The organism is Variovorax sp. 10L426 (genome assembly GCF_056395305.1).
Genome location: NZ_JBFTJF010000030.1, coordinates 1 through 46984 on the forward strand (window position 1 = coordinate 1; position 46984 = coordinate 46984).

The window sequence follows — 46984 nt, forward strand, 5'->3', positions numbered from 1 at the left end:
CATTGATGGTGCAGGTGTTCGAGGTGACTTCGCCGTTGAAGGTGATGGTGCCGTCAGCAGCAGAGGCAACCTGGGCGGCCATCGCGGTGCTGGCCAAGATCAGAACGGAGAGAAGTTTGCGGTTCATTTCGAATATTCACTAAAGTTGAGGAAAGTTAGATTCGGCAGAAAGTGATACCCAGGGAAATCACCAATTGCCGGGGTCGAATTCAATCTATCCATGCGCTGCAAGTACATGAGAAAGTTCCTAAACCGGCGTTTGGGAGCAGCACCGCTGTGCAAAATGACATGGTGAGGCCTCGATGACGCGAGGTCCGCGAGTCTCGCGAATGGCGTGTCGTGCATCGGACTGCACGGCCACTGGTGCTTCCGTATCATTCGGCCCCGATGTACCAAGCTCTCCGCGCGTCGCGCAGCGAATTCGTTCCCGTCCGCAACCTGAACTACCACGTGCGTCTGTGGGGTGCGCCCTCAAACGCGCGGCCGCCGCTGGTGCTGCTTCATGGTTGGATGGACGTCGCCGCATCCTGGCAGTTCGTTGTCGACGCAATGGCCGCCAAGCGCTGGATCATCGCGCCGGACTGGCGAGGCTTCGGCCTCACCGACGGCGGCAAGGTGGACAACTACTGGATGCCCGACTACCTCGCCGACCTCGACTGGCTGCTGGACCACTATGCGGGCGACACGCCCGTCGACCTGGTCGGCCACAGCATGGGCGGCAACGTCGCGATGCAGTATTCCGGCGTCCGGCCGGAGCGGATCCGGCGGCTGGTCAACCTCGAAGGCTTCGGCATGCCGGTCCTCCTCCCGGAACAGGCGCCGGAGCGCTACGGCAAGTGGATCGACGAACTCAAGCGCCTGCACCACGGAGAGATGGCGCTGGCCAGCTACCCGGGCGTGGAAGGCGTCGCCCGCCGGCTCATGAAGACCAACCCGCGTCTCACCCAGGACAAGGCCGACTGGCTCGCCGCCCACTGGTCGGTCGGCAAGCCGCATGCCGACGGCGTCGACCGCTGGGAAATCCTTGGCGACCCGGCGCACAAGATCATCAATGCCCACATCTTCCGGGTCGACGAGATGCTGGCGCTCTACGCCGCCATCACCGCGCCGCTGCTGGCAGTGGAAGCCTCGGACGACAGCCTCGGGCGATGGTGGAAGGGCCGCTACACGCTAGCCGAGTACCACGAACGCCTGAAAAAAGTGCGCGATGCGCGCATCGCAAAGGTCGAGGACGCCGGCCACATGCTGCACCATGACCAGCCTGAGCGGGTGGCGTCCCTGATCGAGAACTTTTGCGCTGCGTGAACACCCCTGTGTTGCACGCGCCCTCCCCGCGATCCGGCCATGGTGGGCGTGAGAAAATGCGCGGTTTTCCCAAACACCGTCAGGACACCCCATGGATGCAGAGCAAATCAACCAAATCGGCGCAACCCTTGCGGACCTGAGCGCCCGCACGGTCGATTTACGGAGGTATCTTTGACTACGATGCCAAAGCCGAACGTCTGAGGACGGTCAACGCATCGCTCGAAGATCCCAACGTATGGAACGACCCCAAGAAGGCCCAGGAACTGGGCAAGGAAAAGAAGTCGCTCGACGACGTGGTCGTCACGCTCGACCGGCTGACCAGCGGGCTGTCGGACAACACCGAGCTCTTCGAGATGTCGAAGGAAGAGGGCGACATGGACGGCCTGCAGGCCATCGCCGATGACGCCGCCAAGCTCGAAGCCGACATCAAGCAGCTCGAGTTCCGCCGGATGTTCAACAACCCGGCAGATCCGCTGAACGCCTTCGTCGATATCCAGGCCGGCGCCGGCGGCACGGAAGCCTGCGACTGGGCCAGCATGCTGCTGCGCCAGTACCTGAAGTACGCCGAGCGCAAGGGCTTCAAGACGCAGATCGAAGACGAGACGCCGGGCGATACCGCCGGCATCAAGGGCGCGACCATCAAGGTCGAGGGCGACTACGCCTTCGGCCTGCTGCGCACCGAAACCGGCGTGCACCGGCTGGTACGCAAATCGCCCTTCGACTCGTCGGGCGGGCGGCACACCAGCTTCGCGAGCATCTTCGTCTATCCGGAAATCGACGACTCGATCGAGATCGAGATCAACCCGGCCGACGTCCGCACCGACACCTTCCGCGCCAGCGGCGCGGGCGGCCAGCACATCAACAAGACCGACTCCGCCGTGCGGCTCACGCACATCCCGACCGGCATCGTGGTGCAGTGCCAGGACGGCCGCAGCCAGCACAGCAACCGCGACGTCGCCTGGAAGCGCCTGCGCTCGCGGCTGTACGACCACGAGATGCGCAAGCGCCAGGAAGAACAGCAAAAACTCGAGGACAGCAAGACCGATGTGGGCTGGGGCCACCAGATCCGCAGCTACGTATTGGACAACAGCCGCATCAAGGATCTGCGCACCAACGTCGAAATCTCTGCAACCCAGAAAGTGCTGGATGGTGACCTGGATGCCTTCATCGAAGCCTCGTTGAAACAAGGAGTCTGATGCAAGGCGCGACGCACCAGGTAGAAGCCCTGATCTTCGACATGGACGGCACCATGGTCGATTCCATGCCCTGGCACGCCAAGGCATGGATCGAGTACGGGCGGCGCAACGGCCTCGACATCGACGTGCCGCATTTCATGCGCCGCACCACCGGCCGCACGGCTTTCGAATGCGCCTGCGAGCTGATGGGCCGCGAGGTCACCGAGGCCGAAAGCGCCGAGATCGCGCACGAGAAGGAATCGATCTACCGCGAACTGTTCGGCGCGCAGTTCCGCGAGGTGCCGGGCTTCAGCGTCTTCAATCGGGCCGCGGCAGCACGCGGCCTCAAGATCGCGGTCGGCACCGCGGGCGACAAGCACAACATCGCCTTCACGATGTCGAAACTGCGCATGGAGCCGCACCCGCTCGCCATCGTGGGCGGCGACGAGGGCCTGCCCGGCAAACCCGAGCCTGCCATCTTCCTCGAGGCCGCGCGCCGCATCGGCGTGGCGCCTGCGCGCTGCGTCGTATTCGAAGACGCGCCTTTCGGCATCGAGGCCGCGCGCCGCGGCGGCATGATGGCCGTGGCGGTCTGCACCACCCACAGCGCCTCCGAACTCGCAGGGCCGCACGTGATTGCGGCCGTGCGTGACTACAACGAACTCGCAAACTCAAACTTTCTGGAGACATTCGATGCTGTTGCGTGATGCCCAAGACCAGCCCATGGCGATTCGTCGCGAGGACTACAGCGCGCCCGCCTACTGGATCGATACCGTCGATCTCACCTTCGACCTCGACCCCGCCAAGACGCGAGTGCTCAACCGCATGCGGTTGCGCCGCAATCCAGCCATTGCGCCGGAGCCGTTGCGGCTCGATGGCGACGAACTCAATCTCGCCCGGGTGCTGGTCGACGGCCAGGGCGCGTCGTTCCGCATGGAGGCCGATCAACTGGTGATCGACAACCTTCCCGAGACCTTCGAGCTGGAGATCTTCACCACCTGCTGCCCGATCAAGAACACCAAGCTCATGGGCCTGTTCGTGAGCGAGGACACCTTCTTCACGCAATGCGAAGCCGAGGGCTTCCGGCGCATCACGTACTTCCTCGATCGTCCCGACGTGATGGCGAGCTATTCAGTGACGCTACGTGCCGCCAAGGCGGCTTACCCGGTACTTCTCTCCAACGGCAATCTCGTCGAGCAGAGCGACCTGCCCGAAGGCCGCCACTTCGCGAAATGGGTCGATCCCTTCCGCAAGCCGAGCTACCTGTTCGCACTCGTCGCCGGCAAACTGGTCGCGCGCGAGCAGCGCATCAAGGCGCGCAACGGCAAGGAGCATCTGCTTCAGGTCTACGTGCGCGCGGGCGACCTAGACAAGACCGAGCACGCGATGAATTCGCTCATCAACTCGGTGATGTGGGACGAAGCCCGCTTCGGCCTGCCGCTGGACCTCGACCGCTTCATGATCGTCGCGACCAGCGACTTCAACATGGGCGCGATGGAGAACAAGGGCCTGAACATCTTCAACACGAAGTACGTTCTCGCCAACCAGGCCACCGCCACCGACGCCGACTACAGCAACATCGAAAGCGTGGTCGGCCATGAATACTTCCACAACTGGAGCGGCGACCGCGTGACTTGCCGCGATTGGTTCCAGCTCTCGCTCAAGGAAGGCCTCACCGTCTTCCGCGACCAGGAGTTCAGCCAGGACCTGTGCGCCGATGCGTCGGCGCGCGCGGTCAAGCGCATCGAGGACGTGCGTGTTCTGCGCACTGCGCAATTCCCCGAAGATGCGGGCCCGATGGCCCACCCGGTGCGCCCCGACAGCTACATCGAGATCAGCAACTTCTACACCGTCACGATCTACGAGAAGGGCGCCGAAGTCGTGCGCATGATGCAGACACTGGTCGGCCGCAAGGGCTTCGAGCGCGGCATCACGCTGTATTTCGAACGCCACGACGGCCAGGCCGTGACCTGCGACGACTTCGCGCAGGCCATCGCCGATGCGAATCCGGATTCCGACCTTGCGCGCCTGCTGCCGCAGTTCAAGCGCTGGTACAGCCAGGCGGGTACGCCGCGACTCGCCGCGCACGGCGTGTACGACGCGAACGCCCGCAGCTACACGCTGAGCTTCGTACAAAGCTGCCCGTCCACCCCGGGCCAGCCGGTCAAGGACCCCTTCGTGATCCCGGTGAACATCGGCCTGCTGACTGCTGACGGACGCGAACTGCCGCTGCAACTCGAAGGCGAAGCCGATGCCATGCAGGGCACGCGTACGCTCGTGCTCACGCGTGCCGGCGAGCAGGTCACTTTCGTCAATGTCGACGCGGAGCCCGTCCCTTCGATCCTGCGCGGCTTCAGCGCGCCGGTGATCCTCGACCACGACTACACCGACGCACACTTGCTCACGCTGCTCGCCAACGATCCCGATCCGTTCAATCGCTGGGAAGCCGGACAACGCCTGGCACTGCGCGCCGCGCTGCGCGCCATCGCCACGCCGGCCGGCACGGGCGAATTGCCGCTGGACGACGCGTTCATCGATGCGATGCGCAGCGTGCTGCGCCATCCGCAGCTCGACGCGGCCTTCAAGGAACTCGTGCTGACGCTGCCGTCGGAGACCTACATCGCCGAACAGATCGAAGTGGTCGACCCGCAGCGCGTGCACGCGGTGCGTGAAGCCATGCGCGCGCAACTCGCCGCAGCACTGTTCGCCGACTGGGAGCAGGTCTACGAGCAGAACCGCGACACCGGCGCGTACATGCCAGACCCGGTCTCCTCCGGCCGACGTGCTCTGGCGGGCATCGCCCTCACCCATCTGTGCCTTGCCGCGCGCGCCTCTGGCGACGCGGTATGGCCCGGCAAGACGCTGCAGCGCTTCAAGGACGCGGGCAACATGACCGACCGGTTCAACGCACTCAACGCGCTGGTCTCGTCCGGCCATGCACTTGCAGCACAGGCGCTGGCGCGCTTCCACGAGATTTTCAAGAATGAAGCGCTGGTGATCGACAAGTGGTTCTCGCTGCAAGCGGGCGCCCCCGATCGCGGCGGCGACATCCTGCCGCTGGTCAAGCAGTTGATGAAGCATCCGGACTTCTCGATCAAGAACCCGAATCGCGCGCGCAGCGTGATCTTCAGCTACTGCAGCGGCAACCCCGGCGCCCTGCATCGTGCAGACGCGGCGGGCTATGTGTTCTGGAGCGATCGCGTGATCGAACTCGACGCCATCAATCCGCAGGTCGCCGCCCGCCTCGCTCGCGCGCTCGACCGCTGGAGCAAGCTCGCCGAACCCTACCGCAGCGCCGCGCGCGAAGCCATCGCCCGCGTGGCAGCCCGCCCCGACCTGAGCAAGGACACACATGAAGTCGTTACGCGGGCACTGACAGCGTGACCCATCAAGGACCCTCATACATGGCTCAACAGAAGATTTCACTCACCCGCTACCTCGTCGAACAGCAGCGCGCCGATGGCCTCATCCCCGGCCAGCTGCGACTGCTGCTCGAAGTGGTCGCTCGCGCCTGCAAGAGCATCAGCCAGGCCGTCAACAAGGGTGCGCTCGGCGGCGTGCTCGGCTCGGCCGAAAGCGAGAACGTGCAGGGCGAAGTGCAAAAGAAGCTCGACATCATCGCCAACGAGGTGCTGATCGAAGCCAACGAATGGGGCGGCCATCTCGCCGCCATGGCGAGCGAGGAGATGGACAGCATCTACGTCGTGCCCAACCGCTATCCGCAGGGCGAGTACCTGCTGCTGTTCGATCCCCTCGACGGATCGAGCAACATCGATGTGAACGTCAGCATCGGCACCATCTTCAGCGTGCTCAAGAAGCCGGACGACGCGCCGGGCGTGCAGGAAGGCGACTTCCTGCAGGCAGGCAGCAAGCAGGTCGCGGCGGGGTACTGCATCTACGGCCCGCAGACCACGCTCGTGCTGACTGTCGGCGCCGGCGTTGCGATGTTCACGCTCGACCGCGAGCAAGGCTCCTTCATGCTCACGCAGGAGGACATCCAGATCCCGGCCGACACCAAGGAATTCGCGATCAACATGAGCAACATGCGCCACTGGGACGCCCCCGTGAAGCGCTACATCGACGAATGCCTGGCCGGCAAGGAGGGTCCGCGCGGCAAGGACTTCAACATGCGCTGGATCGCCAGCATGGTGGCCGACGTGCATCGCATCCTGATGCGCGGCGGCGTCTTCATGTACCCGTGGGACAAGCGCGAGCCCGAAAAGGCCGGCAAGCTGCGACTGATGTACGAGGCCAACCCGATGAGTTGGCTCGTCGAACAGGCCGGCGGCGCTGCAACCAACGGCCGTGAACGCATCCTCGACCTCGCGCCGAAGAAGCTCCATGAACGCGTCGCTGTTGTGTTGGGGTCAAAGAACGAAGTCGAGCGAGTCACTCGCTATCACGACACGCTATAATCACGGGCTTAGCCGGTGTAGCTCAGTCGGTAGAGCAGCTCATTCGTAATGAGAAGGTCGGGTGTTCGATTCATCTCTCCGGCACCAATCGCAGCAAGGAAAGCCCGCTATCGAAAAGATAGCGGGCTTCTCTGTTTTTAGGCACCTGTAGGCAATCTGTAGGCAACTCCGAGAAATCGCCGTGGCAACCTTTCTTCAGCGCATGGGACACAACCCGATGCAGAAGGCACTGCAGCTTGACTACCTGGATGACGAGCTGCGCGCTGGCCTCTGGAACACGCTGACAAGAGGCCTTTGGCAACTCTGGGAACCTGCAGCTACAGCGTACGGCATGCGGACCAGGAGCCAGGGGGCGAGAGAACTTGATCGCCTCATTGACCGCTTATGGTCGGGCTACTTTCATGAGCCTCTCGACGCAATGCCGGCGTTCAAAATTCAACATCGGCCGGAGGACTCTCTGTATGAGCGTCTGCGCAGCATCATGCTCAGAGGCGAGCCACTTCAAGATTTGGATCTTCTCGACGCGATCGTGCGTTACGTTGACCGCTCGTGGCAGACACGCTTGTGCGCCGCGTTGAACGAAGTGATGGTCGCAGAAAACTGCGGGTATCGCTTTGTGGACCAGATCCTTATCCCCGTCACCGCCCCTGAAGAAATTGAGTCGATAGAGACGGCCTTGGAGAAAACGACAGGTGCGGTTCGAGAGCATCTCAGCACGGCGCTGGCGCTTTTGGCTGACCGTATGGCACCCGACTATCGCAATTCGATCAAGGAGTCGATCTCCGCGGTAGAAGCTGCGTGCCAAGCCATTGCCGGCATGCCGAAGGCGAGCCTGGGCGACTGCCTAAAGGCGATCAAGAAGGTGAAGCCGCTGCATCAGGCGTTCGAGGCGGCGCTGGTGAAGTTGTACGGCTGGACAAGCGATGATGGCGGCATCCGACATGCTTTGACCGAACAGGGCGTCACTCCCACGCACGCAGATGCACAGTTCATGCTGGTTTCCTGCTCCGCCTTCACCAATTACCTCTGGGCTGTTGCCGCGGAGCAGGGCATCAAGATCTCCTAAAAGGCCGACCGCCCTCGCGGGAAAAAGTTTTCATTTCGCGGGTGTGCACGCGACGGTCCACGACCGGTTTCCAGGCGCGAATCGCCAGATCTGCGATGCCCCCTTGGCCGGCGTGTAGGGGCGGCGCCAGGCGCGGGGCCGCGGCCTCACTGCCGCTCGCGCTCCCTAAACTCCATCATCGGCCGTGTGGCTGTGGTCGAGCGGCCAGCCACCAGGCGCAGATGCGTCGGCGAGCCGTCCTCATCGGTCAACTCGTGCGCCGGCCAAAAGAACTCATCGCCATTGCGGTACTGGCAGCTGTAGCCGTACTTGTAGTCGACCCGCACGCCTTGCGCTTGATCGAGAAACTCGCCGGTCTCGTTCCGAACCCGGCGCAACTTGTACTCGCCAGTGACGATCAGTGGACTGTTGCCCACCCAAACCCGATCGCCCACCTTGTGGAGCGTGCTCGCATCGTTATAGGCCTTCTGAGCACCGTCGAGGCTGATGTCAGGCTTCGGCCTGTTGCGCGCCTCCTCTTCGATCGCAGCCCGGACCGCCGCTATCCGGGAGCTCTTCTCTTCGGCGCTGACCCCCTTCGTCAGTCGGACCTTGCTGCCGAGCCGGGTAACCTGCATCCAGCGCTCATCGTGTGGATTGCGCGCATTCTTGGGCTGCTGCACGCCATCGACAAAGCAAACGGACGTGGATGGGAGGCCGGGCCAGCCCGGCACCTGTGCCGCGGTGATCAGGCCGGCCGCGATCAGCGCTTCCGGCTTGCCGGTGTAGACGTCGCCATTCGAGCTTTCCCGCTCAATCTCGACCCGGGAGCGAAGGTCTCTGCCGCACTCATGATTGCATCGCTCCGAGGTCAGGCAGGTCGAGCGACGTAGTTCTTCCGGACGTTGCGGCGCCGACTAAGGGCGCGACAATTGGCTTTGCCATGATGTGCATTTCCTTTGCTGGTTGCACGTTGCGGTAGACGGCTGCGGAGTTCGTACCTCCGTGGCCGTCGCTCTTTTGCCTCAGGTACACGGCTCAGTTTTGAGCCGTGCCGCGGGGCATCATTTCTTCGCTTGCTCAAGCTTTAGCATCTCGTCAGCTTGGTCCCTGGCTACACGGGCTGCGTTCTTCAAGGCCCCGGCATAGTCCTTGTCGTCCTCTATGTCGAGAATGGTGCGGCCAAGGGAAGCATAGATTCCAGTCAGCACTGCTGCCTGATATTCCCTACGAGCATCGACCTTTTGGCGCATCGCGCTTATCTCGTGAAGATTGGCGGTCATTCCTTTGGCTCCTTCGCTCGATCGATAGCCCGGTTCAGCCATGCCATCCCGAGCCTGCGCAGCCGGCGCTGGCACAGGGCAGCGTGCTGATGGGCGGCGTCATGACCTTCATCTTCGCGCTGCTCGGCGGCCTGCTGTGCGACCGCTACGGACGCAAGCTCACCAACGTCCTGCCGCGCATCGGGCTGGCCCTGCTGATCGTGCCAATGTTCCTTTGGCTGTCCGGCGCGCCAAGCGCTGCCACGCTGCTGTGCGTCTCCGCGGTGCTTGCTGCCCTCACCGCGATCTTTGGCGCGGCCGGTCTAGTGACGGTGCCCGAACTGATGCCCATCGCCGTGCGCAGCACTGGCCTGTCGCTGGTCTACGCCATCAGCACCTCGATCTTCGGCGGCACCACGCAATTCGTCGTCACCTGGCTGCTGGCCCTGACCCACAACCCGATGGCGCCGGCCTACTACGTGATGGTGATCTGCGCCATCAGCGTCGTCGCCATGGGAATGCTCCCAGAGTCGCGCGACGTCGACGTCAGCCGCTAGGGAGGCCTCTCGGACCGTGCCGCCGTGAAGTTTTGTGCACACTTCGGTACTAAATCCACCGGGGCGCCAACCGCAACGGGCCCGCCTTTCGCAGAATCCGGTCGAAACGCTTGGGAACCCCATGAACAACAGTCGCGCCGGTTATTCCTTCGCCATCCTCGGACTGGCTTCTCTCGCCGGGGGCATTGCCTGCCTGGGCTGGGCCCACTTGCTGGGCGGCTACGGGTTCATAGGCGCGAGCACCGCCATCTTTCTGGCGATGCTCAGCTTCACCAAGTTCGCCGCGCTTCGGCGCCCGCTGGTGGGCGCTCGCTCCATTCCCATGCCTGAGCCGATGTACGAGTCGGTCCGCGCGCCCATCATGCCCAGCCGCCGTGATCATGATGATGACGACGAGGAGGATGAGGACGCAGAACTCGAGGCCAGGCTGGCAGCCCTGCGCGTTGCCGCGCAGCAGTCCAAAGAGCGCCACATTGCGCCTCCCGAACCTGAACCCGTCGTGGTGGTTGTCGAGGGACCGCCGCTCGAGCCAGAACTCGCCAAGCTGTTCTCGGCGTCTCCGCTTGAGCCCGTACCAACCCGGGAAGCGCCGTCCTCGGGGCTGCGTCAGATGGATGAACTGCGCGCCGAACTCGCCCGGCTTCGGGAGAGCGCCAGGATGCGCCAGGCGGCTGTCCCCGTCAGCGTGGCGCCGCCGGACTTTCTTGCGACGCCTTCCCAATCTCCCACCCCGGCCGCCGAGTTGCCAAAGGCGCAGACTGCCCACCGCGACTCTCGAGACCCGTTCCCGCGAACGGAATTCTCCGGCCTGCCTGGGGAATCTCGCGCCGAGCCCTCGGAACAGGGCGAGGCCTTTCCACGAACGGAGTTCTCCGGTCTCAACACCCCTCCGTCGGAGAGCTCGTCGTTCACGAAGACGGAATTCCTGGGCCCGATCGAATTGCGGCGATAGCGGGTAACAACCGACTGCTACCACCCATCCCCTCTCCTTCCGAACAATGGATCCCAGTCGAATCCTCACGGATTCGCCTTGTCCACACCCTCTGAAGGAGACACGATGACACGCAAGATCCTGATGCTCTGCGGCGACTACGCAGAGGACTACGAAACCATGGTGCCGTTCCAGGCGCTGCTGGCGGTGGGCCACACGGTCCATGCAGTCGCACCGGACAAGAAGGCCGGCGATTGGGTCTACACCGCGATCCACGACTTCGAGGGCGCCCAGACCTACAGCGAGAAACCGGGCCACCGCTTCACGCTGAACGCGAACTTCGCCGACGTGCGGCCCGAAGCCTACGACGCGCTGGTGATCCCCGGCGGCCGCGCGCCAGAGTACCTGCGCATGAACAGCCGCGTGGTCGAGATCGCTCGGCACTTCCTCGCGGCCGACAAGCCGCTGGCGGCGGTTTGCCACGGCGCGCAACTGCTGGCCGCGACCGGGCTGCTGAAGGGCCGCAAGGTCTCGGCCTACCCCGCCTGCCAGGTCGAGGTGGAACTCGCGGGCGCAGAGTACATGGGCATTCCGGTCGATCAGGCCGTGACCGACCGCAATCTCGTCACCGCACCAGCCTGGCCGGCGCATCCCGCATGGATCAGCCAGTTCCTCAAGGTGCTCGGGACGCGCATCGAGACCTGATCCGAATCCGCAGGTGGCGCTACAGTCTCAAGTCGCGTCACCTGCCACGCCACAGGAGAAGTCTCATGTGCGAAGTTTTCATCAGCGCCGATCCCCAGAGCTACGACAGCCGCACGCGGTCGGTCCGGCTGCATGGCGTTGTCACCAGCATCCGGCTCGAAAACCTCTTCTGGCAGGTGCTGGAGGAGATCGCGGCGCGCGACGACATGGGCGTCGTGCAACTGATCGAGAAGCTCTACGACGAACTGGTCGCGGCACGCGGCGAAGTCGGCAACTTCGCGTCCTTCCTTCGCGTCAGCGCGTTGCGTTATGAAGCGATGGTCGCGCAAGGGCGCATCCCGGCAGACACATCGGTCGCGATCCGGTCGCTCGACGCCCAGGCGGTCCTGCATGCCATGCCCGCGGGCTGGGCGCGTGCCGCGCGAAGCAGCAGCGCCGTGCTTTGACCCAGCCTGGACAGCGCCCTCAGAGCAACTCCTTGAGGCGAGCCCTCAAGCGGCTGATGGCTTGGCTGTGCAACTGGCAGACGCGGCTCTGGCTCACCTCGAGGATCGCGCCGATCTCGCGCAGGTTGAGTTCTTCCTCGTAATAGAGATTCAGCAGCAACTGGTCGCGCTCGGGCAGTGCAGAGATGGCCTCCACGAGCTGGTGGCGAAATCCGCTTTCGAGCAATTGCTCCAGCGGGTCGTCGCTGTCGCGCTGTCCTCGGCGAGCGCCCTGCGCATGCAGGTCGATGAAAGGGTTCTCTGTATCGCCCTTCGCGAAGTCTTCGACGTAGAGCAACTGGCAGCCCTGAATCTCCTGCAGCAGCGACTGGTAGGCCTCCAGGTCGATCTTCAACTCCCGTGCGATCTCGCCCTCGGTAGGGGGCCGGCCGAGGCGATGCTCCAGCGCCTGGATGGCCTTCTCGACGCCGCGCGCCGATTGGCGCAGGCCCCGCGATCCCCAGTCGCTGGCGCGCAGTTCGTCGAGCATGGCCCCTCGGATGCGCTGGCTGACGAAAGTCTCGAACTGCGCCCCCTTGTTGTCCTGGTAGCGGGACGACGCATCGAGCAGACCGATCATGCCGGCCTGAATGAGGTCGTCGAGTTCGACGCTGGCGGGCAGCTTGGCGATCATCTGCAGCGCGATGCGGCGCACAAGCGGCTGGTGCTGCGCCAGCAGATGGGACTTCTCGATGGTTCCCTGGGCGGTGTACACGTCCGATCCTTGTTCCGTTGTTCAGGTTTCGCTGTTCAGGCGACGGCTGTGCGCGTCGCGCGGAGCGCACCGGCAGCCGGCCTTGCCATGCGGCGTTCGCGCGTGGATGCCTCCTGCATGCGCCATGGCCACAGACTCATGTCGCCGGCAACGCGCCGGAAGTCCACCGCAGCCGGGCTCGCGGCAAAGGCCTCCACCACCGTCTGGCCCAGCCGCCGTGCATCGGCGAGGTGCGCATCGGCGCGAACCCAACCGGCGGGCTCCAGCGATACCGCGAGGTAGCGGCTGCCGGTGTTGGCCAGGTTGCCCATGACCGTACGCGCCTCGTCGGGGCTCGATGCGCCATTCACCAGAAAGCGCAACTGCTTCAGGCCATGCGCGTAATGCAGCCTCTTGATGCCCGCATACGCCGTAGTGACGGAAGCGGCGTTGGGTTGGAGCACGAGCACCAGTTCGTCCGCGCGCTGCACCAGCGTCGACAGCCGTCCCTCGTCGTCGAATGCCGCATCGATCAGGACCACGCCCCCGCGACAGAGTGTGCGCGGGTCGATCCGGGAATGACTCATGCCGATCGGCGCGGGGAGCACGTCGACGCCGCAGGCCGCGCGAGCCGCCGCACCGGCACAGGTCAGCCGACGCTCGGCCACGTCGGCCAGCACGCCGGGTGGATCGACCGCCCACAGGGCGGCGATGGAATCCGCAGCCGGACGGTGTTCATCGATCAGCAGCACGTCCTTGCCTTGATGCACCAGGGCCGCGCCCAGGTTCATGGCCGCCGTCGTGGCACCGTCGCCGCGACGCATGCCCGCAACGGCAATGACACGCGTGGGCGTGTGCGACAAGAGACGGCGCAGCCCGTCCGCCTGATCTGTCACCAGCTTGGTCATGCAGCGCTCCTCAATCTTGCTTCTCCGCGGCCCTGGGTTGCTGGGTCGGCGCGGTGGATTCAGTGCCCAGCGCCTCCAGCAGCAGAAAGAGCTTGCTCACGCCCCCATACAACGCGTTGCCGGTGAGAGGCCGGCTCGATCGCACGGGACGTCCGGTCAATTGGTTGAGCAGCCCGCGCGTGCGGTCGGCCCATTCGCCGCTCGCGTGCAGCAGACGCCAGACCGTCGTGCTGACCTGGCCGGCGATCAGCAGCCGCTTCATCATGTCGGGGTCGCCCAGTTCGCCGATGCCGCCCACCAGTTGCACGCCCTGGCGGAGCAGGCGGAAGCACGGATCCGCATCGGCGGCCCATGCCTGCCATTGCGCGAGTTGCCGCGCCGGAACCTGCATGCCGACGTTCGTCAGCACGTAACTCTGCGCAATGATCTTGTGCCCGTGTGCGTCGGTCATGCGCGTCACCACGCAGCGCAGCGTCGGCGGCGCGGACTTGTCCGGGCCTACGCGAAGCTGCACTTCCGCATGGGCTTCGCACTGCATCGCGGCCTTGCCACGGAACATGACCACCCTCGCCTCGCCGAACGCGTATTCGACGCGCGCCAGCGTGCTCGACGCACCGGTCTGCGGATCGATCACACCGGTCGAACCCGGTGCGCGCGCGAGCCATTTCTGTCCTTGCGCCTGCCACTCGGCGATGATCTCGACGGCGGGTAGCCGGGGCAGCATGTGCACGACCGACTTGCCGAGGTCCTGCTGGCGCAGCCATTGCACTTGCCGCGTACCGGGCTTGCGTCGAGTGTCTGCGCCGCCTCGGACAGCCGCCGTCGCCAGCCATTGGTTCGGCGCCGAAAGCGGCTGGCCGCTGCGGTCCGACAGCAGGAGACTGCTCTGGCACTCGTAGGCGTCGCCGCCTTCGTTCGAGCGGAGGCCGACCTGTCCGCTCAACGCGAGCACATGCTTGTCGCAGCCGCCCGCGACCTCGCCGCGGGCGTGCACCATCAGATCCTGCAGCACGGCCTTGTGCCCGATGTTCTCGTCGCCCGCGTTACGCCAGAAGCGGCGCGCGGCCTCGAAGCCGATCGGTGCGCCCGCGAGCGCGCCGGCCACGGTCGCCAGTTCCTGCGCGTCGTGTGCCATGGCACGAATGAGGTTCTGGTATTGCACGCGGAGCCGGTCGGCCTCCGCCCGTGCCTGCACGACCTGTGCCGACGGCGCGACGCCCGAAGGCTCGTCCTGCATGTCGATCTCCGCGGGCACGAACAACGGGTTGTGCCGGCGAGGCTGGAACACGCTGTCCACCAGTTGCGCGCGATCAGCGGGCATCAGGTTTTCCGGCACCTTCTGGCCGCTGGAGATGTAGTGCACCGGCAGCCGATGGCGGATCACGGTGTCGATGAGCGCGCCGGGATGCGTGGCTTCGTCGACCTTGGTGAAGATGCAGCCCGCCAACTCGTTGCTGCCGCCGTGGCGATAGGCGTGCACCACTTCATTGAGCGTGTCGCCGTGGCTGGTCGCATTCAACAGCAGCAGCCGCTTGACCGGGCGATGGCTGTTGCACAGCATCGCGATCTGGTCCGAGACGGCGCGGTCGCGCTGGCTCATGCCGACCGTGTCGATGAGCACCATGTGCTTGTCGCGCAGATCCTGCAGCACCAGGTGCAGGTCGGCGGCATCCTTCACGCCGTACACCGGCACGTTGAGGATCTGGCCGTAGATGCGCAGTTGCTCGTAGGCGCCGATCCGGTAGCTGTCGGTGGTGACCAGCGCGAGCTTGTCGGCGCCGAAGCGCATCACGCAGCGTGCCGCCAGCTTGGCCGTCGTCGTGGTCTTGCCGACGCCGGTGGGCCCCATCAGCGCATAGACGCCGCCTTGCGCCAAAAGGGCATCCTCATCCTCGAACACGGGCACCGCGCGAATCAACTCGGCACGTGCGAAAGTCATGCCTTGCGCGTAGGTCTGGCCCGTGGGCAGCTTCTCCAGCATGGCCTTCGACAGCCGTGCGCTGAAGCCGGCGCCGAGCAGCGTGCGCAGCAGGCGGCCGCGCACCGGGTCCTGGCGCTGCTTGTCGTTCCAGACGACGCTCGCAAGCTGCTCTTCGAGCATGCCGCGCATCGAATGCAGTTCGTTGAGAACGACGTCGGTGTGGACAGTGGCAGGTTGCGGTTCGGACTTCGCCGTCGCCGCAGTCACGGCGGAGGCAACGGCCGTGATCGCCGCAACCGGCTGAGCCGGCGTGTCGGGCACGACAGGCACCGGCGCCTTCGCGGCCACCATGGGCGCCACGCTTTCAAGCGCCTGCGCGACTTCGCCTTCGGCCATGGCCACGATCTCGACGCCGTCGGGCAACGCACGGTTGCTCAGCACGATGGCCTCGGCGCCGAGGGCTTCGCGCACCAGGCGCAATGCTTCGCGACTGGTCGCGGCAACGAATTTGCGAGCCGTGGCCCGCACGTCTGTGGAAATACTCAACCTCTTCCTCCAATGGTGGCGGTGATCTTGATATTGCGAGCGTCAGGGATCTCCGCATGGGAGAGCACCTTGAGTTGCGGCAGGCTGCGCCGCAGGAAACGAGACAGCAGCACGCGCAGGCCGTGTTGAGCCACGAGCACCGGCGCGAGGCCCATCTGCTCCTGTCGTGCGATGGCGGCCTGCGTCTGGCGCAGCAGGTTGTCGGCGAGACCCGGCTCGATGCCGCTGCTGCTGGTCATGGCCTGCTGCAGCACGCCGTCGAGCGAGCCGTCGAGTCCGATGACCTGCAATTCCGTATCGCCCGGGAACAGTTGCTGCACGATGGCGCGGCCGAGCGCAAGGCGCGTCAGCGTCGTGAGTTCGGTCGCATCCTTCACGGTCGGCGCGTGCTCGGCCATCACGTCGAGGATGGTGCGCATGTCGCGGATCGACACTTCCTCGTCGAGCAGGTTCTGCAGCACCTTGTGCAGCGTGCTCAGCGACACGACCTTCGGCACAAGGTCCTCGGTGAGCTTGGGCGCCGTCTTGGCGATCTGGTCGATCAACTGCTGCACTTCCTGGCGGCCAAGCAACTCGGCGGCGTGGGTCTGGATCAGGTGATTCAGGTGCGTCGCCATCACCGTGCAGGCATCGACCACCGTGTAGCCGTAGATCTGCGCCTGCTGCCGGAGATTGCCGTCGATCCACACCGCGGGCAGGCCGAAGGCCGGGTCCTGCGTCACGGTGCCGGTCAAGGTGCCGGTGACCTGCCCCGGATTGATCGCCATCCACTGATTGGGGAAGGCCTCGCCCCGTCCGATCTCCACACCCTTCAGGCTGATGACATAGCTGTTGGGCTTGATCTCCAGGTTGTCGCGGATGTGGACCACCGGCACCAGGAAGCCGATCTCCTGCGCGATCTTCTTGCGGATGCTCTTGATGCGGCCGAGCAGTTCGCCGTGCTGCGACTGGTCCACCAGCGGGATCAGGCGGTAGCCGACTTCCATGCCCAGCGGATCGACCAGCGCGATGTCGTCCCATGTGGCCTCGGTCGTTTCGGTCGATGGCACCACGGCGGCCTGCGCGGCCGCGACCTGCTGCGCCGTCTGCACCGGTTTGCGAAGGAGCACGCGCCGGCCTGCCCAGGCGAGGCCTCCGGCGATCAGCAGGAAGGCCAGATTCGGCATGCCGGGGATCATCCCCATCAGGCCGATGATGCCGGCCGTCAGGAAGAGCACTTGCGGATTGGAGAAGAGCTGGCCGGTCAGCTGGCGGCCCACGTCTTCATCGGTCGTGACGCGCGACACGATCACACCGGCCGCAGTGGAGATCACCAGTGCCGGAATCTGCGCGACGAGCCCGTCGCCGATCGCGAGCAGCGTGTAGGTCGTGCCGGCGGTCGAGAAATCCAGGCCATGCTGGACGACGCCGACCACGAGGCCGCCGATGATGTTGATGACCATGATCAGCAGGCCCGCAACGGCATCACCGCGCACGAACTTGCTCGCACCGTCCATCGAGCCGTAGAAGTCGGCTTCCTGCGCGACCTCGGTGCGGCGCTTGCGTGCGACATCTTCGCCGATCAGGCCGGCATTCAGGTCGGCGTCGATGGCCATCTGCTTGCCCGGCATCGCATCGAGCATGAAGCGCGCGCCGACCTCGGCAATACGGCCTGCGCCCTTGGTGATCACCATGAAGTTGATGAGCACCAGGATGATGAAGACCATCACGCCGACCGCGAAGTTGCCGCCGACCAGGAAGTGCCCGAACGCCTCGATGACCTTGCCCGCCGCATCCGGCCCGGTGTGACCATGCATCAGCACCACGCGGGTGGAAGCCACATTGAGCGACAGCCGCAACAGCGTCGAGAACAGCAGCACGGCGGGGAAGGCAGCAAAGTCGAGCGCCTTCATCGTGTACATGCTGACCAGCAGCACCATCACGGACATCGCAATGTTGAAGGTGAACAGCAGATCCAGCAGGAAGGCCGGCAGCGGCAGCACCATCATGCTCAGGATCATGATGATGAGAATCGGCCCCGCCAGTCCCTTGAACTGGTTGCCGGAGAACAATTGCGTCGGCAGACGCATGAGGTTTGCCATGGAGTTCATGCGGCCTTCAGCGTGTATTCGAGTGATTCGGGAATCGGCAGGTCCTTGGGCGTGCGCGGCGCTTCGCCGCCTTCGTCCTTCCAGCGCTTGAGCTGGTAGACCCATGCAAGCACCTCGGCCACCGCCGTGTAGAGGCCCGACGGGATCTCGTCGCCGAGCTTCGTGTGCTTGTAGAGCGCCCGAGTGAGCGGCGGCGCCTCGAGGATCGCGACCTTGTTCGCCGCGGCGATCTCGCGGATGCGCAGCGCCACCTGGTCGGTCCCTTTGGCCACCACGCGCGGCGCGCGCATATCGCTGTCGACATACTTGAGCGCGACCGCGAAGTGCGTCGGGTTCGTCACCACGATGTCGGCCTTCGGCACCTCGGACATCATCCGGCGCCGCGCCATCGCCTGCTGCTGGCGGCGGATCTGCGCCTTGATGTGCGGATCGCCCTCGCTCTCCTTGTGTTCCTGGCGAAGGTCTTCGCGCGACATGCGCAGCTTGCGGTAGTAGGTCCACAGCTGCCAGGGCACATCGATCAGCGCCACAAGCAGGAGCGCGGCCGCAATCAATGCGCAGTTGCGCCCGACGAACATGATGGTCTGCGGCAGCGCGGCACTCACCGGCAGCGCCATCAGCTGCATCACGCCGTCGATGTTGCGGGAGATGACCAGGTACGCCACGCCGCCGATCAGCGCCGACTTGGCCAGCGCCTTGGTCAACTCGACGAGCGATTGCGTGGAGAACATGCGCACGATGCCGGCGAACGGATCGAGCTTGCCGAAGTTGGGCGAGACCGCCTTGCCCGAGAACAGCCAACCGCCAAGCAACATCGGCGCGACCACCGCGGCCACCACCATCATCGCGAAGAGCGGGGCCAGCGCCAGCAGCGTCTGGAGCGCCATCGCCCCGGTCCGCAACATCATCTGGGACGGGTCGAACACCGCGTCACGTTCGAAGTGCAGGCCCTTTCGCAGCGCGGCGTCGAGGGTGCCCCCGAGAGACGCTGCCGTGAACCACAGGCCGCCGATGGCGGTGCCCAGCATGACCAGTGTGGTCAGCTCGCGCGAGCGGGCCACGTTGCCTTCTTCGCGCGCCTTCTCCAGGCGTCGCGCAGAAGCAGGTTCCGTTTTTTCGAGATCGCTTTCCTCAGCCATGGCTGATTATTCGATTCAAGGGGCCGGAACAATCGCCCGATCAAGCGTGCTATCGCCCTCCTTCTCTGCGAATCAAGTGGTCAGAAACCGAGGCTCTCAAGCAGGTCGTCGACCTGCGACTGATCGGTCACGGCATCGGGGTTGCCCGGTGTGATCTGTGGCCCGTTCAGCAGGTTGCTGCTGCTGATTTCCTGGCGTTTCTCGGCCGGCGAGTTGTCGATCAGCACCTGCAGGAGTTGCGTTTCGACCTCGTTGACCACTTCCATCATCTTCTTGATGACCTGCCCGGTCAGATCCTGAAAGTCCTGCGCCATGAGGATCTCCATGAGCTGCGTGTTGATCGCGCCGGCCTTCTGCGGCACATCCTGCAGGTAGTCGCGGGTGTCCATCACCAGCTCGCGGGCGTAGTCCAGTTCGATCGGATTCGCGAACCACTCGTCCCAGCGCTTGCTCAGCCCCTTCGCATCGTTCGCGAGGCCTTCCTGGAGCGGTTGCGCGACGTCGATGGCGTTGAGCGCACGATGCGCCGCGCGCTCGGTGGTCTCGGCCACGTAGTTCAGCCGGTCCCGTGCGCCGGGAATGGCCTGCGCGGCCTTTTCCACCTGCTTGTCGAGGCCCAGCTCGCGCATGCCTTCACGCAACTGACGCGTCAATTGCCCGATGCGGCCCAGCAACTCTTCGGCGGTGTTCCCCTGTTCGGTGTCGGAGGGGTTTGGGTTCATGGCATGCCCCTTACTTGTTGAGCTTCTCGAAGATCTTGGTGATCTTTTCTTCGAGCGTTGCAGCGGTGAAGGGCTTGACCACATAGCCATTTGCACCAGCCTGCGCCGCTGCAACGATGTTTTCCTTCTTGGCCTCCGCCGTGACCATCAACACCGGCAGCTTGGCCAGATCGGGATCGGCGCGGATGGTCTGCAGCATCGTCAGGCCGTCCATGTTGGGCATGTTCCAGTCCGAGACGACGAAACCGAAATTGCCGCCGCGCAACTTCTCGATGCCGGCCGCGCCGTCTTCCGCCTCGTCGACGTTGAGGAACTCGAGTTCCTTCAGAAGATTGCGCACGATGCGGCGCATGGTCGGGAAGTCGTCCACAACCAAAATTTTGATGCTCTTGTCGATCACGATTTCTCTCACTCCAACAGTTCGTTTTTCAAACCCGATTCGTTCGCGCACCGAAGGTGCGAAGATGGGCCAGCACGCGCCGGCTCATCTCTCCCAGCGGCGCGACTTCGTCAGCCGCGCCCAATGCGATCGCCTCCTTCGGCATGCCGAAGACGACACAGCTCGCCTCGTCCTGTGCCAGGGTGTAGGCGCCGGCCCGCTTCATTCGCAGCAAGCCTTCGGCGCCGTCCTTGCCCATGCCCGTGAGGATCATTCCAATGGCGTTCTTGCCCGCGTGCCTGGCGGCCGAGTCGAACAGCACGTCGATCGACGGCCGATGGCGATTCACCGGCGGCTCCTGGTCGAGATGCGCGACGTAGTTCGCGCCGCTGCGAGCAAGCGAAAGATGGAATGCGCCGGGCGCGATGTATGCATAGCCCGGCAGCACACGCTCGCCGTGCTCCGCTTCCTTGACGGTGATGCGGCAGAGGCCGTCCAGCCGCTGCGCGAAGGAACGCGTGAATCCCGCCGGCATGTGCTGTGCGATGAGCACGGCCGGGCAGTCCGGCGGCAACGGCTGCAGCACCTCGCGGATCGCCTCGGTGCCACCGGTCGAGGCGCCGATGATGATCAGCTTCTCGGTGCTCAGCAGCGGGCTGCGCAGCGGCGCCTCCTGGGGCGCCTCGGCCGTCGATTTCGCCGATCCGCTGTGACGTGCAGGCAGCAGGCGCGCGGCGGAGGCCGTCCGGATCTTTCCGGTGATCAGCTCGGTGTAGTTGAGCAACCCGTCGCGCACGCCGAGACGCGGCTTGGTGACGAAATCGATGGCGCCCAGTTCCAGCGCGCGCAGCGCGATCTCCGAGCCGCGCTCGGTCAGCGAGGACACCATGACCACAGGCATCGGCCGCAGGCGCATGAGCTTGTCGAGGAATTCGAGACCGTCCATGCGCGGCATCTCGACGTCCAGCGTCAACACATCGGGGTTCGTCACCTTGATGAGGTCGCGAGCCACCAGCGGATCGGCCGCGGTGCCGACGACGACCATGTCGGGCTGGCTGTTGATGATTTCGGTCATCACGCTGCGTATCAGCGCCGAATCGTCGACGCACAGCACCTTGATCTTGTTCGCGCTCACCAGCTTCCTTTGTTCTTGACCACGGACATCGCCTCGGCCGTGGCATTGTTGGATCTGTAAGGGATGACGCCCGCGCGAGGCGCGCCCAGCTTGCGGAGAAGCTCGCCTTCCTCTTTCTGAACGAGCCGCACGCCGGCTTGCCCGCGAAGCTTTCGCACCACCGCCTTGCCGCTGGCCGGCATGAAGCACACGCGGCGCGCGTGCTGTCCGCGCAAGTCCTGCGCGGCGACGCTGATGCGCTCGGCGTTCAAGTAGCGCAGCACGAAGTCCGCGTTGCGGTCGCCAATGTTGAGCGTGGTCATGTTCGCGAGCACCGCGGCGCCGCCGAACACCTTGGCCTGCAGGCGGTCGCGGCGTGCACCCGAGCGGATGAGCTCGCGAATGAGCACATCCATCGCGTAGGCCCCGTAGCGCATCGATTCGGTCTGGTCCCGCGCCGTGGCCTCGCCATCCTCGGGCAGCATGAAATGGTTCATGCCCGCGACGCCGTTGTCGATGTCGACGATGCAGGCCGACACGCAGGAACCCAGCACGGTCGTGAGCACGGTGTCGGTCGTGGTCACGTAGTACTCCGACGGCAGCAGCTTCACCGCCATCTCGCCGACGTCGCGATCGAAGTAGTGATGGGTCGCCACCGCGCCCGGCACGGCACTCATGGAGGCCCCTTGGCGCTGCCCCGCGCGAGTTCATACACGGTATGGCCGAGCGGTTTGAAGGTCTGGTTCACAAGCGAGGCGTTCTCGGAGTGACCGGCAAACAGCAAGCCACCTGGCTTCAGCAGCGGCGCGAAGCGGTCCAGCACCTTCTTCTGCGTCGGCTTGTCGAAGTAGATCATCACGTTGCGGCAGAAGATCGCGTCCACCGGCTCCTTCACCGACCAGGACGGGTCAAGCAGGTTGAGCCGCGACAACTTCACCATCGCCGCCACTTCGGGACGGATGCGCACCTTGCCGGCGTTCGATCCGGTGCCCTTGTTGAAGAAGCGCCGCAGGCGTTCAGGCGACAGCCGTGCGACCTGCTCATTGGTGAACACGCCGGCGGAAGCCTTCGCGAGCACGGCCGTGTCGATGTCGGTCGCGATCACCTTCGCCGAACCCGCGCGTTCGCCAAGTGCTTCGATCAGCGTGATCGCGATCGAATAGGGTTCCTCGCCGGTCGACGCTGCCGAGCACCAGACGGTGACAGGCTGCTGAACCTTGCGCACATGTGCGGCCAGCACCGGAAAGTGATGCGCCTCACGGAAGAAGGAGGTCAGGTTGGTCGTCAGCGAGTTGATGAACGACTGCCATTCCTCACCGTCCTGGCGAGATTCCAGCAAGTCGAGATACGACGAAAACCCCGCGAGTTGAAGTTCTCGCAGACGACGCGAGAGACGGCTGTAGACCATCTGCCGCTTCTGCTCGCCGAGCGCGATACCTGCGCGGCGATGGATGAGCGTCCTGATCTTCGAGAAGTCGCTATCGGTGAAGAGAAATTCAGTGTTCACGGCCGATGTCTGTGCATGGCTTTCAATGTACATAGCGGGTTCCCGTTGCAATGGGTCGATCAACGGGGCAATTGGGGCGCATATCGCGACGTGCGCTCAATCGGCGCTGTCGAGTGCGCTTGCCTCGTGCGACCAGACCATTGCGGCAAGATGCGCCGCATTGACCTGGCCGGCACTCACGAACAGTGCCTCGGCGCGGCGCGCCGCCTCGTCGCCATCCGTCTCGCAGGCCTCGACGAGTGCGAGGAACGGCGCGTAGACTCCCCCGCGGGAGAGAATCGCCTGCTGCACCGATTCGGCCAGCTGAACCTTGGCCAGCACTTCCGCCATCGGGATGCCCAGCAACTGGTCGATGAGCGAAAGCATGCCGACCACGAACAGGTTGTCGGACTCGCTGGGCGGCAGCATGCCCTGCCCCATCAGTTCGACGAAGCGCCCACGCAGGATGGCCTTCTTCATCATGAACGGCGAGCTGGCCTTGTTGCTGGTGGCGAGCAGCAGCGACAGCCACCGGAAAAGCGGCGAGTAGCCGAGCATCGCGACCGCGTGACGCAAGGACGTGATCTCCACACCCGCGCCGATGGCCGGCGAATTGATGTGGCGCAGCAGGCGGTAGGTCAGTGCCGCGTCGCGCTTCAGCGCCGACTCGATCGAGCGCACGTTCTCGTTGCGCTGAAGCATCTGCATGAGCCGCACGATCAGCACCGACTCCGGCTGCAGCGTGTCGCTGGTCGGTTCCACGGGCGGGCGGGCCTGCATGCCGTCGACGAAGACATCCACGCGCTGCGCGGCCAGGGCATCGAAGTCTTCCCATCCCTTCATACGTGTGGCGAGCAGCTGCATGGGCGGGCGACCCGGCTGTTCGGCGTCGCGGATACGGGCGATCAGCGCCGGGTCGCCTGCCCCCACGTCGAGGTGCGTGATGATCTCCAGCAACTCCGGCTCCTGCGGCAACTCGTGCGCATCGCGCAGCATGAAGCCGAAGCCCTGCTCACGCAGGAAGAGAAGCATCGAGCGCGTATCGGCATCCGCCATGTCCTCGATGTCCATGCAAAGGACCACGTTCTCGGACGGAAGGCTCTGGAGCTCGTTCAGGAAGAGCGCATCGACCGTGACATCGAAATACGCGGTCAACTGCCCAAGGCGCCATCCGCCATTGGCGGAAATGAGATGCTTCGAGATGCACGAAAGCAGCGCCCTGAACTGCGCCGAGGTGTCGGATGCGTCCGCCCCACCAGCGACAGCGCGCCAGCCGAAGCGATAGCCCTTGACGCGCATCCGCGCGTCAAGCTGCAGGGTGTAGCTCACATAGCCGTTGGCCTCGGACGGCTGCAGCGCATCGTCGGCGTCCCGCTGGACAGGTTCATCGGTCGGGCGCACTGCGGAGTCGGGAACGACCGTGTCAGCCATCGGTGTCGAACGGCGGAAAAAATCAAAGCGCATTGCGGGGGTCTCCGTCAGAAGCTCGAATCAAGCACCCCGTCGCAACAGGATGGCCGGGGCAATGCATGTGGATGTCGAAGAGGCTCAAGCCGCGATCGCCGTCATCCTCGAAGCACCGGCCAGCGCTGCCGCGCCCGCTGCTTGCGCGCGCTGGATGCGCGGCATCGCTGCGACGTCGATGATGAAAGCCACGCTGCCGTCGCCGAGGATGGTCGCCGCGGAAATGCCGGGAACCTTGCGGTAGTTGGTCTCCAGGTTCTTCACCACGACCTGGTGCTGGCCGAGCAGTTCGTCGACCAGCAACGCGAAGCGCGCGTCGTCGGCCTGCACGATGACGAGGATGCCCTGCGTCGGGTTCACCTGCGCGCCAGTCACGTCGAACACGCGGTGCAGTTCGATCAGCGGCAGGTATTCGCCGCGCACCTTGATGACATGGCCGTCGCTGGTGATCGAATGCAGGTGCTCCGGCAGCGGCTGCAGCGACTCGATCACGTAGCTCAAAGGCAGGATGTAGGCCTCGTTGCCGACCTTGACGGACATGCCGTTGAGGATCGCCAGCGTCAGCGGCAGCACGATGCGCGTCGTGGTGCCGTGTCCGCCGCGCGAGTGGATTTCCACGTGTCCGCCCATCTCCTGGATGTTGCGCTTGACCACGTCCATGCCGACGCCGCGCCCGGAGATGTCGGTGATCTGCTCCGCCGTCGAGAAGCCGGGCGCGAAGATCAATTGCCAGACTTCCTCGTCCGGCATCGACTCGTTCACGGCCAGGCCCTGTTGCATGGCCTTGGCGAGAATCTTCTCGCGGTTCAGCCCGGCACCGTCATCGCTCACCTCGATCACGATGTTGCCGCCGTGATGCTGCGCGGACAGCAGCAGTTGGCCCGTCGCCTCCTTGCCCTTGGCGAGCCGGATGTCGGGCGTCTCGATGCCGTGGTCGAGGCTGTTGCGCACCAGGTGCGTGAGCGGGTCGACGATGCGTTCGATCAGTCCCTTGTCGAGCTCCGTCTCCTTGCCGAAGGTGTCCAGCCGGACCTGCTTGCCGAGCTTGGCGCTGACATCGCGGATCACGCGCGGGAACCGGCTGAATACATAGTCCATCGGCATCATGCGGATGGACATGACCGATTCCTGGAGGTCGCGTGCGTTGCGTTCCAGATGTCCGAGGCCGCTCAGGAAACGCTCGTACGCCACCGGGTCCAGCATCGTGGCCGCCTGCGTGAGCATCGATTGCGTGATGACGAGTTCGCCCACGAGATTGATGAGTTGGTCGACCTTCTCGACGTCCACGCGGATCGAACTGGATTCCTTGGCGCCCGGCGCAGCGGCTTGCGCTGTCGCCACCGGCGCGGCTGCAAGCGCCTGCGGCTTGGCGACCTCGGAAAGCTGCGCCACGGGCGTCACGTTCGCGGGCGGCGCGCCGGTGGGCTCACGTGCGATGTCGATCTGCGATTCGTCGATGACGAAACAGCACACCGCGACGATGTCGTCCGGCTCGCACGTCGTTTCGAGCAACACGGTCAACAGGTCGTTGGCGCGCGTGCGCGACACGACCTCGCCGAGGTTGCCCAGTTCGTCCGCCAGCAGGTCGCATTCGCTCTCCGACAGGCGCGCCAGGCGGATGCGCAAGGTACCTGGTGCACCAACCGGCGCAGCGACAGGTGCAGGCGCCGACGTGGACACGGGCGCGGCTACGGGCCTGTCATTGCCGTTGCCGTCTTCCAGCGCAAGTTGCTGAAGCACCGCACAGATTTGCGCGACTCTCGCAGGCTCGGGTTCTTTGCCAGCCTGGTAGGCGTTGAGTTGTTCCAGCAAGGCGTCCTTCGTTTCCAAAAAGGCATCGATCATCGGACCGCTCAGGCGCAGTTGGCCATGGCGTGCCCGGTCCAGGAGGTTCTCCAGCAAGTGCGTTGTTTCGGTCAGCGCGGCGAAGCCGAAGGTGGCCGCGCCGCCCTTGATCGAATGGGCCGCGCGAAAGATGGCGTTGAGTTGCTCGCTGTCCGGCGACGCCACGTCGATTTCGAGGAGCAATTGCTCCATCTGCGCCAGAAGCTCGATCGCTTCGACAAAGAATGCTTGGGAAAACTGACTGAGGTCCATCTTGATGTTCGCTGTTATTGCGTCGGGGCCGAAGGCTTGAAGGACGTCGACTTCATGTTGTCGCTGCCGGCATCCGCGGACAGCGACGTGCCGGCCCGGGTCGTGGCGACTTCGCCGCTGTTCTCGCGTTCGATGCGCTCCTGTGTCTGCCGGTTGAGCAGGATGATGCTGATGCGCCGATTGATCGGATTGCGCGGATCCGCGTTGTCCAGATGCATGCTGTCGGCGAGGCCCACGACGCGAAGGACCTTGCCCTCGGTCATGCCGCCGGTCACCAGTTCGCGGCGCGACGCATTGGCGCGATCGGCGGACAACTCCCAGTTGCCATACGCCTTGTCGCCGTTGGTGTAGACGATCGAATCGGTATGGCCCGACAGCGTGATCTTGTTCGGCAGGTCGTTGAGCGTGGGCCCCAGCTCTCGCAGGATCGCGCGCATGTGCGGCACCACGCGTGCACTGGCGAGATCGAACATCGGGCGCTTCTCGCTGTCGACGATCTGCAGGCGAAGGCCTTCTGTCGTGATGTCGATCAGGATCTGCGAACGGAACTGCTTGAACACCGGGCTGTTCTCGATGAGGGAATCCAGCCGCTTCTTCATGTCGGCAAGGCGCGCGGCGTCTTCCATCTCTTCGCGCTCGGCGTCGGAGAGCTTCACTTCGCCTTCCGTCTGCACGATGTCGGCGCCGCCGCCGGGAATCATGCTCGTGCTCAGGCTGCTCTTCTCGCCGCCGGCCAGCGCGACCTTCAAGGGCATGCGGAAGTGCTCGGCGATGCCCTCGCGCTGCTTGGGCGACGAAATGGACAAGAGCCACATGACAAGGAAGAAGGCCATCATGGCCGTCATGAAGTCGGCATAGGCGATCTTCCAGCCGCCGCCGTGATGGCCGCCGCCGCCGGCTGCGGCGACACGCTTCACGACGATGCGGTTCTTGTCTGCGCTCATGCTGAGTCGGCCCCGGCGCTCAACGCGCCTTCACTTCGCGGACGTGGTCGTCCAGTTCGATGAAGGAAGGACGCTCGGTCGAGAAGAGCACCTTGCGCCCGAACTCCACGGCCAGTTGCGGTGCATAGCCGTTCAGGCTTGCGAGCAGCGTGACCTTCGCGCACTGGTAGACCTTCATGCCCTCCTCCACCTTCTGGTCGATGACGGTCGCCAGCGGCGTCACGAAGCCGTAGGCCAGCAGCACGCCGAGGAAGGTACCGACCATCGCGTGCGCAATCAGCGCGCCCATTTCCGAAGGCGGCAGGTTGGCCGAACCGAGCGCATGCACCACACCCAGCACCGCCGCGACGATGCCCAGCGCAGGCAACGCATCGGCCACGCGCGCGAGACTGTGCGAAGGCACTTCGGCTTCGTGGCGGATGGTTTCGATTTCATGGTCCATCAGCGCCTCGATCTCGAAGGCGTCGGTGTTGCCGCTGATGACCAGGCGCAGGTAGTCGCAGAGGAACTCCATCACGCCGGCGTCGGCCATGATCGATGGATAGCGATTGAAGATCTCGCTTTCGCCGGGGCTTTCGACGTCGGTCTCCAGCCGCATCATCCCTTCCTTGCGCGCCTTGGCGAGCAGCTCATACAGGAGCGCGAGCAAGTCCATGTAGAGCTGCCGGTTGTGCTTGGACGAGCGCAACAGCAAGGGCAGTTCCTTCATGGTCGCCTTGATGACCTTGCCGTTGTTGCCCGCGATGAAGGCACCGAGCGCGGAGCCGCCGATCATCAGCAACTCGACCGGCTGGAACAGGACGCCGAAATGCCCGCCCATGATGCCGTAGCCCCCGAACACGGCCCCGAGGACCACCAGATAACCAACCAGCACGAGCACACGCGTCCCCTTTGCCCTCAGGCGTCAAATCAAAAAAGCTTGGATCCCGGACCAGGAACTGTTCAGTGGGCGCCGGTCCCCGTGGCGGCCGCGAGGACGGGTTCGACCACCTCGGGGATCGACGCGTCGGGAGCCTCGGAAATGGAACGCGCTTCGTGATCCGCCCCGATGCGCCTCGGGCCGCGCGCCTTGCCCGCGCGCGAAGGCGGCCGGCAGAGAACGCATACGTAACCGCGCTTGTTGTCGTGCGCGTGGGCGACGAATTGACCGCCGCACCGGCTGCACGTGCTCAACTGGAGCATGTCGCTGTCGAAAAAACGCACCATGGTGTAGGCGCGCGTGAAATCCAGCACAACTTCGCCGCCGTGCGCCTCGATTTGCTCCAGATAAAGGCGATAACTCTTGATCAATGCCTGGAGTTCGCTTTCATTGGCTTCGACCAGCATGAAGCGATACATGTTGTAGAACATGGACGAGTGGATATTGGCCAGCCAGGTCATGTACCAGTCCGTTGAAAACGGCAAAAGGCCCTTGGGCGGCGAAACACCTTTCAATTCCTTGTAGAGCCTTATCAAGCGCTCACGACTGAGTCCGACTTCCGCCTCCAGGAATTGAAGGCGGGCGCCGAGCTCGATGAGCTCAATTGCCAATTGAACCTGGCGAACCTCGCCGAGAACGCTCTTTTTTGTCATGCCAATGCGTCCGCTTCACGCGCCTGCATTTGACGCGCGGCCATGAGGATCGACATGTGCGCCTGCTGCAGCGTCGTGTCCTTGCCCTCTCCGAAGACCGCAAACATGGGATGGTCGTCGAGGCGAAAGCTGCAAAGCAGAAAGTTCGAAGCCGCCAATTTGACGATTTGCGTGAGCGACATATTGGCCAACAAATCCGCGAGCTCACGACCGACACCCAATCTATACATTGCTGCGGCACGATCTTGCTTGGCAAGTTTTTGTGCAAGCAGCATATAGGCGAGATTGATGTCGCCGATCTCCTTCGAGATCTCGCCATTCGTCACGCCGCTGTCATTTTCCAATTCCACTCTGCACTCCGTTTGATTCAGTATGTAGTCTAAACACAAAATTTAACATCTTTAACACTTGTCAGACAGTCATCTCGGAAAGTGAGACTTTTCTGACAGGCCCGTCAGGAACCTCTTGAAAGAGAAACCGTTGCACTGCACGATGTAAGTAAATTTCATACAGTTAAACATCCGGAGTCGTTCAATTTAAAGTATTAGTAAAGTATTAACAATCCGATCTGTGCTCGAAATGACATCCGAATTGAGAATCCCGATTCAATGAATTTTCATTTTCATGAAACTAAAAGTATCAATTCAAAATAAATAGTGTGAAATATTTCATGCCAAACGCCCTGCCGGGGCGCCCGCGACACGTTCGAGACCATGGATCCAGACCATGATCTCGGCCACGGCGAGGTAGAGCTGCGGCGGGATCTGCCGGTCGAGGTTCACTTGCATGAGCAGCTTGACCAGGTCCGGCGACGAATGGACGTACAGCCCGTTGGCCTTCGCCTCTCGCATGATCGATTCCGCCACCACGCCGTAGCCCTTGGCCACGACGACCGGCGCCTTCGAGGGATCCGCGCGGGACAGCGCGACCGCGCCTTGACGTTCGTCCGCAGGGAGGTTCATGGCTGCTCCATCGCATCGACACGAAATTCCTGCAGGTGCAGCCCCGCTGTCTGCAGACGCAGCGAGAGTTCGCCGCTGTCGGCACGCAAGCGCGCGATCGTCGATGCTTCGCGCGCTTTCAGTCGTGCCTGCACGCTCGGGCCGGCGAGGCTCAGGCGGAGGTCCACCGAACCCAGCCGGGGCAAGTCGAGCGATACCATGGTCGACCATGGTCGAGGCGCTTCCGCCTCTTCGGTGGCACCGCGACCTTCGCGTTCGTCGATCTCCTGATGGATCGACCAATCCATCGATACGCCCGGCCAGGCCTGTCCATTCCATCTGAAGACGGCCGTGGCCAGCAGATCGAGTTGCTGGTGCACCAGCGTCACGGCTTGTGGATGAATCACCTCGGCAGCAGGCGATCGGTCGCCCTGCAACTGCGGCGCAGCCTGTGGCCTCGCATCCGCACGCGGCGCGGGCGCACTGTCGGCCGCGCTCGGCGAAGTCAACGGTGTCCACTGCGCTTGCGGCTCGCGCGCCATCTGCTCGATCGTGCGAGTTCCGCCGGCGAACTCGATCAGATGCGATTCATAGAAGAGTCCGCTGTCCGATACCGTCTGCGAAAGCGCCCTTGCGAGGACGGCCGCGGACGGCGTCTGCACGGAAGGCCATGCGGGCGCCGGGCCGCGCACGGGACCGGCATCGCCATGAAGATCCGCCAGCACGGCGCTGATGACGCGCGCCGCGACTGAGAGCTCCGCCTGCACCGATCCCGGCCCACCTTCCAGATGTGGCACACCCGCGTTGCCAGCGGGAATCAACCTGTCGAGCGCCGCGTTGGACGGCAGCCGCACGTCGTTGTCGACCCTGCCCACGCCGAGCACCGGACCGGGCGCGCCGATCTCGGTCTCACCCTTGATCGCGAGCACGTCCGGCCGCGGCGAAGACTTCGCGGTCAGCAGGGAATCGATCAATCCGGACAGTCCGATCATGGCGATTTCACCGGGTCAGTGCGCAGGGCCGTAGGCCTTGCCGAGGCTGCGCTGCTGGCTCAGCAAGCTCATGCGCTCGATCAGTTGCACGATCTGCGGCTTGACCAGCGCGCACACTTCCTCCTGGTCGGCACGGATGCTTTCGATGAGCCGCCGCGTCTCTTCGAACTGCGTCGGATCGAGCGTCTCCAGCGGCTGAAGAACCTTCAGCCGGTCGACAATCACCGCGCATTGGGCTTCCAACGCAGGAAGCCGCCCCCATTCCTTCGCGCGCGCCAGTTCGGCCATGAGCGACACGCTCGAGGCCAGCTGGCTGTAGCAATGCACGACTTCACTCCTGGTAGCCATTTCTTCCCTTGTGGATTCGTTGGGTCTCGTGCATGTCAGGCCGCCACGGCGGGACCGGTTTCGATCTCGCGCCAGGCCGATGCGATGTTGTCGAGCAAGCCATCGGCTTCGTCGAGCGCCGTGGCGTCGTTGCGCAGGTTGGCGTGGAGCAGCCGCAGGACGATGTAGTCGTAGAGCGAAGAGAGATTGCGCACCAGCTCGGCACCGGCCGGGCCCGCTGCCTCGGCGTCGAGGCTCGCCTTCAGTCCGTTGTCGACGATGTTGACGGCATTGGAGATCGCCTTGCCCTTGGCTGCGATGTCGTTGGCCGCAAGGTGATGTCGCGCCATGCCGATCGCCGTGCGCGCGCCGTCGAACAGCATGCAGATCAGCTGATGCGGCGACGCGCTCATCGCGCCGGATTCGACACCAACGCGCGCATAGGCATTCGCGCCGGTCCTGAAGCTGTGGGGGGTGTACATGGTCGTCTCCTCGCGATCCGGGCTACTTGCTGCTGCTGCTCATCGCATCGAACTGCTGCTTGAGGTAGGTCATGGTGTTGTTCATGCTGCTGACGAGCACGTCGAGCTGCGTGAACTGCGTCCGATAGCGGTCCATCGTCGCGTTGACGCGGTCCTGCATGTCGTTGTATTGCTTGCTGAGATCGTCCAGCGTGGAGTTCACGCCGTCGGTGGCGGCAGTCAGCGCGCCCTGGGTCGAGGTCAGGTCCGTGACGAGCGCGCTGATCTGCTTGCCGTAGCCCGCGGTGCTGTTGCTCGCGCTCGAGAACAGGGCGGCGACGCCATTCATGTTCCTGGTCATGGCGCTGCTGAGCTTGGTCGCGTCCAGCGCCAGCGTGCCGTCCTTCTGGAACGAGATGCCGACCTCGGACAACACCTTCATGTCGTTCGGGCCGCCGCCCTGCGGCGTGGTCAGCGTCTGGCGCACTCGCGCCAGCAGGTTGCGCAAGGTCTGGTCGCCCGTCAGCGCCGCGCCGGTCTTGGTGTCGGCGTTGTAGGCCGAGAGACTCGTCGCGGTGCTCTGCAGGGTGTTGTAGGCATTGACGAACGCATTGACCGCGGAGCTCACGACCGAGGTGTCCGTCGTCATGCTCAGGCTGCTAGTCCCGACCTTCGTCAGCGACAGCGTGGTGCCCTGGATCGCCTCCGCAACGTTGTTGCTCGCGCTGACCACGTCGATGCCGTTGACGTTGAGCTTGGCGTCCTGCGCAGCCGCGGTCTGCCGCAGCGATTGCGTGCCTGCGGGGTCGTAGCCCAGCAGGCCTTGCAGCGCGCTGTCACCGTCGACAGAGATCTTCATGGTCGACGATGCGCCCGACTGGGTCGAGGTGAGCACCAGGCGGAACGGCGTGCCGCTGCCGTCGTTCACCACGCTGGCGGTGACGCCGGCGTTTGCCTTGTTGATCGCATCGCGAATGCCTTCGAGCGTGTTGGTGCCGGCGCCGACGGTGACCGACAAGGCAGTGCGGCTCGCATCCGCGTCGAAGGTGGCGCCGGTGTATTGGCCGGTCGTGGTGTCGAGCGAGCCGCCGCTGATCGATCCGAACTGGATGGTGATCGTGCCGCTTCCAATCGCCGTCTTCGAATTCGCCTGTCCCGTCGAAACCAGCGACTGCGACTGCGCCAACTGCGAGACGCTGATGGCGTAGTTGCCCGCGACGGCATTGCTCGCCGTGACGGCGGAAAGCACGTCGGTGCTGCCCACCGATGCCTTCACCGTGCTGAAGAGCGTCGGGTCTGCGAGCTTGTCCCCGGCGGTCTTGAGCGTGTTCAGGGCGCTCTGGATCTGCGCGTAGGCCGACAGCTTGCTGGTGTAGCTGGTCGCCTGCGTCTGGATGTCCTGCAGTGGCTGGTTCTCCGCGGTCTGGAGTTGGGTCAGAAGGCTCGAGAGGTCGAGGCCGGAGCCGACGCCCAGGCTGCTGATGGAAGTGGTCATGCTGCTTTCTCTTCTTTCTGTTCTTCGCTTTTCTCTGCGGCCTGCCCACCAGGCAAGCCGCAGGGAAAAGCGCAGGCATGCGGCCGGAGCCCCACGCCCGCGCCGCACTGATTAACGCAGCAGCGAGAGCACGCCTTGCGTGGTCTGGTTCGCCTGGGCCAGCACGGAGGTACCGGCTTGCTGCAGGATCTGTGCGCGGGTCATGTTCGACACTTCCACTGCGTAGTCGGCATCTTCGATACGCGAACGGGCGGCCGACAGGTTGTTGGTCGTGTTGTTCAGGTTCGTGATGGTCGATTCGAAGCGGTTCTGCACGGCACCCAGTTGGCTGCGGAGCGTGTCGACGTCGGACAGTGCCGCATCGATCGAAGCGAGCGGATCGGGGTTGAGCTGGTCGCTCACCGTCACCTTGCCGGTGCTGTCGACGTCGGCCTTGTAGTAGACGTCGCTGCCGTTCTTCGTGCCCTTGACCACGTAGCCGCCGTCGGTGCCGTCGGCGTTGGTGACCTTGTGCAGCGAGAGGTTGGTGCCGACCGAAGTCGCGCTCAGGCCGGACAGGTCGGCCGTGACTGCGGGCGTCGAGTTCGGGACTTCCGAGGTCTTCTGGACCACGGACACGCTGGCGGCCGGCGTCACGGCGGCACTGCTGCTGTCGTACGTCACCTTGCCGTTGGTCATGTCGAGGCTGGCAGAGTAGTAGGTCGTACCGCCATCCGTCGATGCGTACATGCTGCCGGAGCTGTCCACGTAGAACGTCGGCGCCGCTGCGGTGTTCGTGTCCTTGAACTTGACGTTGGCAACGTCGATGGTGACCGTGCCTTCGGCCAGATTGCCCGACGTGACTTGCGTAGCACCGGCCGGTGCGGTGGTCGATCCCGTGCTCGAGTCGTATTCCAACTCGCCGGTCGTGTTGTTGTAGCCGCTTACCGCGTAATAGTTGGTGCCGTCGGAGACCCATTGCTGGCTCGGGTCGGTGTCGCTGACGAAGACTTGCGACGGGCCAGGGGTGGCGTTGGTGTCGTCGGCCGTCAGGTCGAAACTGGTCGGTGCGGACGATGCCGGAACCAGCGTGGTCGTTGCAGCGGTTGCCACGGTCGACAGGTCGACCGACTTCTTCGTGAGGTCGAGGTTGCCCAGGCCGAGCGTGGCGGACGTGATCTTCTTCAGGTCGATGTCGATGGTTTCGCCGTCGTTGGCGCCAACCTGGATGCTCAGCTTCGAGTCGCTGGCGAGCACGTTCACGCCGTTGAAGTTCGTCTGTGCCGACACGCGGTCGATTTCATCGAGGCGCTGCTTGATTTCAGCCTGGATCGAGGACAGGTCGCTGTCCGAGTTCGTGCCGTTGGCGGCCTGCACCGACAGTTCGCGGACGCGCTGCAGGTTGTTGTTGATTTCGTTCAACGAACCTTCGGTCGTCTGAGCGAGCGAGATGCCGTCGTTGGCGTTGCGGGCGGCTTGCGTGAGACCCTTGACGTTCGCGGTGAAGCGGTTGGCAATGGCCTGGCCGGCAGCGTCGTCCTTGGCGCTGTTGATGCGCATGCCGGAAGACAAACGCTCGATCGCCGAATTCAGCGAGCTTTGCGACTTGTTGAGGTTGTTCTGGGCAACCAGCGAGAGGTAGTTGGTGTTGATGACTTGCGTCATTCTCGACTCCTAGTAAGAAAGGTTGAAGGCACTTGGACCGTAACGCTGGCTCTTGCCCTTGCAGGCTTTTGATTCCACCGTTGGATGAGTTATCGACCGGGCCTCTCAAACCTTTAGGGTGCGAGCGAAAAAAAGCGCGCCGACAAATCAGGCGGGCAGATTCATCACTTCCTGATAGGCGGCGACCAGCCGGTTGCGCACCTGCAAGCCGGTCTGGAAGGCGACGTTGGCCTTCTGCAAGTCGACCATCACGTCGTTGAGCGCAATGCCCGGCTTGCCGAGTTCGAAAGCCTCGGCCTGGCCGTAGGCCTGCGTCTGCGCGCCGCTGATGTTGTCCAGCGAACGCTTGAGTTCGGCGGCGAACCCCCCCGTCTCGACGGAGGCGGCGGCGGACGTGGTCGGAACACAGTCCGCCTGCAGCGCGGTGACCCGCATCTGTTGCAAGACGGACTCGATGGCGGCGATGGACATGGGAGATCTTTCTCTTGAGGGCTTTCAGCGTACCAAGGGGAGGTCCCTATGCAAGCCGCCAACAGACGGGAAAACCCACCGCTGTTCAGCCCATCGATTTTGTTACGACTGCTGACAATCGATCGCGAAACGACAAGCCTGTTGACCCGATCAACGACCTCCGGCATGAACCCTGAACAACGAATCTCCACCTTCAACATGACGACGGACGGCGCCAGCGCCCCGGCCATGAAGAGGACTCGCCCATGAGTTCTGCGGCATCCGCGGGCTTGGCGCCGACAGCGCCCTCGCTCCCCCCGGTCCTCGAACGGCTGCGCGCCCAACCCAAGCTGCCGATGATCCTCGGCGCGGCCGCGCTGGTGGCGGCGGCCGCGGCGTTCACGCTCTGGAACCGCGGCCCGGACTACAAGGTGCTCTACACCAACGTGTCCGACCGCGACGGCGGCGCGATCATCGCGTCGCTCCAGCAGATGAACGTGCCCTACAAGTTCGCAGAAGGCGGCGGCGCGATCCTGGTGGCTGGCGACAAGGTGCCCGAAGTGCGGCTGCGGCTCGCAGCGCAGGGCTTGCCCAAGGCGGGCGGCGTCGGCTTCGAACTGATGGACAACCAGAAGTTCGGGACCAGCCAGTTCGCGGAACAGGTCAACTACCAGCGCGCGCTCGAAGGCGAACTCGCGCGGTCCATCGAATCCATCGGCACGGTCGAAGCGGCGCGCGTGCATCTCGCGCTCCCCAAGCCGTCGCTCTTCGTGCGCGAGCAGAAGAAGCCCTCGGCGTCGGTCGTCCTGACGCTGCAACGTGGCCGCAGCATCGATGAAGGCCAGGTCAGCGCGATCGTCCACATGATCTCCAGCAGCGTGCCGGAGCTCGACGCGAAGAGCGTGACGGTCGTCGACCAGCGCGGCAACCTGCTTTCGGCCGCCAACAGCGGCGCGCGCGGCCTGGACGTGAGCCAGCTCAAGTATGTGCAGGAAATCGAGCAGGGCTACATCCGCCGCATCGAAGCCATCCTGCAGCCGATCGTGGGTGCGAACAATGTTCGCGCGCAGGTCGCGGCCGACGTGGATTTCTCAGTCGTCGAGCACACCGACGAGAAGTACCAACCCAATCAGAACCCCGGCTCGACCGCGATTCGCAGCCAGCAGTCGAGCGAATCGAGCCAGCACGGCGCCCCGCCGCCCGGCGGCGTGCCTGGCGCGCTGACGAACCAGCCGCCGGTGAATCCGACTGCGCCGATCAGCACGCCCAAGCCGCCAAATCCCGCCGCGCCGGGTGCGCAGAGTGCACAAGGTGCGCAGGGAACTGCGAAAGCGGCCGCTGCTGGGGCCGCTTCGTCGGTCACGGCCTCCACGCCGACCGGCCCCGGCAGTTCGCGCAAGGATGTCACGACGAACTACGAACTCGACCGCTCGATCCGCCATGTCCAGCAAGGCGCCGGTGCCGTCAAGCGCCTGTCGGTCGCGGTGGTCGTGAACTACAAGGAAGCGAACGACGGCGGCAAGACGGCAGCGCGGGCATTGACGCCCGTCGAGATCGACCAGATCAAGAACCTGACCAGGGAAGCGATGGGTTTCAGCCCGGAGCGCGGCGATTCGATCAACGTGGTCAACAGTCCCTTCGCCGACGACCGCGAACCGGCCGCACCCGAAGTTCCGTACTGGCGCGACCGCGACAACATCGAACTCGCCAAGGGCATCGGCCAATACCTGCTGCTCGCCGCGCTCGCGCTCTTCGTCTGGTTCGCCGTGCTGCGGCCCCTGCTGCGCAAGCACCTGGCACCGCCGGAGCTGCTGCCTCCGCCGGTGGTCATGGTCGAAGAACAGCCAATGTTGCCGCCCGCCGAGGAACAGGCGCAGATCTCGCCCGAAGAAGCCCTGCGCATACGCGAATCGACGCGCCAGAAGGCCGACATGGACTACGCACATCAGACCGCCAACCAGGATCCCAAGCTGGTGGCGACGCTGATCCAGCACTGGATGAACAGCAATGATCAGTGAAACCGGAACCCGCAAGAGCGCCATCCTCCTGATGGCACTGGGCGAAGACCGTGCAGCCGCCGCGCTGCACCATCTGCCCACCGCCGAAGTGCAGACCCTGGGCCTGGCCATGGCCAAGCTCAACTCGGTCTCGAAGGATGAACTCAATGCGGTGCTGGCCGAGTTTCGCCACGAGACCGAGCAACTGTCCGCACTGCACCTCGGATCGAGCAGCTACATCCGCGCCGTGCTCAGGAAGGCGCTCGGCGAAGACCGCGCCAGCAATCTGCTCGAAGACATCCTGCAGGCCGAAGAGCCGCACAGCGGCATCGAGCGCCTCAACCAGCTCGAAGCCAGCGAGGTGGCCGAACTCATCCGCGACGAACATCCGCAGATCCTCGCGACGGTCCTCATCCACCTGGACCGCATGAAGGCCTCGGAGGTGCTCGAGAAGCTGCCGACGCGCCTGCGGCACGACGTCATCATGCGCATCGCCACCTTCGGGGGCGTGCAGCCGTCGGCGCTCAACGAGCTCACGGACGTGCTCACCGAAATGCTCTCGGGCCAGGGCCTCAAGCGCAGCCGGCTGGGTGGCGTCAGGACCGCGGCGGAGATCGTCAACCTCATGGCGAGCGCGCAGGAGGAAGAAGCGATCGCCCACGTGCGGGAGGCCGACGAGGCCCTTGCGCAGCGCATCGTCGACGAGATGTTCGTCTTCGAGAACCTGCTCAGCCTCGAGGACCGGAGCATCCAGCGCCTGCTCAAGGACATCGAGTCCGACTCGCTCATCATCGCGCTCAAGGCCGCGCCGCAGGATCTGCGCGACAAGTTCCTCAACAACATGTCGCAGCGCGCCGCCGAGACGCTTCGCGAAGACATGGAGCTTCGCGGTCCGGTCCGTGTGTCGCAGGTCGAGGCCGAACAGAAGACCATTCTGCAGGTCGCGCGCCGCCTCGCCGAGGCCGGCGAAATCGTGATTGCCGCACCGGGTACCGATGACTTTGTCTAAGCACAACTTCGCGGCCGGCGCGCGCAGCCGCCTCGCGTCCGCCTATACGCCGGCCGCCAGCCCGGCCAGTGCGCCTCCTGCGCCGAAACATCCCAAGCCCGTGTTGTCGGCCTGGCAGCGCTGGGAGATGGACACGCTGATCGAACCCACGCCGCCCACGTCCACGGCGCGGCCTGCCATCGCGCCTGCCGAGATGGCGCCCTCCCCTGTACTGATCCATGCCGCGGAACTGGCGCAACTTCGCCGCGAAGCGCGCACGGCCGGCGAATCCGAAGGCCGTCGCGAAGGACGGGTGAAGGGCCACGCCGAAGGCCTTGCCGAGGGCCGTGCGGAAGGCCTGGCTGCCGGGCTTGCCGCTGCCAGCGCGCACGCGGAGCATCTGCGTGCGCTCGCCACGAGCCTGCCCGAAGCCATGCGCCGCGCCGAGAGCGAACTCGCCGATGCGCTCCTGACGCTGGCCCTCGACGTGGCACGGCAGGTGGTCCACCGCACCTTGCGCGCCGAACCCGAATGGGTGCTGCCCTTGGTCCAGGACCTTCTGCATGCCGAGCCTGCATTGCAGGGCGAACCCCGCCTGCTGCTGCATCCCGACGACGTGGCGCTGGTGAAGAGCAGTCTCGGCAATGAACTTCAGTCCGCGGGCTGGCAAGTGCGTGCCGACGAGACGATCTCGCGTGGCGGATGCCGCGTGCAATCGGCGAGCGGCGAAGTCGATGCCAGCCTGGAGATGCGCTGGAAAAGCGTCACAGCCGCTCTTCAACGCGATGCCGACGCGCAAGGGGTCTGAGCCGATGACGACCGTGACGGCCCAGGGCACTGCTCCCAATCCCCATCTGGCGTCCTGGCTCGCGACGCTGGCGAAGGCCCGCGCCGACGTGAGCCAATGCGCAATGACCACGCAGTCGGGCCGGCTGACGCGCGCCGTCGGCCTCGTGCTGGAGGCCGTGGGCCTGCAATTGCCCGTCGGCAGCGACTGCCTGATCGAATTGCCGCCGGGGCATCCGCAACGCCATGCGGAAGCCGAAGTGGTCGGCTTCGCGGGTGATCGCCTGTTCCTGATGCCGCAAAGCGAAGTGGCCGGCCTGCTGCCCGGCGCACGCGTCATTGCACGGCCCGGCACAGCCGGCTCCGCACTGACCGGCGACGCGCACACCAAGCGCCTGCCGGTCGGCGAAGGCATGCTCGGCCGCGTGGTGGATGCCGCCGGACGGCCACTCGACGGCCTGGGTCCGCTCGACATCAGCCGCAAGGTGCCGCTGTCATCGCCGCCGATGAACCCGCTGTCGCGCGCGCCGATCGACTCGGTGCTCGACGTCGGCGTGCGCGCCATCAACGCGATGCTCACCGTCGGTCGCGGCCAGCGCATGGGCCTCTTCGCCGGCTCCGGCGTGGGCAAGAGCGTGCTGCTGGGGATGATGGCGCGCTACACCAGCGCCGAAGTGATCGTCGTCGGCCTGATCGGCGAACGCGGGCGCGAAGTCAAGGACTTCATCGAGAACACGCTGGGCGAAGAAGGCCTGGCGCGCGCCGTCGTCGTCGCCGCACCGGCGGACAACTCGCCGTTGCTGCGCCTGCAGGGCGCGGCCTATGCCACCTGCCTGGCCGAGTATTTCCGCGACCAGGGCAAGGACGTGCTGCTCATCATGGATTCGCTGACGCGCTACGCGATGGCGCAACGCGAGATCGCGCTCGCCGTGGGCGAACCGCCGGCCACCAAGGGCTACCCGCCTTCGGTGTTCGCAAAGCTGCCCGCGCTCGTGGAGCGTGCCGGCAACGGCGCACGCGACGCCGACGGCCGCGGCGGCTCGATCACCGCCTTCTACACGGTGCTCTCCGAGGGCGACGACCAGCAGGACCCGATCGCCGATTCGGCGCGCGCCATCCTGGACGGCCACGTCGTCCTCTCCCGCACCTTGGCCGAGGCGGGGCACTACCCCGCCATCGACATCGAGGCCTCCATCAGCCGCGCGATGACGGCGCTGATTCCGCCGACGCAGTTCGACGTGGTGCGCCGCTTCAAGCAGATGCTCTCCCGCTACCAGCGCAATCGCGACCTGATCAGCGTCGGCGCCTACGCGCCCGGCCACGACGCGCAGCTTGACCAGGCGATCGCGATGTACCCGCGCATCGAGGCCTTCCTGCAGCAGGCCATGGAAGAGCGTACCGACTACACCGCCTCGATCGAGCGCATGCGCAAGCTCTTCGAAGCGGCCTGAACCCCGCACCCGTGCAAACGCAGCAAGGAACACCATGCCCCAGCGACTCCCCCTCGACACGCTGACCGACCTGGCCCGCACGCAGACCGACGATGCCGCACGACGACTCGGCGTGCTGCAGAACGCACAACTCAGCGCGGCCCAGAAACTCGAGATGCTGCTGCAATACCGCAAGGACTACGAGATCCAGCTGCAGGCGCTGATGAGCGAAGGCCTGCCCACCGCGAAGTGGCGCAACTACCAGGCCTTCCTCGGCACGCTCGACGGGGCTATCGAGCAGCAGCGCGCCATCGTCGCCCAGGCGGACAACCGGCTCGACCTGGGCCGCCACGACTGGCAGCACCACAAGCGCCGGCTCACCTCCTTCGACACGCTCGCCGAGCGCGTGCGCCGCCAGGAACTGCTGGCCCAGGCCAAGCGCGAGCAGCGCGACAGCGACGAACGATCGGCCCGGAAGTACTTCGACCGCGCCGCCAACCCGACCCTTTGAAGTTTCCGGAATCGCCCATGCCTACCGTCACCTCGCCATCCGTCAATTTCTCGACCACGTCTGCCACATCGGCCGCCTCGGCGCCCGCATCCGGCACGCGCGGTCGCAGTGCCGAGCAACCCGGAGGCCAGGGCTTCGGCGCGGTCCTCGACCGTTCGCGCGCGGCGAGCCGTGCCGACACGGACGAGGCCGCCGAGACCGCGTTGCGCACGACAGGCGCGGGCCGCAAGCCGGCGCGCGCGGGCGAGAAGAAGAGCGAACTCAGCCCCGCCGACGTGATGGCCATGCTCGCGCCGCTGCCCTCGCACGTCGCGCATGCCACGGCCAGTTCCAAGGGCGGCGCGGCCTCCGGTACGAGCGATGATCTGGCGCCGGATGCTGTTCGACGCGCGCTGCCCGGCGACGCCTCGACCCTCGCAACGGCCGCACGGCAAGCCGGCGCAGAGCAAGCGTCCGCAACCGCGACCACAGACGCGGCCAAGGACGATGCCGCGGGTGACGGCGCTGCGGACGCGACGGTTCGCGCCGCCGCACAGGCGTCTGCCGGCGACCCGAAGATTCCGGCAGGCGCCGGGACGGCCACACCCTCACCGACCGCGAACGCAGACGCTGCGGTCACGTCAGCGGTCGCCGCTCTCGCGCCGCAGCCGGCTGCCGGATCCGCGACAACGACCGCCGCTTCGTCGACGAAGGCAGCGTCCGCCAAGGACGCGTCTGTTTCGGTCGCGACGGACAAGATCTCCTCCACACCACCACCCGTCGCAACTGAAAGCGCCAAGACTTCCGCGCCGTTCGCATCCACCGCATCAGCCGAGGCCAGCACCCTCGACGCAGACAGCGGCGCGGCGCCGCAGCCCCTGCCGCAACTCCAGGCGCTCGCCGCGGCCCCGAGCGATCGCGCCGCCGCACCCGCAAGCACTACACCGGTGCTGTCGGTGGCGCCGCCCGTCGGGAGCGACGAATGGGGTCCGGACATCGGCCAGCAGATGATCCGCATGAGCGCCAGCGGCCACCATGTCGCGGAACTCAACCTCAACCCGTCGGGCCTCGGCCCGCTCAAGGTCACCCTGACGATGGGTGACAACCAGGCGCAGGCGATGTTCATGTCCGCACACGAAAGCGTGCGCAAGGCCGTCGAGGCTGCGCTTCCGCAGTTGCGCACGACGCTGGCAGAACAGGGCATCAGCCTCGGCCAGACTTCGGTCGGCGCAGAGACGCGCCAGCCCTTCGGCCAAGGCGGCGCTTTTGCGGACCAGAACCCATCGCGGCCGCAGCAGAGCCCGTCCGACTATCCGGGCGCGAACCGCACCGACACGGCGGCCGCGACGACGCGGATTGCGCCCGCCGCGGCCTCCGTGGGCCGCTCGGGTTCCGGCCTCGACACCTTCGCCTGAAGACGCGCCAAAGGACGGATCTGAAGCGCTTTTCCACGCTTGATCAGCCATTCGCCTGCCGGACAGTTCGCCAAGAATAGACCGAACAAGTTATCAGCTTCATCATGGCTACCTCAACTCCTGTCGCAACCCCCGCCGCTGCCGCACCCCGCTCCTCGAAGCTGCTGATCGGCCTTCTGGTCGGGGTCAGCCTCCTCGCCGCCGGCGGCGCGGCCTACGTCTTTCTCGGCCACAAGGACGCATCGACCGAGGCTGCCAAGGTGGCACCCGAGAAGCCGATCTTCGTGACCCTGGAGCCGCTGACCGTGAACCTCCAGAGCGAAGGCCGCGGCAAGTTCCTGCACGTCGGCATCGCCCTCAAGATGCGCGACGAGCCCGCCAAGGCGCAGGTCGTCGAGTTCATGCCCGAGCTGCGCAGCCGCGCCTTGATGCTGCTGTCCAACCGTGCGCCTGATTCGCTGGTGTCGACCGACGACAAGACCAGGCTCGCCGATGAAATCCGCGCCGAGCTGAACCGCCCCCTGAGCGACAAGTTGCCCGAGCAGGGCATCGCCAGCGTCTCCTTCAACACCTTCGTGGTGCAGTGATCACCTCCAGGCAAGCGACACATGGCCTATGAACAGGTCCTCTCGCAGGACGAGGTCGATGCCCTGCTGCAAGGCGTCACCGGCGGCAGCGTCGACCAGACCGCATCGCCCGCGCCGCCGGCCGACGGGCTTCCAGCCTACGACCTCGGTGCGCCCGACCGCGTGGTGCGCAGCCGCATGCACACGCTGGAGGTCATCAACGACCGCTTCGCGCGCGGCCTGCGCGGCGCACTGCTGAACTTCATGCGCCGCAGCCCCGACATCACGGTCGGATCGGTGCAGATCCAGCAATACGGCGAGTTCGTCCGGCATCTTCCGGTGCCGGCGAACATCAACATGCTGCACATGAAGCCGCTGCGCGGCACGGCCCTCTTCGTGTTCGACCCGAAGCTGGTGTTCCTGGTGGTGGACAACCTCTTCGGCAGCGACGGCCGCTACCACGTGCGCGTCGAAGGCCGCGACTTCACGCGGACCGAGCAGCGCATCATCAAGCGCCTTCTCGACCTCTCGCTGCAGTGCTACGGCGAAGCGTGGAAGCCGGTGTATCCGCTCGACTTCGACTACGTGCGCGCCGAGATGCACGGCAAGCTGGCCAACATCGTCGCACCCAACGAAGTCGTGATCAACACCACGCTGCAGATCGAGTTCGGCCCCATCGGCGGCTTCCTGCATGTGTGCATCCCCTACTCGATGATCGAGCCGATCCGCGACCTTCTGTCGAATCCGATCCAGGACGAGGTCGAGATCGACAAGCGCTGGGTCAAGCAGATGTCAAGGCAGATGCAGGCAGCCGACGTCGAACTCACCGCCGACTTCGTGACGATGTCCTCGACCATTGGCGAAGTCCTGAAGCTCCAGGTCGGCGATGTGCTGCCCATCGAGTTGCCGACCACCGTGGTTGCCAAGGTCGACGGCGTGCCGGTGATGGATTGCGGCTTCGGCACATCGAACGACCGCTACGCCCTGCGCGTGAAAAACATGATCACTCACCAAGACAGCGATTTGAAGAACGACCATGACTGACTTCACCTCTACCGTCAGCGAAGCGGACGACTGGGCCGCAGCGCTCGCCGAGCAGACCTCCTCCACCCAGCCCGCACCGGCGCCGGCCATGACGCAGGTCTTCCAGCAGATCCAGGAAACGCCCGCGGCGCCCGCCGGCGTGTCTGCGGTGGACGTCGCGCGCGTGATGGATGTGCCCGTGCAACTCACTGCCGAGATCGGTCGCACGCGCATCACCATCAAGAACCTGCTCCAGCTCTCGCAAGGGTCGGTCGTCGAACTCGACGGCCTGGCAGGCCAGCCGCTCGACGTGCTGATCAACGGCTACCTGATCGCGCAGGGCGAGGTGGTGGTGGTGAACGAGAAGTACGGCATCCGCCTGACGGACATCATCACGCCCTCCGAGCGCATGCAGAAGCTCGCCAGGTGATGACTCACCCCCAGCCTCCCGGCAAAGCCGGTTCCGCGGGATTCCTGGGCTTTGGCGCTCGGCTTCTGGCGGCGGCGATGGCGCTTGCTGCGTTGCCGGTGCATGCGGTGCTGCCGACAGTGCCCTCGCACGCGGCCGAGGCTGCGCCGGCGGTCGGTACGTCGGGGCTGATGCAGGCCGGTTTCGGCATGGTGGTCGTGCTCGGCCTCATCTTTTTATGCGCGTGGCTCGCGCGGCGATTCGGGCTGCAGCGCTTCGGTGGTGGCCATGTCGTGAAGGTGGTGTCCAGTTCCAGCATTGGCCAGCGCGAGCGCGTCGTCGTCGTCGAAGTCGGCGGCACGTGGCTGGTGCTCGGTGTCACGCCCAACCAGATCAACACCTTGCACACCTTGCCCGCGCAGGCCGTGCCTCATGCCCTCGCGGGCGCCGAACTCGTGGCATCGAAACCCCTCGACCTCTTCGCGCAGAAGCTGCGCGAATCCCTCACCGGCAAGACACGTCCGGCTCCGTGATGCGCACCATTCTTCGTCGAAGCCTTCGAGGCGGCGTCGTGCTGCTCGCCGCCATGCTGCCGCTGGCCGCCTGGACGCAGGGCCTGCCCGGCATCACCAGCACGCCCGGACCCGGCGGCAGCCAGACCTGGTCGCTCAGCGTGCAGACGCTGGTGATGCTGACCTCGCTCACCTTTTTGCCTGCGCTGCTGCTGAGCATGACCAGCTTCACGCGCATCCTGATCGTGCTGGGCCTGCTTCGCACCGCCATCGGCACGCAGTCCTCGCCGCCCAACCAGGTGCTCGTGGGCCTGTCGCTGTTCCTGACCTTCTTCGTGATGTCGCCGGTGTTCGACAAGGCGTACAACGACGCCTACAAGCCGTTCTCCGAGAACAAGATCAGCACCGACAAGGCGCTGGAGCGCGGCATCGAGCCTTTCAAGACCTTCATGATGCGGCAAACCCGCGAGAACGACCTCGCCCTCTTCGCCAAGCTTGCCAAGGTGCCCGAGATGCAGGGGCCGGAAGAAGTGCCGCTGCGCATCCTGCTGCCCTCGTTCGTGATCAGCGAACTGAAGACGGCTTTCCAGATCGGCTTCACCATCTTCATTCCCTTTCTCATCATTGACCTGGTGGTGGCGAGCGTGCTGATGTCGATGGGGATGATGATGGTGCCGCCCGCCGGCATCGCATTGCCCTTCAAGCTGATGCTGTTCGTGCTGGCCGACGGCTGGCAGTTGCTGATCGGCGCGCTGGCGCAAAGCTTCTACACCTAGGGACATCGAGATGACACCCGAAACCATCATGTCGATGGGCAACCAGGCGATCCAGGTATCGCTGGTGCTCGCAGCGCCCCTGCTGCTGGTGGCCCTCGTCGTCGGCCTGATCATCAGCATCTTCCAGGCCGCGACGCAGATCAACGAACAGACGCTGTCGTTCATCCCGAAGCTGCTGGCGGTGTTCGCGACCCTGGTCATCGCGGGGCCGTGGATGCTCGAGCAAATGCTGGACTACATCCGCGCGCTGTTCATGAGCATTCCTCAGCTCATCGGCTGACTGTGGCCCCCACGCTCTTCACTTCGTGTATCGCTGCCCCCCGAGGGAGCCGCAGGCCGCCTTGGGGCGGCCCGGCGCCGACCTGATGCCGCAGGTTTTCTCGGTCACGTCGGCGCAGCTCACCGCCTGGGCGGTGGCCTTTCTGTGGCCCTTCGTGCGGATGCTGGCGCTGGTGAGCACTGCGCCAGTCTTCAGCGAATCGTGGGTGCCTCGGCAGGTCAAGGTGGGGATCGCGGCGATGCTCGCGCTGGTGCTTGCGCCTACGTTGGGGCCGATGCCCGATGTTCCGGTGGTGTCGGCCGGGGGGGTGTGGATCATCGTGCAGCAGGTGCTGATCGGCGCGGCGATGGGGTTCACGATGAAACTCATCTTCACCGCAGTGATGGCTGCGGGGGAATACATCGGGCTGCAGATGGGGCTTTCGTTTGCTTCCTTCTTCGATCCGATGAATGGGGGGGCGACGATGGTAGTGGCTCGGCTGTTGAACATGCTGGCGATGCTGATCTTCGTGGCGGTGGATGGGCATCTGCTGATGATTTCTGCGCTGGCGGATAGCTTCCAGGCGCTGCCGATCGGGGATGCGCCGATTGCGGGGCAAGGATGGATGGTGCTGGTGGTGGGTGGGGGGCAGATCTTTGCCAGTGGGTTGATGTTGTCGCTGCCGCTGGTGACTGCGTTGCTGACGATCAATCTGGCGATGGGGATCTTGAATCGGGCTTCGCCGCAGTTCAGTATTTTTGCTGTGGGGTTTCCGTTGACTCTGCTGGCGGGGATATGGATGTTGCAGTTGTTGATGCCGCATCTGGCGGGGTTTTTGGAGCCTCGGTTTGGGGAGGGGATTGACTTGATGGTTCGGGTGGTGGGGGGGTTGCGTTGAGGTTTTTTTGGGGGGCTGGGGGCCGGGTCTCGCCCCGGCGGGCGACTCACTTTTCTTTGTTTCGCCAAAGAAAAGTAAGCAAAAGAAAGGCGACCCCACTGTGCGTGTCCCTGCGCTTCGCTTCGGGCAACCTGCGGTGCTCGCTTCAGGCGGGGTCCGCGTGAAACTC

48 protein-coding genes, 1 tRNA gene and 1 pseudogene are annotated in these 46984 nt (G+C 64.8%); 24 read left to right on the forward strand and 26 right to left on the reverse strand.

Annotated features, from left to right (window positions below):
• A pseudogene (locus AC1DHL_RS27945) lies at positions 1-127 on the reverse strand (fimbrial protein); the annotation flags it as partial.
• 260 nt (positions 128-387) lie between these two features.
• Here AC1DHL_RS27945 and AC1DHL_RS27950 point away from each other — a divergent pair.
• From AC1DHL_RS27950 to AC1DHL_RS27980, 7 genes are all read left to right on the forward strand, one after another.
• Positions 388-1305: an alpha/beta fold hydrolase gene (locus AC1DHL_RS27950; protein ID WP_478105158.1), complete on the forward strand. Its 918-nt coding sequence runs from the start codon at positions 388-390 to the stop codon at positions 1303-1305.
• Positions 1306-1396: 91 nt separating this feature from the next.
• Positions 1397-2501 (forward strand): peptide chain release factor 2 gene (prfB, locus tag AC1DHL_RS27955; RefSeq protein WP_478105159.1). Its coding sequence is split into 2 segments (ribosomal slippage): positions 1397-1477 and positions 1479-2501, totalling 1104 coding nucleotides; the frame shifts between segments, so codons are not numbered across the junction.
• Positions 2501-3187: an HAD family hydrolase gene (locus tag AC1DHL_RS27960; RefSeq protein WP_478164109.1), complete on the forward strand. Its 687-nt coding sequence runs from the start codon at positions 2501-2503 to the stop codon at positions 3185-3187. The genes prfB and AC1DHL_RS27960 overlap by 1 nt, the downstream gene beginning before the upstream one ends.
• A complete protein-coding gene (pepN, locus tag AC1DHL_RS27965) occupies positions 3174-5864 on the forward strand; it encodes an aminopeptidase N (protein WP_478164110.1) in 2691 nt (896 codons plus the stop codon). Before AC1DHL_RS27960 ends, pepN begins: the two co-directional genes overlap by 14 nt.
• A gap of 20 nt (positions 5865-5884) precedes the next feature.
• Positions 5885-6895 carry a class 1 fructose-bisphosphatase gene (locus tag AC1DHL_RS27970; RefSeq protein ID WP_478164111.1) on the forward strand — a complete coding sequence of 337 codons (1011 nt, stop codon included), beginning with the start codon at positions 5885-5887 and terminating at the stop codon, positions 6893-6895.
• An 11-nt stretch (positions 6896-6906) separates the two neighbouring features.
• Positions 6907-6982: transfer RNA gene (locus AC1DHL_RS27975), tRNA-Thr, on the forward strand.
• A 94-nt stretch (positions 6983-7076) separates the two neighbouring features.
• Positions 7077-7961, forward strand: coding sequence for an AbiJ-NTD4 domain-containing protein (locus tag AC1DHL_RS27980; protein ID WP_478164112.1), 885 nt, complete (start codon positions 7077-7079; stop codon positions 7959-7961).
• Positions 7962-8107: 146 nt separating this feature from the next.
• Here AC1DHL_RS27980 and AC1DHL_RS27985 read toward each other — a convergent pair whose 3' ends face one another.
• Together AC1DHL_RS27985 and AC1DHL_RS27990 are read right to left on the reverse strand one after the other, a co-directional pair.
• Entirely contained in the window at positions 8108-8623 is a 516-nt protein-coding gene (locus AC1DHL_RS27985) for a hypothetical protein (RefSeq protein WP_478164113.1), read from the reverse strand.
• Between the two features lie 381 nt (positions 8624-9004).
• Positions 9005-9223, reverse strand: a complete 219-nt coding sequence (locus AC1DHL_RS27990; protein WP_478164114.1) for a hypothetical protein — start codon at positions 9221-9223, stop codon at positions 9005-9007.
• 101 nt (positions 9224-9324) lie between these two features.
• Here AC1DHL_RS27990 and AC1DHL_RS27995 point away from each other — a divergent pair, with 101 nt between their 5' ends.
• From AC1DHL_RS27995 to AC1DHL_RS28010, 4 genes are all read left to right on the forward strand, one after another.
• Complete coding sequence (locus AC1DHL_RS27995; RefSeq protein ID WP_478164115.1) at positions 9325-9759, forward strand: hypothetical protein; 435 nt, start codon at positions 9325-9327, stop codon at positions 9757-9759.
• A gap of 121 nt (positions 9760-9880) precedes the next feature.
• Positions 9881-10711 carry a hypothetical protein gene (locus tag AC1DHL_RS28000; RefSeq protein WP_478105172.1) on the forward strand — a complete coding sequence of 277 codons (831 nt, stop codon included), beginning with the start codon at positions 9881-9883 and terminating at the stop codon, positions 10709-10711.
• 105 nt (positions 10712-10816) lie between these two features.
• Positions 10817-11395: a DJ-1/PfpI family protein gene (locus AC1DHL_RS28005; RefSeq protein ID WP_478105174.1), complete on the forward strand. Its 579-nt coding sequence runs from the start codon at positions 10817-10819 to the stop codon at positions 11393-11395.
• 65 nt (positions 11396-11460) lie between these two features.
• Complete coding sequence (locus AC1DHL_RS28010; protein ID WP_478105175.1) at positions 11461-11841, forward strand: ribbon-helix-helix domain-containing protein; 381 nt, start codon at positions 11461-11463, stop codon at positions 11839-11841.
• Between the two features lie 19 nt (positions 11842-11860).
• On the opposite strand, the gene AC1DHL_RS28015 is transcribed toward AC1DHL_RS28010, so the two are convergent.
• The 23 genes from AC1DHL_RS28015 to fliE all read right to left on the reverse strand — a co-directional run bounded on the left by AC1DHL_RS28015 (position 11861) and on the right by fliE (position 35287).
• On the reverse strand, positions 11861-12595 hold the full coding sequence (locus AC1DHL_RS28015; RefSeq protein ID WP_478105177.1) for an RNA polymerase sigma factor FliA: 735 nt from the start codon (positions 12593-12595) through the stop codon (positions 11861-11863).
• A 35-nt stretch (positions 12596-12630) separates the two neighbouring features.
• Positions 12631-13482: a MinD/ParA family ATP-binding protein gene (locus tag AC1DHL_RS28020; RefSeq protein WP_478105178.1), complete on the reverse strand. Its 852-nt coding sequence runs from the start codon at positions 13480-13482 to the stop codon at positions 12631-12633.
• A gap of 10 nt (positions 13483-13492) precedes the next feature.
• On the reverse strand, positions 13493-15949 hold the full coding sequence (gene flhF / locus AC1DHL_RS28025; RefSeq protein ID WP_478105180.1) for a flagellar biosynthesis protein FlhF: 2457 nt from the start codon (positions 15947-15949) through the stop codon (positions 13493-13495).
• On the reverse strand, positions 15946-18039 hold the full coding sequence (gene flhA, locus AC1DHL_RS28030; RefSeq protein ID WP_478105181.1) for a flagellar biosynthesis protein FlhA: 2094 nt from the start codon (positions 18037-18039) through the stop codon (positions 15946-15948). The genes flhF and flhA overlap by 4 nt, the downstream gene beginning before the upstream one ends.
• Positions 18036-19178 (reverse strand): flagellar biosynthesis protein FlhB, encoded by a 1143-nt coding sequence (gene flhB / locus AC1DHL_RS28035; protein ID WP_478105182.1) that lies wholly within the window; start codon positions 19176-19178, stop codon positions 18036-18038. The genes flhA and flhB overlap by 4 nt, the downstream gene beginning before the upstream one ends.
• 80 nt (positions 19179-19258) lie before the next feature.
• Positions 19259-19900 (reverse strand): protein phosphatase CheZ, encoded by a 642-nt coding sequence (gene cheZ / locus AC1DHL_RS28040; RefSeq protein WP_478164116.1) that lies wholly within the window; start codon positions 19898-19900, stop codon positions 19259-19261.
• A 10-nt stretch (positions 19901-19910) separates the two neighbouring features.
• Positions 19911-20297, reverse strand: coding sequence for a chemotaxis response regulator CheY (cheY, locus tag AC1DHL_RS28045; RefSeq protein WP_478105231.1), 387 nt, complete (start codon positions 20295-20297; stop codon positions 19911-19913).
• A gap of 31 nt (positions 20298-20328) precedes the next feature.
• Positions 20329-21354, reverse strand: a complete 1026-nt coding sequence (locus AC1DHL_RS28050; protein WP_478105232.1) for a protein-glutamate methylesterase/protein-glutamine glutaminase — start codon at positions 21352-21354, stop codon at positions 20329-20331.
• Positions 21355-21410: 56 nt separating this feature from the next.
• Positions 21411-22070, reverse strand: coding sequence for a chemoreceptor glutamine deamidase CheD (gene cheD, locus AC1DHL_RS28055; RefSeq protein WP_478105185.1), 660 nt, complete (start codon positions 22068-22070; stop codon positions 21411-21413).
• Positions 22067-22900, reverse strand: coding sequence for a CheR family methyltransferase (locus tag AC1DHL_RS28060; protein ID WP_478164117.1), 834 nt, complete (start codon positions 22898-22900; stop codon positions 22067-22069). The genes cheD and AC1DHL_RS28060 overlap by 4 nt, the downstream gene beginning before the upstream one ends.
• Positions 22901-22996: 96 nt before the next feature.
• Positions 22997-24343: an EAL and HDOD domain-containing protein gene (locus AC1DHL_RS28065; RefSeq protein ID WP_478164118.1), complete on the reverse strand. Its 1347-nt coding sequence runs from the start codon at positions 24341-24343 to the stop codon at positions 22997-22999.
• 84 nt (positions 24344-24427) lie between these two features.
• Positions 24428-26440, reverse strand: coding sequence for a chemotaxis protein CheA (gene cheA, locus AC1DHL_RS28070; RefSeq protein ID WP_478164119.1), 2013 nt, complete (start codon positions 26438-26440; stop codon positions 24428-24430).
• A gap of 14 nt (positions 26441-26454) precedes the next feature.
• Complete coding sequence (gene motB, locus AC1DHL_RS28075; RefSeq protein WP_478164120.1) at positions 26455-27384, reverse strand: flagellar motor protein MotB; 930 nt, start codon at positions 27382-27384, stop codon at positions 26455-26457.
• Positions 27385-27403: 19 nt separating this feature from the next.
• Positions 27404-28264, reverse strand: a complete 861-nt coding sequence (gene motA / locus AC1DHL_RS28080) for a flagellar motor stator protein MotA (RefSeq protein ID WP_478105195.1) — start codon at positions 28262-28264, stop codon at positions 27404-27406.
• A gap of 62 nt (positions 28265-28326) precedes the next feature.
• Positions 28327-28956, reverse strand: a complete 630-nt coding sequence (gene flhC, locus AC1DHL_RS28085) for a flagellar transcriptional regulator FlhC (RefSeq protein ID WP_478164121.1) — start codon at positions 28954-28956, stop codon at positions 28327-28329.
• Positions 28953-29306: a flagellar transcriptional regulator FlhD gene (flhD, locus tag AC1DHL_RS28090; protein ID WP_478105198.1), complete on the reverse strand. Its 354-nt coding sequence runs from the start codon at positions 29304-29306 to the stop codon at positions 28953-28955. Before flhD ends, flhC begins: the two co-directional genes overlap by 4 nt.
• Positions 29307-29624: 318 nt before the next feature.
• A complete protein-coding gene (locus AC1DHL_RS28095; protein ID WP_478105199.1) occupies positions 29625-29918 on the reverse strand; it encodes an EscU/YscU/HrcU family type III secretion system export apparatus switch protein in 294 nt (97 codons plus the stop codon).
• A complete protein-coding gene (fliK, locus tag AC1DHL_RS28100) occupies positions 29915-30889 on the reverse strand; it encodes a flagellar hook-length control protein FliK (RefSeq protein ID WP_478164122.1) in 975 nt (324 codons plus the stop codon). The genes AC1DHL_RS28095 and fliK overlap by 4 nt, the downstream gene beginning before the upstream one ends.
• A 15-nt stretch (positions 30890-30904) precedes the next feature.
• Entirely contained in the window at positions 30905-31237 is a 333-nt protein-coding gene (locus AC1DHL_RS28105; protein WP_478105203.1) for a flagellar protein FliT, read from the reverse strand.
• A gap of 35 nt (positions 31238-31272) precedes the next feature.
• Positions 31273-31698 carry a flagellar export chaperone FliS gene (gene fliS / locus AC1DHL_RS28110; RefSeq protein ID WP_478164123.1) on the reverse strand — a complete coding sequence of 142 codons (426 nt, stop codon included), beginning with the start codon at positions 31696-31698 and terminating at the stop codon, positions 31273-31275.
• A 22-nt stretch (positions 31699-31720) separates the two neighbouring features.
• Positions 31721-33172 (reverse strand): flagellar filament capping protein FliD, encoded by a 1452-nt coding sequence (gene fliD / locus AC1DHL_RS28115; protein WP_478164124.1) that lies wholly within the window; start codon positions 33170-33172, stop codon positions 31721-31723.
• 111 nt (positions 33173-33283) lie between these two features.
• Positions 33284-34816, reverse strand: a complete 1533-nt coding sequence (locus AC1DHL_RS28120; RefSeq protein ID WP_478105208.1) for a flagellin N-terminal helical domain-containing protein — start codon at positions 34814-34816, stop codon at positions 33284-33286.
• A 147-nt stretch (positions 34817-34963) separates the two neighbouring features.
• The gene (gene fliE, locus AC1DHL_RS28125; RefSeq protein WP_478105210.1) at positions 34964-35287 is read right to left on the reverse strand and encodes a flagellar hook-basal body complex protein FliE; all 324 of its coding nucleotides are present in this window, start codon (positions 35285-35287) and stop codon (positions 34964-34966) included.
• Positions 35288-35532: 245 nt separating this feature from the next.
• On the opposite strand from fliE, the gene fliF reads away from it, so the two are divergent.
• From fliF to fliR, 13 genes are all read left to right on the forward strand, one after another.
• Positions 35533-37284, forward strand: a complete 1752-nt coding sequence (fliF, locus tag AC1DHL_RS28130) for a flagellar basal-body MS-ring/collar protein FliF (RefSeq protein ID WP_478164125.1) — start codon at positions 35533-35535, stop codon at positions 37282-37284.
• Entirely contained in the window at positions 37274-38272 is a 999-nt protein-coding gene (fliG, locus tag AC1DHL_RS28135; protein ID WP_478164126.1) for a flagellar motor switch protein FliG, read from the forward strand. The genes fliF and fliG overlap by 11 nt, the downstream gene beginning before the upstream one ends.
• Positions 38259-39059, forward strand: a complete 801-nt coding sequence (fliH, locus tag AC1DHL_RS28140) for a flagellar assembly protein FliH (RefSeq protein WP_478164127.1) — start codon at positions 38259-38261, stop codon at positions 39057-39059. The genes fliG and fliH overlap by 14 nt, the downstream gene beginning before the upstream one ends.
• A complete protein-coding gene (gene fliI / locus AC1DHL_RS28145) occupies positions 39037-40488 on the forward strand; it encodes a flagellar protein export ATPase FliI (protein WP_478105216.1) in 1452 nt (483 codons plus the stop codon). The genes fliH and fliI overlap by 23 nt, the downstream gene beginning before the upstream one ends.
• Positions 40489-40522: 34 nt before the next feature.
• A complete protein-coding gene (fliJ, locus tag AC1DHL_RS28150) occupies positions 40523-40978 on the forward strand; it encodes a flagellar export protein FliJ (RefSeq protein ID WP_478164128.1) in 456 nt (151 codons plus the stop codon).
• A 17-nt stretch (positions 40979-40995) separates the two neighbouring features.
• Positions 40996-42372, forward strand: a complete 1377-nt coding sequence (locus AC1DHL_RS28155; protein ID WP_478164129.1) for a flagellar hook-length control protein FliK — start codon at positions 40996-40998, stop codon at positions 42370-42372.
• Positions 42373-42476: 104 nt separating this feature from the next.
• A complete protein-coding gene (locus tag AC1DHL_RS28160; RefSeq protein WP_478164130.1) occupies positions 42477-42959 on the forward strand; it encodes a flagellar basal body-associated FliL family protein in 483 nt (160 codons plus the stop codon).
• Positions 42960-42980: 21 nt separating this feature from the next.
• Positions 42981-43982: a flagellar motor switch protein FliM gene (gene fliM, locus AC1DHL_RS28165; RefSeq protein ID WP_478164131.1), complete on the forward strand. Its 1002-nt coding sequence runs from the start codon at positions 42981-42983 to the stop codon at positions 43980-43982.
• Complete coding sequence (gene fliN, locus AC1DHL_RS28170) at positions 43975-44391, forward strand: flagellar motor switch protein FliN (protein WP_478105224.1); 417 nt, start codon at positions 43975-43977, stop codon at positions 44389-44391. Before fliM ends, fliN begins: the two co-directional genes overlap by 8 nt.
• Positions 44391-44903, forward strand: a complete 513-nt coding sequence (fliO, locus tag AC1DHL_RS28175) for a flagellar biosynthetic protein FliO (protein WP_478164132.1) — start codon at positions 44391-44393, stop codon at positions 44901-44903. The genes fliN and fliO overlap by 1 nt, the downstream gene beginning before the upstream one ends.
• Positions 44903-45658, forward strand: coding sequence for a flagellar type III secretion system pore protein FliP (fliP, locus tag AC1DHL_RS28180; RefSeq protein ID WP_478164133.1), 756 nt, complete (start codon positions 44903-44905; stop codon positions 45656-45658). The genes fliO and fliP overlap by 1 nt, the downstream gene beginning before the upstream one ends.
• Positions 45659-45668: 10 nt before the next feature.
• Positions 45669-45938, forward strand: a complete 270-nt coding sequence (gene fliQ, locus AC1DHL_RS28185; protein WP_478105228.1) for a flagellar biosynthesis protein FliQ — start codon at positions 45669-45671, stop codon at positions 45936-45938.
• A gap of 85 nt (positions 45939-46023) precedes the next feature.
• Entirely contained in the window at positions 46024-46815 is a 792-nt protein-coding gene (gene fliR, locus AC1DHL_RS28190; RefSeq protein WP_478164134.1) for a flagellar biosynthetic protein FliR, read from the forward strand.
• Positions 46816-46984 lie beyond the last annotated feature (169 nt).

Excerpts from the sequence above, each read along its gene's own strand:
- AC1DHL_RS28020 (WP_478105178.1), bottom strand. The coding sequence starts at position 13,482 with ATGACCAAGCTGGTGACAGATCAGGCGGACGGGCTGCGCCGTCTCTTG.
- fliD (WP_478164124.1), bottom strand. The coding sequence starts at position 33,172 with ATGACCACTTCCATCAGCAGCCTGGGCGTCGGCTCCGGCCTCGACCTC.
- fliI (WP_478105216.1), top strand. The coding sequence starts at position 39,037 with ATGCCGACGCGCAAGGGGTCTGAGCCGATGACGACCGTGACGGCCCAG.
- AC1DHL_RS28005 (WP_478105174.1), top strand. The coding sequence starts at position 10,817 with ATGACACGCAAGATCCTGATGCTCTGCGGCGACTACGCAGAGGACTAC.
- AC1DHL_RS28120 (WP_478105208.1), bottom strand. The coding sequence starts at position 34,816 with ATGACGCAAGTCATCAACACCAACTACCTCTCGCTGGTTGCCCAGAAC.
- flhB (WP_478105182.1), bottom strand. The coding sequence starts at position 19,178 with ATGGCTGAGGAAAGCGATCTCGAAAAAACGGAACCTGCTTCTGCGCGA.
- fliM (WP_478164131.1), top strand. The coding sequence starts at position 42,981 with ATGGCCTATGAACAGGTCCTCTCGCAGGACGAGGTCGATGCCCTGCTG.
- AC1DHL_RS28010 (WP_478105175.1), top strand. The coding sequence starts at position 11,461 with ATGTGCGAAGTTTTCATCAGCGCCGATCCCCAGAGCTACGACAGCCGC.
- AC1DHL_RS28095 (WP_478105199.1), bottom strand. The coding sequence starts at position 29,918 with ATGAACCTCCCTGCGGACGAACGTCAAGGCGCGGTCGCGCTGTCCCGC.
- AC1DHL_RS28105 (WP_478105203.1), bottom strand. The coding sequence starts at position 31,237 with ATGGCTACCAGGAGTGAAGTCGTGCATTGCTACAGCCAGCTGGCCTCG.
- AC1DHL_RS27995 (WP_478164115.1), top strand. The coding sequence starts at position 9,325 with ATGACCTTCATCTTCGCGCTGCTCGGCGGCCTGCTGTGCGACCGCTAC.
- cheA (WP_478164119.1), bottom strand. The coding sequence starts at position 26,440 with ATGGACCTCAGTCAGTTTTCCCAAGCATTCTTTGTCGAAGCGATCGAG.
- fliP (WP_478164133.1), top strand. The coding sequence starts at position 44,903 with ATGCGCACCATTCTTCGTCGAAGCCTTCGAGGCGGCGTCGTGCTGCTC.
- fliG (WP_478164126.1), top strand. The coding sequence starts at position 37,274 with ATGATCAGTGAAACCGGAACCCGCAAGAGCGCCATCCTCCTGATGGCA.
- flhA (WP_478105181.1), bottom strand. The coding sequence starts at position 18,039 with ATGAACTCCATGGCAAACCTCATGCGTCTGCCGACGCAATTGTTCTCC.
- AC1DHL_RS27970 (WP_478164111.1), top strand. The coding sequence starts at position 5,885 with ATGGCTCAACAGAAGATTTCACTCACCCGCTACCTCGTCGAACAGCAG.
- AC1DHL_RS27960 (WP_478164109.1), top strand. The coding sequence starts at position 2,501 with ATGCAAGGCGCGACGCACCAGGTAGAAGCCCTGATCTTCGACATGGAC.
- fliN (WP_478105224.1), top strand. The coding sequence starts at position 43,975 with ATGACTGACTTCACCTCTACCGTCAGCGAAGCGGACGACTGGGCCGCA.
- AC1DHL_RS28065 (WP_478164118.1), bottom strand. The coding sequence starts at position 24,343 with ATGCGCTTTGATTTTTTCCGCCGTTCGACACCGATGGCTGACACGGTC.
- fliJ (WP_478164128.1), top strand. The coding sequence starts at position 40,523 with ATGCCCCAGCGACTCCCCCTCGACACGCTGACCGACCTGGCCCGCACG.
- AC1DHL_RS28155 (WP_478164129.1), top strand. The coding sequence starts at position 40,996 with ATGCCTACCGTCACCTCGCCATCCGTCAATTTCTCGACCACGTCTGCC.
- fliE (WP_478105210.1), bottom strand. The coding sequence starts at position 35,287 with ATGTCCATCGCCGCCATCGAGTCCGTCTTGCAACAGATGCGGGTCACC.
- fliQ (WP_478105228.1), top strand. The coding sequence starts at position 45,669 with ATGACACCCGAAACCATCATGTCGATGGGCAACCAGGCGATCCAGGTA.
- cheZ (WP_478164116.1), bottom strand. The coding sequence starts at position 19,900 with ATGAACCCAAACCCCTCCGACACCGAACAGGGGAACACCGCCGAAGAG.
- AC1DHL_RS27990 (WP_478164114.1), bottom strand. The coding sequence starts at position 9,223 with ATGACCGCCAATCTTCACGAGATAAGCGCGATGCGCCAAAAGGTCGAT.
- fliR (WP_478164134.1), top strand. The coding sequence starts at position 46,024 with ATGCCGCAGGTTTTCTCGGTCACGTCGGCGCAGCTCACCGCCTGGGCG.
- fliK (WP_478164122.1), bottom strand. The coding sequence starts at position 30,889 with ATGATCGGACTGTCCGGATTGATCGATTCCCTGCTGACCGCGAAGTCT.
- AC1DHL_RS28050 (WP_478105232.1), bottom strand. The coding sequence starts at position 21,354 with ATGACCGAAATCATCAACAGCCAGCCCGACATGGTCGTCGTCGGCACC.
- flhC (WP_478164121.1), bottom strand. The coding sequence starts at position 28,956 with ATGACAAAAAAGAGCGTTCTCGGCGAGGTTCGCCAGGTTCAATTGGCA.
- fliO (WP_478164132.1), top strand. The coding sequence starts at position 44,391 with ATGACTCACCCCCAGCCTCCCGGCAAAGCCGGTTCCGCGGGATTCCTG.
- motB (WP_478164120.1), bottom strand. The coding sequence starts at position 27,384 with ATGAGCGCAGACAAGAACCGCATCGTCGTGAAGCGTGTCGCCGCAGCC.
- AC1DHL_RS28160 (WP_478164130.1), top strand. The coding sequence starts at position 42,477 with ATGGCTACCTCAACTCCTGTCGCAACCCCCGCCGCTGCCGCACCCCGC.
- fliS (WP_478164123.1), bottom strand. The coding sequence starts at position 31,698 with ATGTACACCCCCCACAGCTTCAGGACCGGCGCGAATGCCTATGCGCGC.
- pepN (WP_478164110.1), top strand. The coding sequence starts at position 3,174 with ATGCTGTTGCGTGATGCCCAAGACCAGCCCATGGCGATTCGTCGCGAG.
- fliH (WP_478164127.1), top strand. The coding sequence starts at position 38,259 with ATGACTTTGTCTAAGCACAACTTCGCGGCCGGCGCGCGCAGCCGCCTC.
- AC1DHL_RS28000 (WP_478105172.1), top strand. The coding sequence starts at position 9,881 with ATGAACAACAGTCGCGCCGGTTATTCCTTCGCCATCCTCGGACTGGCT.
- cheD (WP_478105185.1), bottom strand. The coding sequence starts at position 22,070 with ATGAGTGCCGTGCCGGGCGCGGTGGCGACCCATCACTACTTCGATCGC.
- AC1DHL_RS27950 (WP_478105158.1), top strand. The coding sequence starts at position 388 with ATGTACCAAGCTCTCCGCGCGTCGCGCAGCGAATTCGTTCCCGTCCGC.
- fliF (WP_478164125.1), top strand. The coding sequence starts at position 35,533 with ATGAGTTCTGCGGCATCCGCGGGCTTGGCGCCGACAGCGCCCTCGCTC.